Source organism: Pseudomonas zhanjiangensis (assembly GCF_041027545.1).
Lineage (GTDB): Bacteria > Pseudomonadota > Gammaproteobacteria > Pseudomonadales > Pseudomonadaceae > Aquipseudomonas > Aquipseudomonas zhanjiangensis.
The window spans coordinates 389,443-443,324 of the sequence record NZ_JBFTEG010000003.1; the positions used below are offsets into that span (position 1 = coordinate 389,443).

General features: G+C 67.6%; 53 protein-coding genes (1 of these 53 running past the window's edge). 17 read left to right on the forward strand and 36 right to left on the reverse strand.

What is annotated here, in order from left to right:
• Nucleotides 1-146 precede the first annotated feature (146 nt).
• Nucleotides 147-1,709 carry a thymidine phosphorylase family protein gene (locus AB5S05_RS06685; RefSeq protein WP_369286709.1) on the forward strand — a complete coding sequence of 521 codons (1,563 nt, stop codon included), beginning with the start codon at nucleotides 147-149 and terminating at the stop codon, nucleotides 1,707-1,709.
• Nucleotide 1,710: 1 nt separating this feature from the next.
• On the forward strand, nucleotides 1,711-2,631 hold the full coding sequence (locus AB5S05_RS06690; protein WP_369286710.1) for a ribose-phosphate diphosphokinase: 921 nt from the start codon (nucleotides 1,711-1,713) through the stop codon (nucleotides 2,629-2,631).
• Nucleotides 2,632-2,640: 9 nt separating this feature from the next.
• Here AB5S05_RS06690 and AB5S05_RS06695 read toward each other — a convergent pair whose 3' ends face one another.
• Nucleotides 2,641-2,907 (reverse strand): TIGR02450 family Trp-rich protein, encoded by a 267-nt coding sequence (locus tag AB5S05_RS06695; RefSeq protein WP_369286711.1) that lies wholly within the window; start codon nucleotides 2,905-2,907, stop codon nucleotides 2,641-2,643.
• The gene (locus AB5S05_RS06700) at nucleotides 2,904-3,890 is read right to left on the reverse strand and encodes an NAD(P)/FAD-dependent oxidoreductase (protein WP_369286712.1); all 987 of its coding nucleotides are present in this window, start codon (nucleotides 3,888-3,890) and stop codon (nucleotides 2,904-2,906) included. Before AB5S05_RS06700 ends, AB5S05_RS06695 begins: the two co-directional genes overlap by 4 nt.
• A gap of 202 nt (nucleotides 3,891-4,092) precedes the next feature.
• Here AB5S05_RS06700 and AB5S05_RS06705 point away from each other — a divergent pair, with 202 nt between their 5' ends.
• The 3 genes from AB5S05_RS06705 to AB5S05_RS06715 all read left to right on the forward strand — a co-directional run bounded on the left by AB5S05_RS06705 (nucleotide 4,093) and on the right by AB5S05_RS06715 (nucleotide 7,548).
• Nucleotides 4,093-4,995 (forward strand): TIGR01777 family oxidoreductase, encoded by a 903-nt coding sequence (locus AB5S05_RS06705; RefSeq protein WP_369286713.1) that lies wholly within the window; start codon nucleotides 4,093-4,095, stop codon nucleotides 4,993-4,995.
• Between the two features lie 19 nt (nucleotides 4,996-5,014).
• Nucleotides 5,015-6,037 carry a ferrochelatase gene (gene hemH, locus AB5S05_RS06710; protein ID WP_369286714.1) on the forward strand — a complete coding sequence of 341 codons (1,023 nt, stop codon included), beginning with the start codon at nucleotides 5,015-5,017 and terminating at the stop codon, nucleotides 6,035-6,037.
• A gap of 179 nt (nucleotides 6,038-6,216) precedes the next feature.
• Nucleotides 6,217-7,548 carry a spinster family MFS transporter gene (locus tag AB5S05_RS06715; protein ID WP_369286715.1) on the forward strand — a complete coding sequence of 444 codons (1,332 nt, stop codon included), beginning with the start codon at nucleotides 6,217-6,219 and terminating at the stop codon, nucleotides 7,546-7,548.
• Between the two features lie 59 nt (nucleotides 7,549-7,607).
• Here the strand turns inward: AB5S05_RS06715 and AB5S05_RS06720 are convergent, their stop codons facing one another.
• Nucleotides 7,608-8,873: a uracil-xanthine permease family protein gene (locus tag AB5S05_RS06720; protein ID WP_369286716.1), complete on the reverse strand. Its 1,266-nt coding sequence runs from the start codon at nucleotides 8,871-8,873 to the stop codon at nucleotides 7,608-7,610.
• 2 nt (nucleotides 8,874-8,875) lie between these two features.
• Nucleotides 8,876-9,514 carry a uracil phosphoribosyltransferase gene (gene upp, locus AB5S05_RS06725; RefSeq protein ID WP_369286717.1) on the reverse strand — a complete coding sequence of 213 codons (639 nt, stop codon included), beginning with the start codon at nucleotides 9,512-9,514 and terminating at the stop codon, nucleotides 8,876-8,878.
• A gap of 248 nt (nucleotides 9,515-9,762) precedes the next feature.
• Between upp and AB5S05_RS06730 the strand changes: the two genes are divergently transcribed.
• Together AB5S05_RS06730 and AB5S05_RS06735 are read left to right on the forward strand one after the other, a co-directional pair.
• Nucleotides 9,763-10,320, forward strand: coding sequence for a hypoxanthine-guanine phosphoribosyltransferase (locus AB5S05_RS06730; RefSeq protein ID WP_369286718.1), 558 nt, complete (start codon nucleotides 9,763-9,765; stop codon nucleotides 10,318-10,320).
• Nucleotides 10,321-10,461: 141 nt separating this feature from the next.
• The gene (locus tag AB5S05_RS06735; RefSeq protein WP_369286719.1) at nucleotides 10,462-11,469 is read left to right on the forward strand and encodes an Ldh family oxidoreductase; all 1,008 of its coding nucleotides are present in this window, start codon (nucleotides 10,462-10,464) and stop codon (nucleotides 11,467-11,469) included.
• A 113-nt stretch (nucleotides 11,470-11,582) separates the two neighbouring features.
• Here the strand turns inward: AB5S05_RS06735 and AB5S05_RS06740 are convergent, their stop codons facing one another.
• The 14 genes from AB5S05_RS06740 to AB5S05_RS06805 form a co-directional block, all read right to left on the reverse strand.
• A complete protein-coding gene (locus AB5S05_RS06740) occupies nucleotides 11,583-13,169 on the reverse strand; it encodes an aldehyde dehydrogenase (NADP(+)) (protein ID WP_369286720.1) in 1,587 nt (528 codons plus the stop codon).
• A gap of 141 nt (nucleotides 13,170-13,310) precedes the next feature.
• Nucleotides 13,311-14,258, reverse strand: a complete 948-nt coding sequence (locus AB5S05_RS06745; protein WP_369286721.1) for a dihydrodipicolinate synthase family protein — start codon at nucleotides 14,256-14,258, stop codon at nucleotides 13,311-13,313.
• A gap of 141 nt (nucleotides 14,259-14,399) precedes the next feature.
• The gene (locus AB5S05_RS06750; RefSeq protein ID WP_369286722.1) at nucleotides 14,400-15,437 is read right to left on the reverse strand and encodes a trans-3-hydroxy-L-proline dehydratase; all 1,038 of its coding nucleotides are present in this window, start codon (nucleotides 15,435-15,437) and stop codon (nucleotides 14,400-14,402) included.
• Nucleotides 15,438-15,446: 9 nt separating this feature from the next.
• Complete coding sequence (locus AB5S05_RS06755; protein WP_369286723.1) at nucleotides 15,447-16,169, reverse strand: amino acid ABC transporter ATP-binding protein; 723 nt, start codon at nucleotides 16,167-16,169, stop codon at nucleotides 15,447-15,449.
• Nucleotides 16,162-16,812, reverse strand: a complete 651-nt coding sequence (locus tag AB5S05_RS06760) for an amino acid ABC transporter permease (protein WP_369286724.1) — start codon at nucleotides 16,810-16,812, stop codon at nucleotides 16,162-16,164. The genes AB5S05_RS06755 and AB5S05_RS06760 overlap by 8 nt, the downstream gene beginning before the upstream one ends.
• 13 nt (nucleotides 16,813-16,825) lie before the next feature.
• Nucleotides 16,826-17,491, reverse strand: a complete 666-nt coding sequence (locus tag AB5S05_RS06765) for an amino acid ABC transporter permease (protein WP_369286725.1) — start codon at nucleotides 17,489-17,491, stop codon at nucleotides 16,826-16,828.
• Nucleotides 17,492-17,494: 3 nt separating this feature from the next.
• On the reverse strand, nucleotides 17,495-19,261 hold the full coding sequence (gene lhpI, locus AB5S05_RS06770; protein WP_369286726.1) for a cis-3-hydroxy-L-proline dehydratase: 1,767 nt from the start codon (nucleotides 19,259-19,261) through the stop codon (nucleotides 17,495-17,497).
• Nucleotides 19,262-19,333: 72 nt separating this feature from the next.
• Nucleotides 19,334-20,152 carry an ABC transporter substrate-binding protein gene (locus AB5S05_RS06775; RefSeq protein ID WP_369286727.1) on the reverse strand — a complete coding sequence of 273 codons (819 nt, stop codon included), beginning with the start codon at nucleotides 20,150-20,152 and terminating at the stop codon, nucleotides 19,334-19,336.
• A 387-nt stretch (nucleotides 20,153-20,539) separates the two neighbouring features.
• Nucleotides 20,540-21,130 carry an REP-associated tyrosine transposase gene (locus AB5S05_RS06780; protein WP_369286729.1) on the reverse strand — a complete coding sequence of 197 codons (591 nt, stop codon included), beginning with the start codon at nucleotides 21,128-21,130 and terminating at the stop codon, nucleotides 20,540-20,542.
• A gap of 89 nt (nucleotides 21,131-21,219) precedes the next feature.
• Entirely contained in the window at nucleotides 21,220-21,996 is a 777-nt protein-coding gene (locus AB5S05_RS06785; RefSeq protein WP_369286730.1) for an AraC family transcriptional regulator, read from the reverse strand.
• 298 nt (nucleotides 21,997-22,294) lie between these two features.
• On the reverse strand, nucleotides 22,295-23,554 hold the full coding sequence (locus AB5S05_RS06790; protein ID WP_369286731.1) for an FAD-dependent oxidoreductase: 1,260 nt from the start codon (nucleotides 23,552-23,554) through the stop codon (nucleotides 22,295-22,297).
• Nucleotides 23,551-23,787, reverse strand: coding sequence for a (2Fe-2S)-binding protein (locus AB5S05_RS06795; protein WP_369286732.1), 237 nt, complete (start codon nucleotides 23,785-23,787; stop codon nucleotides 23,551-23,553). The genes AB5S05_RS06790 and AB5S05_RS06795 overlap by 4 nt, the downstream gene beginning before the upstream one ends.
• Nucleotides 23,784-24,905 (reverse strand): NAD(P)/FAD-dependent oxidoreductase, encoded by a 1,122-nt coding sequence (locus AB5S05_RS06800; protein ID WP_369286733.1) that lies wholly within the window; start codon nucleotides 24,903-24,905, stop codon nucleotides 23,784-23,786. Before AB5S05_RS06800 ends, AB5S05_RS06795 begins: the two co-directional genes overlap by 4 nt.
• Nucleotides 24,902-25,837 carry a 4-hydroxyproline epimerase gene (locus AB5S05_RS06805; RefSeq protein WP_369286734.1) on the reverse strand — a complete coding sequence of 312 codons (936 nt, stop codon included), beginning with the start codon at nucleotides 25,835-25,837 and terminating at the stop codon, nucleotides 24,902-24,904. The genes AB5S05_RS06800 and AB5S05_RS06805 overlap by 4 nt, the downstream gene beginning before the upstream one ends.
• Before the next feature lie 299 nt (nucleotides 25,838-26,136).
• Between AB5S05_RS06805 and AB5S05_RS06810 the strand changes: the two genes are divergently transcribed.
• Nucleotides 26,137-28,032: an ABCB family ABC transporter ATP-binding protein/permease gene (locus tag AB5S05_RS06810; RefSeq protein ID WP_369286735.1), complete on the forward strand. Its 1,896-nt coding sequence runs from the start codon at nucleotides 26,137-26,139 to the stop codon at nucleotides 28,030-28,032.
• A 174-nt stretch (nucleotides 28,033-28,206) separates the two neighbouring features.
• On the opposite strand, the gene AB5S05_RS06815 is transcribed toward AB5S05_RS06810, so the two are convergent.
• Nucleotides 28,207-28,755, reverse strand: coding sequence for a cytochrome P460 family protein (locus tag AB5S05_RS06815; protein WP_369286736.1), 549 nt, complete (start codon nucleotides 28,753-28,755; stop codon nucleotides 28,207-28,209).
• 27 nt (nucleotides 28,756-28,782) lie between these two features.
• Entirely contained in the window at nucleotides 28,783-29,316 is a 534-nt protein-coding gene (locus AB5S05_RS06820; protein ID WP_369286737.1) for a carboxymuconolactone decarboxylase family protein, read from the reverse strand.
• A 119-nt stretch (nucleotides 29,317-29,435) separates the two neighbouring features.
• On the opposite strand from AB5S05_RS06820, the gene AB5S05_RS06825 reads away from it, so the two are divergent.
• A complete protein-coding gene (locus tag AB5S05_RS06825; RefSeq protein ID WP_438943548.1) occupies nucleotides 29,436-30,275 on the forward strand; it encodes a helix-turn-helix transcriptional regulator in 840 nt (279 codons plus the stop codon).
• A gap of 160 nt (nucleotides 30,276-30,435) precedes the next feature.
• On the opposite strand, the gene AB5S05_RS06830 is transcribed toward AB5S05_RS06825, so the two are convergent.
• Together AB5S05_RS06830 and AB5S05_RS06835 are read right to left on the reverse strand one after the other, a co-directional pair.
• Nucleotides 30,436-31,194, reverse strand: a complete 759-nt coding sequence (locus AB5S05_RS06830) for an SDR family NAD(P)-dependent oxidoreductase (RefSeq protein ID WP_369286738.1) — start codon at nucleotides 31,192-31,194, stop codon at nucleotides 30,436-30,438.
• A gap of 8 nt (nucleotides 31,195-31,202) precedes the next feature.
• Nucleotides 31,203-31,970 carry an SDR family NAD(P)-dependent oxidoreductase gene (locus AB5S05_RS06835; RefSeq protein ID WP_369286739.1) on the reverse strand — a complete coding sequence of 256 codons (768 nt, stop codon included), beginning with the start codon at nucleotides 31,968-31,970 and terminating at the stop codon, nucleotides 31,203-31,205.
• A gap of 198 nt (nucleotides 31,971-32,168) precedes the next feature.
• Between AB5S05_RS06835 and AB5S05_RS06840 the strand changes: the two genes are divergently transcribed.
• Entirely contained in the window at nucleotides 32,169-33,125 is a 957-nt protein-coding gene (locus AB5S05_RS06840; protein WP_369286740.1) for a LysR substrate-binding domain-containing protein, read from the forward strand.
• 89 nt (nucleotides 33,126-33,214) lie between these two features.
• Here AB5S05_RS06840 and dapA read toward each other — a convergent pair whose 3' ends face one another.
• On the reverse strand, nucleotides 33,215-34,081 hold the full coding sequence (gene dapA, locus AB5S05_RS06845; RefSeq protein WP_369286741.1) for a 4-hydroxy-tetrahydrodipicolinate synthase: 867 nt from the start codon (nucleotides 34,079-34,081) through the stop codon (nucleotides 33,215-33,217).
• A 360-nt stretch (nucleotides 34,082-34,441) separates the two neighbouring features.
• Nucleotides 34,442-35,656 (reverse strand): diaminopropionate ammonia-lyase, encoded by a 1,215-nt coding sequence (locus AB5S05_RS06850; RefSeq protein ID WP_369286742.1) that lies wholly within the window; start codon nucleotides 35,654-35,656, stop codon nucleotides 34,442-34,444.
• A 200-nt stretch (nucleotides 35,657-35,856) separates the two neighbouring features.
• Here AB5S05_RS06850 and AB5S05_RS06855 point away from each other — a divergent pair, with 200 nt between their 5' ends.
• Complete coding sequence (locus AB5S05_RS06855; RefSeq protein WP_369286743.1) at nucleotides 35,857-36,333, forward strand: Lrp/AsnC family transcriptional regulator; 477 nt, start codon at nucleotides 35,857-35,859, stop codon at nucleotides 36,331-36,333.
• A 92-nt stretch (nucleotides 36,334-36,425) separates the two neighbouring features.
• Here AB5S05_RS06855 and AB5S05_RS06860 read toward each other — a convergent pair whose 3' ends face one another.
• Nucleotides 36,426-37,322: a LysR family transcriptional regulator gene (locus AB5S05_RS06860; protein WP_369286745.1), complete on the reverse strand. Its 897-nt coding sequence runs from the start codon at nucleotides 37,320-37,322 to the stop codon at nucleotides 36,426-36,428.
• A gap of 103 nt (nucleotides 37,323-37,425) precedes the next feature.
• On the opposite strand from AB5S05_RS06860, the gene AB5S05_RS06865 reads away from it, so the two are divergent.
• The gene (locus AB5S05_RS06865) at nucleotides 37,426-38,409 is read left to right on the forward strand and encodes a DMT family transporter (RefSeq protein WP_369286746.1); all 984 of its coding nucleotides are present in this window, start codon (nucleotides 37,426-37,428) and stop codon (nucleotides 38,407-38,409) included.
• Nucleotides 38,410-38,420: 11 nt separating this feature from the next.
• Here the strand turns inward: AB5S05_RS06865 and AB5S05_RS06870 are convergent, their stop codons facing one another.
• Complete coding sequence (locus tag AB5S05_RS06870; protein ID WP_438943552.1) at nucleotides 38,421-39,095, reverse strand: GntR family transcriptional regulator; 675 nt, start codon at nucleotides 39,093-39,095, stop codon at nucleotides 38,421-38,423.
• A gap of 183 nt (nucleotides 39,096-39,278) precedes the next feature.
• Here AB5S05_RS06870 and AB5S05_RS06875 point away from each other — a divergent pair, with 183 nt between their 5' ends.
• Nucleotides 39,279-39,566 (forward strand): PA4642 family protein, encoded by a 288-nt coding sequence (locus AB5S05_RS06875; RefSeq protein WP_369286748.1) that lies wholly within the window; start codon nucleotides 39,279-39,281, stop codon nucleotides 39,564-39,566.
• Between the two features lie 51 nt (nucleotides 39,567-39,617).
• On the opposite strand, the gene AB5S05_RS06880 is transcribed toward AB5S05_RS06875, so the two are convergent.
• The 7 genes from AB5S05_RS06880 to AB5S05_RS06910 all read right to left on the reverse strand — a co-directional run bounded on the left by AB5S05_RS06880 (nucleotide 39,618) and on the right by AB5S05_RS06910 (nucleotide 47,387).
• Nucleotides 39,618-40,949, reverse strand: coding sequence for a DUF58 domain-containing protein (locus AB5S05_RS06880; protein ID WP_369286749.1), 1,332 nt, complete (start codon nucleotides 40,947-40,949; stop codon nucleotides 39,618-39,620).
• A gap of 70 nt (nucleotides 40,950-41,019) precedes the next feature.
• Nucleotides 41,020-42,075, reverse strand: a complete 1,056-nt coding sequence (locus AB5S05_RS06885) for an AAA family ATPase (RefSeq protein WP_369286750.1) — start codon at nucleotides 42,073-42,075, stop codon at nucleotides 41,020-41,022.
• Entirely contained in the window at nucleotides 42,072-43,286 is a 1,215-nt protein-coding gene (locus AB5S05_RS06890; protein WP_369286751.1) for a DUF4350 domain-containing protein, read from the reverse strand. Before AB5S05_RS06890 ends, AB5S05_RS06885 begins: the two co-directional genes overlap by 4 nt.
• A complete protein-coding gene (locus AB5S05_RS06895) occupies nucleotides 43,283-44,851 on the reverse strand; it encodes a DUF4129 domain-containing protein (RefSeq protein WP_369286752.1) in 1,569 nt (522 codons plus the stop codon). The genes AB5S05_RS06890 and AB5S05_RS06895 overlap by 4 nt, the downstream gene beginning before the upstream one ends.
• Complete coding sequence (locus AB5S05_RS06900) at nucleotides 44,838-45,818, reverse strand: stage II sporulation protein M (RefSeq protein ID WP_369286753.1); 981 nt, start codon at nucleotides 45,816-45,818, stop codon at nucleotides 44,838-44,840. Before AB5S05_RS06900 ends, AB5S05_RS06895 begins: the two co-directional genes overlap by 14 nt.
• Nucleotides 45,815-46,540 (reverse strand): RDD family protein, encoded by a 726-nt coding sequence (locus AB5S05_RS06905; RefSeq protein WP_369286754.1) that lies wholly within the window; start codon nucleotides 46,538-46,540, stop codon nucleotides 45,815-45,817. The genes AB5S05_RS06900 and AB5S05_RS06905 overlap by 4 nt, the downstream gene beginning before the upstream one ends.
• Before the next feature lie 85 nt (nucleotides 46,541-46,625).
• Nucleotides 46,626-47,387: a hypothetical protein gene (locus tag AB5S05_RS06910; RefSeq protein ID WP_369286755.1), complete on the reverse strand. Its 762-nt coding sequence runs from the start codon at nucleotides 47,385-47,387 to the stop codon at nucleotides 46,626-46,628.
• Nucleotides 47,388-47,518: 131 nt separating this feature from the next.
• Here AB5S05_RS06910 and sbcB point away from each other — a divergent pair, with 131 nt between their 5' ends.
• Nucleotides 47,519-48,988, forward strand: a complete 1,470-nt coding sequence (gene sbcB, locus AB5S05_RS06915; protein ID WP_369286756.1) for an exodeoxyribonuclease I — start codon at nucleotides 47,519-47,521, stop codon at nucleotides 48,986-48,988.
• Nucleotides 48,989-49,228: 240 nt separating this feature from the next.
• On the opposite strand, the gene mvaT is transcribed toward sbcB, so the two are convergent.
• Nucleotides 49,229-49,606 carry a histone-like nucleoid-structuring protein MvaT gene (mvaT, locus tag AB5S05_RS06920; RefSeq protein WP_369286757.1) on the reverse strand — a complete coding sequence of 126 codons (378 nt, stop codon included), beginning with the start codon at nucleotides 49,604-49,606 and terminating at the stop codon, nucleotides 49,229-49,231.
• Nucleotides 49,607-49,938: 332 nt separating this feature from the next.
• Between mvaT and purU the strand changes: the two genes are divergently transcribed.
• Together purU and AB5S05_RS06930 are read left to right on the forward strand one after the other, a co-directional pair.
• Nucleotides 49,939-50,790 (forward strand): formyltetrahydrofolate deformylase, encoded by an 852-nt coding sequence (gene purU, locus AB5S05_RS06925; RefSeq protein ID WP_369286758.1) that lies wholly within the window; start codon nucleotides 49,939-49,941, stop codon nucleotides 50,788-50,790.
• Nucleotides 50,791-50,835: 45 nt separating this feature from the next.
• Entirely contained in the window at nucleotides 50,836-51,258 is a 423-nt protein-coding gene (locus tag AB5S05_RS06930; protein ID WP_369286759.1) for a CBS domain-containing protein, read from the forward strand.
• Nucleotides 51,259-51,272: 14 nt separating this feature from the next.
• On the opposite strand, the gene AB5S05_RS06935 is transcribed toward AB5S05_RS06930, so the two are convergent.
• The gene (locus AB5S05_RS06935; RefSeq protein ID WP_369286760.1) at nucleotides 51,273-51,953 is read right to left on the reverse strand and encodes a pirin family protein; all 681 of its coding nucleotides are present in this window, start codon (nucleotides 51,951-51,953) and stop codon (nucleotides 51,273-51,275) included.
• Nucleotides 51,954-52,090: 137 nt separating this feature from the next.
• Between AB5S05_RS06935 and AB5S05_RS06940 the strand changes: the two genes are divergently transcribed.
• On the forward strand, nucleotides 52,091-52,276 hold the full coding sequence (locus AB5S05_RS06940) for a hypothetical protein (protein ID WP_369286761.1): 186 nt from the start codon (nucleotides 52,091-52,093) through the stop codon (nucleotides 52,274-52,276).
• A 48-nt stretch (nucleotides 52,277-52,324) separates the two neighbouring features.
• On the opposite strand, the gene AB5S05_RS06945 is transcribed toward AB5S05_RS06940, so the two are convergent.
• On the reverse strand, nucleotides 52,325-53,882 hold the 3' portion of the coding sequence (locus AB5S05_RS06945; protein WP_369286762.1) for a methyl-accepting chemotaxis protein. The gene runs 320 nt beyond the window's last position; only the last 1,558 of its 1,878 coding nucleotides appear in the window; its start codon lies beyond the right edge, outside the window; it ends in the stop codon at nucleotides 52,325-52,327.

Here is a 53,882-nt window from a genome sequence, read left to right on the forward strand (position 1 = left end):
TACAAGTTTGCTGTATAGGTTTTTTGCCGTGACCGCCTCCCGAGGCTGATCCAGGGCAAGACTTGCGCACAAAGACGCACGCGGGGCTTGGCAGCGCGAGGCCGGGGTCGTACATAGAGGGTTCACCTTCCCCGTCGGCGAGCACCATGAGCAAGCACCCCCCTGGACCCGCCGCGCCGCTGCAGCTGCGCCGCGTGGCCATCGACACCTATCGCGAGAACGTCGCCTACCTGCATCGCGACTGCGCGCTGTACCGCGCCGAGGGCTTTCAGGCCCTGGCCAAGGTCGAGGTCAGCGCCAATGGCCGGCGCATCCTCGCCAGCCTCAACGTGGTGGATGACGACTGCATCGTCGGGGTCGACGAGCTGGGTCTGTCCGAGGACGCCTTCGCCCAGCTGAACGTGGAGGACGGCCACCCGGCGAGCGTTTCCCAGGCCGAGCCGGCCGGCTCGATCCCCGCGCTGCACCGCAAGATCGCCGGCGAGCGCCTGGAGCGCGAAGACTTCCGGGCGATCGTGCGCGACATCGCCGATCACCGTTATTCGAAGATCGAGCTGACCGCCTTCGTGGTGGCCTGCAACCAGGGCGAGCTGGATCGCGAGGAGGTGTATTTCCTCACCGATGCCATGGCCTCGGTCGGTCGCCGGCTGGACTGGCACGAGCACCCGGTGGTGGACAAGCACTGCATCGGCGGCATCCCCGGTAACCGCACCTCGATGCTGGTGGTGCCGATAGTCGCGGCCCACGGCATGCTCTGCCCGAAGACCAGCTCGCGCGCGATCACCTCGCCGGCCGGTACCGCCGACACCATGGAGGTGCTGGCCAATGTCGAGCTGCCCTTCGCCCGCCTCGAGGAGATCGTCCGCGAGCACCGCGGCTGCCTGGCCTGGGGCGGCTCCAGCGAGCTGTCGCCGGCCGACGACGTGCTGATCGCCGTGGAGCGGCCACTGTCGATCGATTCGCCGGGGCAGATGGTCGCCTCGATCCTGTCGAAGAAGGTCGCCGCCGGCTCCACCCACCTGCTGCTGGATATCCCCATCGGACCCTCGGCCAAGGTGCGTTCTATGCCCGAGGCGAACAGGCTGCGCAAGCTGTTCGAATACGTCGCCGGGCGCATGGGCCTGGCCATCGACGTGGTGATCAGCGACGGGCGTCAGCCGATCGGTCGCGGCATCGGTCCGATGCTGGAGGCGCGCGACGTGATGGCCGTGCTGCGCAACGACCCGGAGGCGCCCAACGACTTGCGCCAGAAGGCGCTGCGCCTGGCCGGGCGGATGCTCGAGTTCGACCCGGACGTGCGCGGCGGCGACGGCTTCGCCATCGCCCGCGACATACTCGACTCGGGCCGCGCCCTGAGCAAGATGCGCGCGATCATCGAGGCCCAGGGCGCCACCGAATTCGATCCGCAGCAACCATCCTTGGCGCCGCTGAGTTTCGACATCGCGGCCGAGCGCACGGCGCTGGTGACCGCCATCGACAACCTGCAGCTGGCGCGCATCGCCCGTCTGGCCGGAGCGCCCAAGGTGCAGGGCGCCGGTGTCGAGCTGCTGCGCAAGCTGGGCGAGCCGGTGCAGGCCGGCGAGCCCCTGTACCGGGTCTATGCGGCCTATCCGGCCGACCTGGAGTTCGCCCATCAGGCCAGCGTGCGCCACTGCGGCTTCAGCCTGGGAACGGCTGAACAGCTCAAACCGTTGTTCGTGGAGTTCTGAAATGGACACCTTGCTGCTGTTTTTCGAGGACGAGCGCGCGCCGGCCCAGCGCCTGGCGCAGGCGCTGGGGCTGGCGGCGGCGTGCATCGAGCGCCACCGCTTTCCCGACCAGGAGCTGCGCCTGCGCCTGCCGCTGGCGGCAGGGCAGGCGCTGCCCGAGGAGCTGGTGCTCTATCGCAGCCTCGACCGGCCCAACGACAAGCTGGTCGAGCTGCTGCTGGTGGCCGAGGAGGCGCGCGCGCTGGGCGCGCGGCGTGTGCTGCTGGTGGCGCCCTATCTGGCCTATATGCGTCAGGACATCGCCTTTGCCCCGGGCGAGGTGGTCAGCCAGCGGGTGATCGGCCGCTTCCTGGCCGAGCATTTCGATGCGCTGGTCACCGTCGATCCGCATCTGCACCGCATCGAACGCCTCGAACAGGCGGTGCCGCTGGCGGCGGCGATAGCCCTGTCCGCCGCACCCTCGCTGGCGCAACTGGTGGCCGAGAAGCGCGAGCGCCCGGTGCTGATCGGCCCGGACGCCGAGTCGGCGCAGTGGATCGAATCCGCGGCGGCGCTGTTCGGTTTCGAGCATGGGGTGTGCAGCAAGCAGCGGCGCGGTGATCGCGAGGTCGAGATCGTCCTGCCGGCCTTGCCGGTGCAGGGGCGCCAGGTGGTGCTGCTCGATGACGTGGCCAGCTCCGGGCGCACCCTGGCGCGGGCAGCCGAGCAGCTGCTGGCGGCAGGCGCCGCCTCGGTCGACGTCGCAGTCACCCATGCGCTGTTCGCCGGCGATGCCCTGGCGGTGATCGAAGCCGCCGGCGTCGGCGAGGTCTGGAGCAGCGACTGCATCGCCCATCCGAGCAATGCGCTGGCCATGGCGGGGCTGCTGGCCGAGGCCGTGCGGCCGTTGCTCGGCAACGAGGTGGAAGAGGGGAAGGGGTGACCCTGGGGGTCAGTCGGCGACGCCTTGCGCCGCTTGCCAGCCCATGCGCCAGCACGCACCGTCCTGCAGCTCGCGCCAGTCGATCAGCCGGCTGCGGCGGCTGAGCACCGCCTGCAATTCGACCTGCAGCACCTGGCCGTCCTCGTCGCACAGCAGTTCGGTGACCAGGAAGTGCTTCTCGCGGTTGCGCGGTTGTACGGCTGTCCATTTCGACAGCAGCAGCTTGCGCGGATTGACCTGGTGGCGGTCCGCGCCTGGTGTTGTAGCGGCATTCACTGGCGGTGCTCGAGCAGTTTGCGCGCCACCTCCTGGCCGCTCAGCCAGGCGCCTTCGACCCGTCCGGACAGGCACCAGTCGCCGCAGACGTACAGGCCCAGGTCGGCGTCGGCCAGCGCGCCCCACTGGTGCGCGGCGGCGGGGCGGGCATAGAGCCAGCGATGCGCCAGGCCGAAGCTCGGCGGCGGCACCGCGCAACCGATGACCTCGGCGAAGGCGCCGTACAGGGTCTCGATCACCGCTTCCTTGTCCATGTCCAGGTGCTGTTTGCTCCAGCGGCTGCTGGCGTGCAGCACCCAGGTATCCAGGCTGCCGTCGCGGCCGGGGCGGCTGCGGGCACGGGTCAGCCAGTCGAGCGGGCTGTCCTGGATGAAGCAACCGTCGACCTTGGTATCCAGTGGGCTGTCGAACGACAGGGCCACCGCCCAGGTCGGCTCCATGGTCACGCTGGCCGCGGCGCTGGCGAGTTTGGGCGCGGCCGCCAGCAAGGCGGTAGCCTGCGGTGCGGGGGCGGCGATCACCACCTGGCTGAAGGGGCCGTAGGCCTCGCCGTCCGCGTCCTGCAGGCTCCAGTGCGTCTCGCCGCGAAACACCTCGGTGATGCGGCAGGCGAAGCGCACCGGCAGGGCGCCGAGCAGGGCGCGGGTGATGGCGCTCATGCGCGGGATGCCGACCCAGCGCACCTGCTCGTCCGGCGAGGCGCTGAGCTGGCCGTTGCTGGAGTGGTAGAGGTTTGGCGACCATTCGGCGACCCAGCCGCGCGCCAGCCACTGCTGGACCACATCGACGAAGCGGCGGTCGCGGGCGGTGAAGTATTGCGCGCCCAGATCCAGGGTGCCGACCTCGGTGCGCTTGCTGGCCATGCGGCCACCGCTGCCGCGGCTCTTGTCGAACAGTTGAATTTCCAGGCCGGCGGCGTGCAGGGCCTGGGCGGCGGAGAGTCCGGCGATGCCGGTGCCAATGATGGCGATGGGTGCGGTCATGGTGTACCTCGTACTCGCAGAGCGCTAGGCTACGCTTTAGACAAATCCTATACAATAGAGTTCTTTTGTATAGGCTTGCTGTCGACTTCAATCGTGCCTGTGTTTATTTAAGACAATTCGTGGCCGGTTTAAAGGCACGTTGCTCTACTAATCATCAATCTCGGCTCGAATACCTTGAGCGGGGTCATGCGAGGAAGATGCCATGCACATATTGCTGACCGGTGGTACCGGCCTGATCGGCCGCGCCCTGTGTCGCCAGTGGGGGCAGCAGGGTCATCAATTGACGGTCTGGAGCCGCACGCCAGAGAAGGTGGCGAGCCTGTGCGGCGAGCAGGTGCGCGGTGTCGGCGTGCTCGATGAGGTTGGCATGCAGAGCGTGGACGCGGTGATCAACCTGGCCGGCGCGCCCATCGCCGACCGGCCCTGGACGCGCAAGCGCAAGCAGCTGCTGTGGGCCAGCCGGATCACCCTCACCGAACAGTTGCTGGCCTGGTTGCAACAGCGCCAGCAAAGGCCGCGGGTGCTGATTTCCGGCTCGGCGATCGGCTGGTATGGCGATGGTGGCGAGCGCGAGCTGGATGAGGGCAGCGGGCAGATCACCGACGACTTCGGCGCCCAGTTGTGCGGTGCCTGGGAAGAAACCGCGCAACGCGCCGAAGCTCTGGGCATCCGCGTGGTGCTGATCCGCACCGGTTTGGTGCTGTCCACCGAAGGCGGCTTTCTCACGCGCCTGCTGCCGCCCTTCAGGTTCGGCCTCGGCGGGCGGGTGGGCGATGGTCGTCAGTGGATGTCGTGGATCCATATCGCCGACCAGATCGCCCTGATCGACTATCTCTTGCAGCAGGAGCAGGCCAGCGGTCCTTATAATGCCTGCGCGCCGCAACCGGTGCGCAATGCCGAGTTCGCCAGCGCCCTGGGCCGCGTCCTGCATCGGCCGACACTGCTGCCGGCGCCGGCGTTCATCCTGCGCCTGGCCTTCGGCGAGATGGCCGGGTTGCTGTTGGGCGGCCAGCGCGCGCAGCCGGCGCGCTTGCTCGAGGCCGGTTTTCGCTTTCGCTTCACCGATCTGGATGCGGCCCTGGCGGATCTGCTGGGTCGCCACTGACTGAACTTAAGGATTACTCATGACCGATCACGCCCTGCTGCTGGTCAACCTGGGCTCCCCGGCCTCGACCGACGTGGCTGATGTACGGCGTTACCTCAATCAGTTCCTGATGGATCCTTATGTGGTCGATCTGCCCTGGCCGCTGCGCCGCTTGCTGGTGTCGCTGATCCTGATCAAGCGCCCGGCGCAGTCGGCCCATGCCTACGCCTCGATCTGGTGGCAGGAGGGCTCACCGCTGGTGGTGCTGAGCCAGCGCCTGCAGCAGGCGATGCAGCGCCAATGGACCCAGGGCCCGGTCGAGCTGGCCATGCGCTACGGCGAGCCGTCGCTGGAGACGGTGCTGACCCGCCTGGCCGCCCAGGGCGTCAAGCGGGTGACCCTGGCGCCGCTCTACCCGCAGTTCGCCGACAGCACCACCACCACGGTGATCGAGGAAGCCAGGCGGGTGTTGCGCGAGCGTCGGCTGGACCTGCAGATGGCGATCCTGCCGCCGTTCTACGATCAGCCCGAATACCTCGACGCCCTGGTCGACAGTGCCAAACCCTATCTTGAGCAGGGCTTCGACCACCTGCTGCTGAGCTTCCACGGCCTGCCCGAGCGCCACCTGCACAAGCTCGACCCCAGCGGTCACTGCCTCAAGGGTGCCGATTGCTGCCGCACGGCGCCGCCGGCGGTGCTCGCCACCTGCTACCGCGCCCAGTGCCTGCGCAGCGCCGAGGCCTTCGCCGCGCGCCTGGGCCTGCGTCCCGACCAGTGGTCGGTGTCCTTCCAGTCGCGCCTGGGCCGGGCCAAGTGGATCGAGCCCTACACCGAGGCGCGCCTGGAGGCGCTGGCCGGGCAGGGGGTGAAGAAGCTGCTGGTGATGTGCCCGGCCTTCGTCGCCGACTGCATCGAGACCCTGGAGGAGATCGGCGACCGTGGCCGCGAGCAGTTCCAGGCCGCCGGCGGCGAGACCCTGCAACTGGTGCCCTGCCTTAACGATCATCCGAGCTGGGTGGCGGCACTCAAGACCCTCTGTGAGCGCGCGCCCGTGCCGCTCTGATCGCCGTGCCGGGCTGGCCGCGCCGGACTGGCCGCGCCGGATCATTCGCTCGAATGGTCCGGCTCCATTCGCCTCGCTGATAACGGTGCCTGGCGATACTCACTGCGCTAAATGTCGGTCTAAGCTGGCGGCTCTTTCAACCGTCGCGCGCCGCGCCAGCGGTGCCGAGGAGACCGTCCGTGCACAACAACAATAACGGCTACCCCTCCAGCGTCCGCGCCTGGGCCACCGTCGCCATCCTCATGGTGGCCTACGTGCTGTCCTTCATCGACCGGCAGATCCTCAACCTGCTGGTCGGCCCGATTCGCCGCGACCTGATGATCAGCGATACCCAGATGAGCCTGCTGATGGGCCTGTCCTTCGCCATCTTCTACACCATCTGCGGCATTCCCCTGGGGCGCCTGGCCGACAGCAAGAGCCGGCGCGGGCTGATCGCCATCGGCGTGCTGTTCTGGAGCGCCGCCACCGCGGCCTGCGGCATGGCCAGGCTGTACTGGCAGTTCCTGCTGTGCCGGATCGGCGTCGGCGTCGGCGAGGCGGCGTTGTCGCCGGCGGCCTACTCGCTGATCGCCGACAGCTTTCCCGCCTCGCGCCGGGCCACGGCGATCAGCGTCTACTCGATGGGGGTCTACCTGGGCTCGGGGCTGGCCTTCCTGCTCGGCGGCCTGGTGATCAAGGTCGCCTCGGCCCAGGGCGATGTATTGCTGCCGATCATTGGCGAGGTACGCCCCTGGCAGCTGATCTTCCTCGCCCTGGGCGCCGCCGGGGTGCTCTTCACCCTGCTCATGCTGGCGGTCCGCGAGCCGGCGCGGCGTGGTGTCGGCGCCGGGGTGGCGGTGCCGCTGGCCGATGTCGGCCGCTATATCCGCGCCAACCGACGCACCGTGCTGTGCCACAACTTCGGCTTCGCCGGCCTGTCCTTCGCCGGCTACGGCAGCGCCGCCTGGGTGCCGACCTTCTTCATTCGCACCCATGGCTGGGAAGCCGGCCAGGTCGGCATCGTCTACGGCAGCATAGTGGCGGTGTTCGGCTGCCTGGGCATTGTCTTCGGCGGGCGCCTGGCCGACTGGATGGCCAAGCACGGCCGCAGCGACGCCAATATGCGCGTCGGCCTCTACGCGGCCATCGGCGCGGTGCCCTGCGTGCTGAGCTTTCCGCTGATGGACAGCGGTTTCTTGGCGGCGCTGCTGATGGTGCCGACGGTGTTCTTCCTGAGCATGCCGTTCGGCGTGGCACCGGCGGCGATCCAGGAGATCATGCCCAACTCGATGCGTGGCCAGGCCTCGGCGATCTACCTGTTCGTGGTGACCCTGATCGGCCTGGGCATCGGCCCGACCGCGGTGGCGCTGGTCACCGACTACGCCTTCGGCGACGACCAGGCGCTGCGCTACTCGCTACTGATCGTCACCTCGCTGGCGGTGTTCAGCTCGATCCTGCTGCTCGCCCAGGGCCTCAAGCCCTACCGCGAGAGCGTGGTACGCCTGCAGCAATGGGCGGCCAGTCCGGCCTGAGGCAAGCAACGCACAAGAAAAAGCCCCGCATTTGGCGGGGCTCTTTTAGGCGGCTGGGATCAGCCCTGGTCTTCGCTCAGGGCCTTGCTGCGCCAGCCCAGGCCGCCGGGCAGCAGCAGGTTGAGCACGATGGCGACGATGCCGCACAGGGAGATGCCCTTGAGGCTGATGTCGCCGGCGCCGATGACCATGCCGCCGATGCCGAACACCAGGGTTACCGCCACTATCACCAGGTTGCGTGGCTCGGACAGGTCGACCTGATGGCGGATCAGGGTGTTGAGGCCGACCACGGCGATGGAGCCGAACAGCAGGCAGAGGATGCCGCCCATCACCGGCACCGGGATGCTCTGCAGCGCCGCGCCGAACTTGCCGATAAAGGCCAGGGCCATGGCGATCAGCGCCGCCCAGACCATCACCCTGGGGTTGAAGTTCTTGGTCAGCATCACCGCCCCGGTGACTTCCGAGTAGGTGGTGTTGGGCGGGCCGCCGAGCAGGCCGGCGGCCGAGGTGGCCAGGCCGTCGCCGAGCAGGGTGCGGTGCAGGCCGGGCTTGTGCAGGTAGTTCTTGCCGGTCACGGTGCCGATCGCCAGCACATCGCCGATGTGCTCGATGGCCGGGGCGATGGCCACCGGCAGGATGAACAGGATCGCCCCCCAGTGCAGCTCCGGGGCGACGAAGTTGGGCATGGCCAGCCAGGGCGCGGCGGCCACGGCGCCGAACTCGACCACGCCGAACAGCACTGCCAGGCCGTAGCCCACGGCGACGCCGCAGAGGATCGGGATCAGGCGGAAGATGCCGCGGCCGATCACCGCGACTATCAGGGTGGTGACCAGCGCCGGCAGCGAGATCATCAGCGCCACGTCATAGGGCACCAGCTGCACGCTGGCATCGCCGGCCTTGCCCATCGCCATGTTGGCGGCGACCGGCGCCAGGCCCAGGCCGATGGCCATGATCACCGGGCCGATCACCACCGGCGGCAGCAGCCGGTCGATGAAGCCGGTGCCCTTCAGGCGCACCGCGCCGGCCAGCAGCATGTAGACGACGCCGGCGGCGACCAGGCCGCCGAGGGTCGCCGGCAGGCCGAAGTCGCTTTTCGCCGCCAGAATCGGGGCGATAAAGGCGAAGCTCGAGGCGAGGAACACCGGCACCTGGTTCTTGGTCACCAGCTGGAAGATCAGGGTGCCCAGGCCCGCGGTGAACAGCGCCACGTTGGGGTCCATGCCGGTGATCAGCGGCATCAGCACCAGGGCGCCGAAGGCGACGAAGAGCATCTGCGAGCCGGCGAGGATCTGCCGCCAGCTAGCGTCCTGCATATGGTCCTGCATGCTCAGGCGTCCTTCTGCTTGGTGCCGAAGATCTTGTCGCCGGCATCGCCCAGGCCGGGGATGATGTAGCCGTGCTCGTTGAGGCGTTCATCGATCGAGGCGGTGAATATCTGCACGTCCGGGTGGGCATCGTTCACCACCTTGATGCCCTCGGGCGCGGCGACCAGGACCATGGCGCGGATTTCCTTGCAGCCGGCCTTTTTCAGCAGGTCGATGGTGGCGACCATGGAGCCGCCGGTGGCCAGCATCGGGTCGATGATCAGGGCCAGGCGTTCGTCGATCTCCGGCGCCAGCTTCTCCAAGTAGGTGTGCGCCTGCAGGGTCTGCTCGTTGCGCGCCACGCCCACGGCGCTGACCTTGGCCCCGGGAATCAGGCTGAGCACGCCGTCGAGCATGCCGATGCCGGCGCGCAGGATCGGCACCACGGTGATCTTCTTGCCGGCGATCTTCTCCACCTGCACCGTGCCGGCCCAGCCCTGGATCTCATAGCTTTCCAGCGGCAGGTCGTTGGTCGCCTCGTAGGTCAGCAGGGCGCCGACCTCCTGGGCCAGTTCGCGGAAGTTCTTCGTGCTGATGTCGGCGCGGCGCATCAGGCCGAGCTTGTGGCGGATCAGCGGATGGCGGATCTCTCGAATGGGCATGGCGGATTCTCCGGCGGGGCTGGCAAAAAAAACGGCTTAGATTAGCATTGGCGATGCGCCGTGGCGCGCAGGTTGGCGAGCTTTGCCGCAACTTACCGGTCAATCTCGGCGATTCTGCGCATTTCCTGCAGTTGGTCCGGCCCTACTTGCCCTGCGCTGGCCGGACCGGTACCTTTGCCAGCTTTTATTTTGACCAAACGATCAGCTTGTCGGCCTGGTGCCGGCCCGCTCACTGAAGAGGAAACGCCATGCCCGTCGATCTCGCGCACATCCGCCAAGTCATGGTGGAAGCCGACTGCCTGTACAGCGAAGCCCAGGTGGAAGCGGCCATCGAGCAGGTCGCCGCGGCCATCAACGAGCAGCTGGCCGAGCGCAACCCGGTGGTGTTCTGCGTGATGAACGGCGGCCTGATCTTCTCCGGTAAGCTGCTGCCCAAGCTCGCCTTCCCGCTGGAACTGTCCTACCTGCACGCCACCCGCTACCGCAACGAGACCAGCGGCGGCGAGCTGTTCTGGAAGGCCAAGCCGGAAATTTCCTTCATCGACCGCGACGTGCTGATCATCGACGACATCCTCGACGAGGGACACACCCTCGGCGCGATCATCGACTTCTGCCGCCACGCCGGCGCCAGCGCGGTGCACACCGCGGTGCTGATCGACAAGGACCACGACCGCAAGGCCCGCCCCGACCTCAAGGCCGATTACGTCGGCCTGCCCTGCATCGACCGCTATATCTTCGGTTACGGCATGGACTACAAGGGCTACTGGCGCAACGCGCCGGGCATCTACGCGGTCAAGGGTCTGTAAGCGAAGCAGCAACCGGCGCGGCCCGCTTCCCGGGCTGCGCGCCGCGGGCTGTGCCGAATTCGTCAATCTTATGGGCTAAACGGCTCAAGCCGCGACGGGTCACAGGCGCCAGGCTAACTGCTGGTTAGCAGAGGATTGCCCATGATTCGATTGACCCTGGAACAGGCGCGAGAGCTCGCGCACGACATCCTGCGCAGCAACGGCTTCAGCGAGCCCCATGTGCAGGCGGTGGCCGCCACGGTGCTGGCCTGCGAGCGCGATGGCTACAGCACCCACGGCCTCTATCGGCTGGTCGCCTGCGTGCATGCGCTGAAGGCCGGCAAGGTGGTTGCCGATGCGGTGCCAGAGATGATCGACCAGGCCCCGGCCATCGTCCGCGTCGATGCCCGGGGCGGCTTCTCCCAGCTGGCCTTTCGGGCCGGCGTGCCGGCGTTGCTGGCCAAGGCCCGCCAGGCGGGCATCGCCGCCCTGGCGATCAACCACTGCGTGCATTTTTCCGCCCTGTGGGTGGAGATCGAGGAACTGACCGAGGCGGGGCTGGTGGCCCTGGCCTGTACCCCCGCCCATGCCTGGGTGGCGCCGGCCGGTGGCAGCCAGCCGGTATTCGGCACCAATCCCATCGCCTTCGGCTGGCCGCGAGCCGGGCAGCCGCCGTTCGTCTTCGACTTCGCCACCAGCGCCGCCGCCCGCGTCGACCTCGAACGGCACCAGCGCAGCGGTCAGCCGATCCCCGAGGGCTGGGGCGTCGATGCCCAGGGCCGGCCCAGCACCGACCCGGCCGCCGTGCTGCAGGGCGCCATGCTGACCTTCGGCGGCTACAAGGGCTCGGCGCTGGCGGCCATGGTCGAGCTGATCGCCGGCCCCCTGATCGGCGACCTGACCAGCGCCGAATCGCTGGCCTTCGACGCCGGCAGCCAGGCCACGCCCTATCACGGCGAGCTGATCATCGCCCTGGACCCGCGGCGTTTCCTCGGCTCTGCCTGCGACCAGCACCTGGCGCGGGCCGAGACGCTGTTCGCGAGCATTCAGGACCAGGGTGCACGGCTGCCCTCGCAGCGTCGCTACCAGGCGCGGGCGGGCAGCGCCGAGCGCGGCGTGCAGCTTTCCCAGGCGCAGTACGACGAGCTCAGGGCGTTGATTGTCGCCTGAGGGGCGATAGGCGGCGCGATCCGTCGGGTGGAGAGCGTGCTCGACACATAGGCAAAAAAAGCCCCGGCTGTTCGAACCGGGGCAAGGTGCGATCCCTGAAACCGAGCCGACAACTAATCGGCCAGGGATTCGCGCGTGGTCTCGCCGTCCACCAGGCGGGCGATGCCCAGCGGGTTGGCGTTCTGCAAGGCGGCCGGCAGCAGCGCGTCCGGGCAGTTCTGGTAGCAGACCGGGCGCAGGAAGCGATCGATCGCCAGGCTGCCGACCGAGGTGCCGCGGGCGTCCGAGGTGGCCGGGTAGGGGCCGCCGTGGACCATGGCGTCACTGACCTCGACCCCGGTGGGGTAGCCGTTGAGCAGCAGGCGCCCGGCCTTCTGTTCGAGCAGCGGCAGCAGCTCGGCGCAGCTCGCCAAGTCCGCCGGCTCGGCGATCAGGGTGGCGCTCAGTTGCCCGTGCAGGCCGTGCAGGGCCTGGGTCAGCTCGGCCTGGTCGGCCACCTCGACCACCACCGTGGTCGGGCCGAAGACTTCCTCCTGCAGCAGCGCATCGCCCTCCAGCAGCAGCCGGGCGTCGGCCTGGAACAGCTGCGGCTGCGCCTGGTTGCCCTGCTGCGGGCTGCCGGCCAGGTGGCGGATGCCCGGGTGCTGGTGCAGGGCGTCCAGGCCCCGGCGGTAGCTGGCCAGGGTGCCGGCGTTGAGCATGGTCTGGGGCGGCTGCTCGGCCATGTGGGCGGCGAAGCGTTGCAGGAAGGTGTCGAACTCGGCCGAGCGCTGGCCGATCACCAGGCCGGGGTTGGTGCAGAACTGGCCGCAGCCGAGCACCACCGAGGCGGCCAGCTCGGCGGCGATCCGTTCGCCGCGCTGCTTCAGGGCTGCGGGTAGCAGCAGCACCGGGTTGATCGAACTCATCTCGGCGAACACCGGGATCGGCTGCGGGCGCGCCGCCGCCAGATCGCACAGCGCCCGGCCGCCCTTGAGCGAGCCGGTGAAGCCTACCGCCTGGATCGCCGGGTGGCGGACCAGGTCGGCGCCGACCCCGGCGCCATAGATCATGTTGAATACCCCGGCCGGCATACCGGTCTTCTCAGCCGCCTGGATGATCGCCTGGGCGACCCGCTCGGCCGTGGCCATATGCCCGCTGTGCGCCTTGAACACCACCGGGCAGCCGGCGGCCAAGGCCGAGGCTGTGTCGCCGCCGGCGGTGGAGAAGGCCAGGGGAAAGTTGCTGGCGCCGAACACCGCCACCGGCCCCAGGCCGATGCGCCACTGACGCAGGTCCGGGCGTGGCAGCGGCTGGCGCTGCGGCTGCGCGCGGTCGATGCGCGCGCCGTGGAAGTCGCCGCGGCGCAGCACCCGGGCGAACAGGCGCAGCTGGTTGCTGGTGCGGCTGCGCTCACCCTGGATGCGCGCGGCGGGCAGGGCGGTCTCGCGGCACACCAGTTCGACGAAGTCGTCGCCCAGGGCGTCGAGTTCGGCGGCGATGGCGTCGAGGAATTCGCCGCGGCGCTCGGCCGAGAGTTGCCGGTAGCGCGGGTAGGCGGCAGCCGCGGCGCGGGCGGCGGCATCCACCTCGGCCTCGGTGGCCTGGTGGAAGCGGTAGGGCAGCGCCTCGCCGTTCGCTGCGTCGAGGCTCTGCAGGATGACCTCACCGGCGGCGCTGCGGCCGCCTGCGATGAAGTTGTGGCCGATGGTAGCGGGCATTGTTAGCTCCTGTTGGGGGCCTATGAACAGGTACGCAAAGGTCCTGGCTGTTCAGTCGAGCTCGGCAAACTGCCGATCGACCTGGCTATGGCAGGCCAGCTCGGCCGGATGCGCTGGAAGCACCCGGCCGAGGTACCGCGATCAGGCGAGGTTCTGTTCGGCCGACCAGTTGGCGTACCACTGGCGGAACAGCTTGTACTGGGTCTCGGCGTAGTGACGTTGGGCGTCGCTGAGCGCATCGGTTGCGTTGAAGTGCAGGGCGTATTCCTGGTCGCCGCCCAGCACCATCAGGTGCTTGTAGTAGAGAACCAGGTCGGTGCCTTCGTCGAAAGACGACAGCACGTTGAGCGCCTCGGACAGCTCCAGAGCGCGGCGGCGGGCAATGGCGTCGCCCTTGGCGGCCTGCTTGCTCAGTTCGACCAGCTGCAGCACTTCGCGCGGCAAGGCGTTGCCGATACCGGTGATGGCGCCGGTCGCGCCGCAATTGACGAAGCCATGCATGACCTGGGTATCGACGCCGGCCATGAGAATCACTTCGTCATCCTGAGAGGTGATGTGCTCGGCGGCATAGCGCATGTCGGCGGCGCCCCCGAACTCCTTGAAGCCGATCAGATTGGGGTACTGGCGCCGCAGTTTGAAAAACAGTTCGGCGCGGGTGGCATAGCCGTAGTACGGGCTGTTGTAGATCACCGCCGGCAGCTGCGGCGCCGCTTCGAGAATGGCGGAGAAGTGCGCTTGCTGGGCGGCTGGCGAAGCGCCACGGGACAACACGCGCGGGATGACCATCAGGCCATGGGCGCCGACTTTGGCGGCGTGGGCGGCGTGCGACACGGCTTCGCGACTGTTCACCGCACCGGTGCCGACGATGGTCGGGATGCCGGCAGCCACCAGGCGCGCCACCCCTTCCTGGCGTTCGGCCTCGGTGAGCAACGGCCAGTCGCCCATGGAGCCGCAGTAGACCACCGCGCTCATGCCGGCTTCGATCAGTTCGCGGCCCTTGCGCACCAGGGCGTCGAAGTCCGGCTTGCGCTCGGCGGTGCAGGGGGTCATCAGGGCGGGGATGGTGCCGGTGAAGATGTTGCTGTTCATGCTGTTGCCTCCTGGGCAGATCAAGGTATTTCGTATACGAAAACAATTGGCCGTTATCAGCCCTTCTTGCCATTGGTTGGGCCTGGGCCCGGTTCATCGCGCCGGCGAGGCGGCGGTTTGCAAAGCTTCAAAGAACAGGTTTTACCGCTTCGGCTCGACCGGCCAGGTATCCGAGAGGCGGTAACCGGTCGGCCAGGGGTCGTCGGGGTCGAGCAGGTGCTGGTGGGTGCCGGTGATCCAGGCCCGCCCGGACAGGCAGGGGATGATCGCCGGGCGCCCGGCCAGCTCGGTGAGGCTGTCGATATGGCAGTGGAACTCTGAGCCGATGATCGAGCGGCCGACGAAGCGCTCGCCCACCGCCAGCTGGCCCTTGGCGTGCAGCACCGCCATGCGCGCCGAGCAGCCGGTGCCGGTGGGCGAGCGGTCGACCTTGCCCGGGCGGATCACCACCGCATTGGCGGCGCTCAGCACGCCGTCGATGCGCACGACCGGCGCGGCCAGCTGGCAGAAGGAGATATGCGCCCAGTCCGGGTTCGACGGGTGGACGAAACCCAGCTGCTCGTTGGCCGCGCGGGTAATCTGCACGCCGAGGCGCGCCAGGTCGGCGGCTTCGTCCGGGCGAATAGCGAAACCCAGGGCGCGGGCGTCGGCGATCACGAAGCTGTCGCCGCCGTAGGCGGTGTCCACCTGCAGCGAACCCAGGCCCTCGACCTCGATCCAGGCGTCGAGCTGGTCGGCGAAGGACGCCAGGTTCTTCACCTCGACCCGCTCGACCTTGCCGCCGCGGCACTGGGCGAGCACCTCGATCAGCCCGCCCGGGGCCTCCAGCACCAGCCGGGTTTCCGGCTCGGTCATCGGCAGGATGCCGCTCTCCAGCAGCACCGTGGCCACGCACAGCGAGTTGGAGCCGGACATCGGCGGGGTGTCGGCCGGCTCCATGATGATCCAGGCCATCTGCGCCCGCGGATCCTTGGCCGGCACCAGCAGGTTGACGTGGCGGAACACCCCGCCGCGTGGCTCGTTCAGCATGAAGTTGCGCAGCTGCTGGTCCTCGGCGATCCAGCGCGACTGCGCCCAGATCGTGTCGCCCGGTGGCGGAGCGACGCCGCCGACGATGACGTCGCCGACCTCGCCCTCGGCGTGGCAGCTGATCACATGAATGACTTTGGATGAGCGCATGGTCTGCTCCTAGAGCACGGACTTGAGGAAGTCGGCGGTTTCCCCGCGCTGCGGGTTGCCGAGCACCTGTTCGGGGGTGCCGATCTCGTGCACCAGGCCGTGGCGGAAGAAGGCCACGCGGTCGGACACCTCGCGGGCGAAGCTGATCTCGTGGGTGACCAGGACCATGGTCATGCCTTCCTCGGCGAGCAGGCGCATGGTGTCGAGCACCTCGCCGACCAGCTGCGGGTCCAGCGCCGAGGTGGCCTCGTCGAACAGCATGTAGTCCGGCGACATGGCCAGCGCCCGGGCGATCGCCATGCGCTGCTGCTGGCCGCCGGAGAGCTTGCCGGGAAACACCTTGAGCTTGTCGCCCAGGCCGACGTGGGTGAGCTGCTTGACCGCCATGGCCTCGGCCTGCTCGCGGCTCTGGCCGAGCACCTTGCGCGGCGCCAGCATGACGTTCTCCAGCACGGTCAGGTGGGGGAAGGCGTTCCACTGCTGGAACACGATGCCGATCTTCTGCCGCAGCTTGTTGAGGTCGGTGGCCTTGGCATGCACCTCGGTGCCGTCGACGCGGATGCAGCCCCGCTGGATCGGCTCGAGGCCGTTGATGCACATCAGCAGGGTCGACTTGCCCGAGCCCGAGCCGCCGATCACCGAGACCACTTCGCCCTTGTCGACGTTGAGGCTGACACCCTTGATCACCTCCAGCTCGCCGAAGGACTTGTGTACGTTGTCGATCTCAATCATTTTCCTGCCACCTCTTTTCCAGTTGGTTGCCCAGGCGTGCCACGACCAGGCTGATCAGGTAGTAGATGAGCCCGGCGATGCACAGCACCAGCAGTGGCTCCTGAATGCGCGTGACGATGGTCTGCGAGGCGCGCAGCAGCTCGACGATGCCGATCCACATGACCAGTGCGGTGTCCTTCATCACCCCCAGGCACAGGTTGAGCCAGCCCGGGAAGGCGACCCGGGTGGCCATCGGCAGGGCGATGTGGCGCAGCTCCTGCCAGTAGCTCATGCCCAGCGAGCGGCCGGCCCGGCGCACGCTGGCCGGCACGGCGAGCAGGCCGCCGCGGACGATCTCGGTGCAGTAGGCACCGGCGTAGACGCCGAGCACGCCGCAGGCGACGGCGAAGGCGCTCCAGTCGAGGCCGGCGATGCTCTTGAGCGAGTTGAACAGGACGAACTGGATCAGCAGCGGCACGCTGCGAAACACATCCAGCAGCCAGGCCAGCGGCAGCGTCGCATTGGCAAAGCTGGCGCGCAGCAGGCCGCAGAGCAGGCCGCCGAGGCTGCCCAGGAGCATGGCGCCGAGGGTCAGCAGGATGGTGGTCCAGGCGCCCTGCAGGAGAAACAGCAGGTCGGTGGAAGTCAGGCTGGTAGCGAACATGGCCATGGCTCTCTCAGTAGCGGAACAGGCGCCAGCCGAGCAGGCGGGCGGCCAGGACGATGGCTTTGGCGATCAGGTAGTAGAGGACCGCCGCCAGGGCGAAGTACTCGAAGGTGCGGAAGGTCTTCACGTTGTAGTCCTGGGTGACGCCGGTGAGGTCGTTGTTGAGGCCGACGATCACCCCCAGCGAGGTCATCAGCACCGCCCAGACCATCTGGTTGGTCAGCGGGTGGAAGACGATGCGCAGCAGCTGCGGTATCACGATCAGGCGGTAAGCCTTGAACGCGCTCATGCCCAGCGAACGGGCCGCACGCATCTGCGTCTCCGGCACGGCCTTGAGCCCTCCGCGGAAGTTCTCCGCCAGGTAGCCGGCGTTGTTGAAGGTGATCCCGGCCAGCAGCGCGGCCCAGGAGCTGACATGCAGGCCGAAGGAGCCGAGGCCGAAGTACAGCAGGTAGATCTGGAACAGCGACGGGGTGTTGCGCGCGATCGACACCCAGGCGTCGCCGAAGCCACGGACCAGCGGGTTGCTCATGCGCCGCATCAGGGTCAGTAGCAGGGCGATCAGCACGCCGAAGATCATCGACAGGGCGGCGGTCTCGAAGGTGATCCAGGCGCCGCCGAGCATGTCGGGCAGGGCCTTGAAGGCCGAGCGCCAGTGAAAGCTGTAGTCGAACATGGTTCAGCGTGCTCCTTGGCGAATGGGCGGGGTCAGCCAGGCGGGCAGCACGGCGTCGACCCGGCCGTTGCAGGCGGCGTCGACGCAGGCGGCCAGGCCGGCGAAATGCACCCGGCGGCCGACCAGGCCCGGTGCGTAGTGGGCGTACTTGCCCGAGTTGGTCATCAGGGGCTTGGCGCTTGGCGGCACCAGCGGCTCGCCGACCATGCACCAGCAGGTGTCGGTGACGAATTGCGCGCCGAAGGCCTCCAGCACCGCCACATGCCCGGCCGCGGTGGCCTGCTGGTGCGCGTGACGGCCGCAGGTGATCACCAGCGCCACCTGCGGGTGCTTGCGCCGGCCCGCGCAGAGGCGCGCCAGTGCGGCGCATTCGCTCAGCGAGAAGTGCGGGTTGCCCAGCGCCACCAGGTCCAGCTCCGGGCTTGCGGCGCTGTTCAGCTCGCGCCAGCTGGCGAGCAGATCCTCCGCGCCCAGGCGCACGACCCGTTGCGGCGGCTCGTCGCCCAGGGCCTGTTCGACGCTCGCCGCCTCCGGGGTCACCCCGAGGATATGGAACATGGGCGCCGCCGAGGTGGTGGCGAAGGCGGCGCCGAAGGCCTTGAGGTCGTCGCGGCTCGGCGCGGCCCGTTCCAGGCCGCAGACCAGCGGGATCTGCCGCCCGGCCAGGGCGCCGATGTGGTAGCCGAGCAGCGGGTAGAAGGCGTCGTCGATGGCTTCCGGCAGCCGTACCTCGACCCGCAGGCCGGCCTGCCGGCCGGCGTCCAGGTGGCAGCCGCTGAGGGGCGCACGGCCGGTCAGGGCGATGCAGATGTCGAGGAAGTCGGGGTACTTCTGGGTGCGCGCGCCCAGCACGCTGTTGGCGAACACCACCGCGTTGGACTCGGCCCAGACCACCTGCTCGCCGGCCGCCGGGGCGCTGTCCAGCAGGTAGGGGGCGCAGGTGAAGCTGAGCTGCGCGCCCATGGCCATGTAGGCATCGCCCAGGGCGCTGGCCGGCTCGCCGAACGCCGGGTCGACGCCCAGGGCGCGCCAGCGGCGCTGGTCCACGGAGATGGCGTTGAGGGTGGTCGGCACCCGCACCGCCGCGCCCCAGTCGACCAGTTGGCGGGCGAAGCGCAGGCTGGCCGGACCGGTGTAGATGCAGCCGTCGATGTGCGCCTGGCCGATGTCGATCAGCTCGCCGGCGCCTTGCAGTTCGGCCATGCGCACGACGATCTGCATGGCCACCTGGGCGGCCTTGCCATGGGTGCCGGCGAGCAGGGCGCGATCGTGTTCGCTCAGCTTCACCGGGCCGTGCCCTGCCTGCGCATCGGCCTCGGCTGGAGCCGGCTGCCAGCCGTCGTCCGGGGCCACGGCATAGGCCGCCACCTGCCCGCCCTCGACCCGCACAAAGCGCTGGTCGTGCAGGTTGGCGAAGGCCTGCTCGCCGATGCACAGCACCGGCAGGCCGCGTTTGAACAGGGCCTGGGCGACCAGCGCGCCCAGGCTGAGGATTTCGTCGGGCTGCGCCAGCACCAGGGCGGCGGGCGCATGGCCGTTGAGGATCAGTTCCAGCAGCACGCTGCTGCCGGTGCAGGAGCCGCGGCCGCTGGGCAGCGCCAGCACGCGCCCGGCGATGACCTGGCCGCTCAGCGGGTGATGGCGATCGATCACCTCGCCGCTGAAGGGGTCGACCCCGCCCCAGAAACTCAGGCCGACATCGGCATAGAGCAATTCGCCTTGCGCATCGCCCGCCACCAGAGGGCGTGCTGGCGTGGAAAAATCAGGCATCGGTAGCTCCCGTGCGACCCGGCGGGCCGCACGTCGATAGTTGGATGGGGTTTATCTGAGCTAGCGCGCCGCCTAGTAGTAGACGCCGGGCACGGCCAGGTTGGCCGGGGCGACCTGTTCGCCGACCCACTTGTTCCACAGTTCCTGGTAGCGGCCGGTGCGCACCTGCTGGTTGACGAACAGGTTCATGTAGTTGAGCAGGCCGTACTCGCTGCGCTTGGCCGCCAGCGACACGTAGTCGATGGTGTAGGGCGCATCGCCGGCGATCTTCAGGCCCTTGTACTTGCCGGACTTGAGGGTCGAGGCGGCCACCGTGTTGGTCACCACGGTGGCGTCGATATGGCCCTGGGCCACGGCCAGGAGGGTGTCGTTGAGGCTCTGGTAGGCGCGGAAGCTGCCGCCGCCCCAGCCCTTGACGTCCTTCTCCAGGGCGATGGCCTCGTAGGTGCCGCTGGTGTTGCCGACCGGGCGGCCCTTGAGGTCCTGGTAGCTGTCGATGCCGGCGTCCTCGCGGGTCAGCACCACCATCTGGAAGGCGAAGTAGGGCACGGTCATGCCCACGGTCTTGGCCCGCTCCAGGGTGTCGGAGGTGGAGGCGACTATGACGTCGGCGCGGCCGGAGATCAGCGCGGGGATGCGATCGGGGAAGGGCGTTTCCACCACCTCCGGGGTGACGCCGAGGATCTTCGCCAGGTCGCTGCAATAGTCGACGTCGAAGCCGGCCGGGTTGTTGGCCTCGTCGCGAAAGCCCATGGGCGGGAAGTCCAGGGTCACGGCGCAGCGCAGCTTGCCCGACTCGATGATGTCGTCGAGCTTGTCGGCCTGGGCCAGGTTGATCAAGGAGGTGCTCAGGACAGCGCTGAGGGCTACGGCGAGTGTTGACGTTTTCATAGGGGCCTCTGGGTCTGGTGGGTCGAGCGTTAGTGGGTGGTGCGTCTTTCGTATCGTGGATTTCGTATACGATATTAAATATGCACTGGCTGTGCCAAAACCCGCGGGTGGCCCAGATTCAACCTGCTGGATGTCGCTCATGCGGCTGCAGGCCCCGCGTTCAAGGCGCTGCGTGGACTCAGCAGACGGCAGCCGGATGCTGGCGCTGCGCGGGACGGGGGCGCCAACCGGGAGCGGGGTGTCACCCAAGGAAGCAGTGCGGGGTGGGGCGCCGCGTAACGCTGCTCAATGGGTAACAGCCGTTTGCCGTGATTGGTTTATGCAGGGCGCGCGGGGCACGCTTGGGTGTGCGCACTAGGCCATTAGGTACTTGGTGCGTGACGCACCCTATCGGCCGGTGGCCGCGACGAACGTGAACAGGCTCTTAGCAGGCGCCCCACCCGGTAGGAGCGGGCCATGCCCGCGAAGCGATCTCAAAGACACCAACCACCTCAGCGCCTTATCAAATCCAGACGGCATTCCAAAACGGTAATCACCCACCCGTCTGAGCAAGCCTGCCCGCAGCGGATTGGCATCGATGTAACGGGCGACGGCTTGCAGCTCTTCCTCTGCGCGCAGGGCATGATCGTGAAAGGCTTTCGACCAGAGAGGGCCTGTTCGATTCAGGTCCCGGTTGGCGTGGCGGGAACTGGCGGACTTGAGTCGGCCAATCACCTTGCCGAGGCTGTCCTGGTCGCCGAGCTGCAACAGCCAGTGGACGTGTTCAGGCATCAGCACCCAGGCCAGCATGCGACTCGGCCCGAGCAAGCTGGCGTCATCGAAACAGCGCGCGGCGCAACAGGCAGCTGGGAAGTGGGCGAACAATGGCTCGCGGTTTTTGCTGGTGGTGGTGACCAGATAAGCCGTATTACCCAGGGACACCCGGCCTTTGCGTAAGGCGCGGTGCCCCGGTTGGCTTTGGCTGTAGTGCTCATCCATAAGCCTTCTCCTTGCGAGTTTCGCGGGCATGGAACTAGGCGTCGCCCCGCTCCTACAAAGTGGATTGCCGGGCAGCGGTGGGCAATCGCCTAGACGCAATTCGGGGGATCGCGACGCTGGCTGTCGCGGTACTGGCTGGGGGACAGGCCGGTGAGTGCCTTGAACTGGCGGCTGAAGGCGCTGTGGTCGGTGTAGCCGCAGTCCAGGGCGATCTCGGTGATCGGCCGCTCGCCGGCCAGCAAGCCGGTGGCGGCGCCGAGGCGCGCCTGGTGGATCATCTGCCGCGGGGTGAGCTGGAAGATGCGCTTGCACAGGCGCTCGAGCTGGGCCACCGAGAGCCCGGCGATGGCGGCCAGGTCCTTGACCGCGATGGGCTGGGCGTAGTGCTGGCGAATGTGCGCGTCCACCGCCGCCAGTTTCTGGTAGGCCGGGTGGCTGGCCAGCGGCGCCTGCAGGTCGTAGGAGATGCCGGCCATGCCGATGACTGCGCCCTGGCGATCGCGCAGTGCCAGTTTGTGGGTCAGGCACCAGCCGGGCTCGCGGCCGGGGTAGAGGTGCAGTTCCAGCTGGTCGCTGAGCGGCTGGCCGCCTTCCAGCACGCGGCGGTCCTGCTCGGTGTAGCGCGGGCCGAAGCGCGAGGGGAACACCTGTTCGGCGGTCTTGCCCAGCAGCGCCTGGCGCTCCTTGAGCGCGCAGCGCTGGACCAGGGTCTGGTTGACCAGCACGTAGCGCGCCTGGCGGTCCTTGATGAAGAACACCACGCCGGGCATGGCGTCGAGCAGCGGTGTGATCAGTTGCAGGCTGCCGAGCAGCTCGTTCAGGTCGCCGGGGGCTGGCAGCAGTTGCTCGGGGCGGGGGAGCAGCATCGGGGTTGCGATCCTAGGAGCCTGAGTGGGGCGGCCGCCTGGGCGACTGCGGCACTACTCTATGACGCGCTGGCGGTTTCAGGGAAGCGTGGCGTCCATCGCGGCAGGTTCGGCCAAGACGTAGGGTGGGTTAGGCGCCTGTTCAAGGTGCTGGCGTTACACCGATCTTCGCGGCGCCGTAACCCACCATCGGTGCAACACAGGGCTACCGTCTGGTGGGTTACGCGGCGCAGCCCGACCCGACCTAGGCGACCCCATCCACCCTACAGGGATCCGAGCTATCACCATTGTCGCGACACTAGTCCGCTTCGTTTGCCTCGGCCAGTTGCACCAGGCTGTCGATGCGCGCCGGCGACAGCGGCGTGCGCGGTGCCGGCGCCGGCCAGCCGAACAGGAACTCGGCGGCGCCGCCGCACACCCGGCCCTGGCAGGCGCCCATGCCGCAGCGGCTGTGCAGCTTGGCGTCGACCCAGTCGCTGCGCCCGGCGATCTCGCCGTAGCTCACGTCCTCGCAGCGGCACACCAGGGTGTCGGCGGCGGCCAGCTGCCTGAGCCGCGGGGCGAGGGCGAAGCGCCGTGCGAGCTGATCGGCGAAGGCCTGCCAGCGGCGCCGCTGCGGCCACAGGGCGCGGACCTGGTCCTGCTCGCCGACCGCCGCGTGGCCGGCGATGGCGCCTTCGACCAGGGCCAGTTCGCTGCCGCCGAAGCCGGTGCACTCGCCGGCGGCGTAGTGGCCGTCGCGGCTGCAGGCCTGCCAGTCATCGACGGCGATGGCTTGGTCGGCGATCCGGCAGCCCAGGGCCTGGCCCAGCTGGGTATTGGGGATCAGGCCGAAGCCGCAGGCCAGGCGTTCGCAGGGGATCTCGCGGATCTTGCCACCTTGGCTCAGGCGCACGCCCTCCAGGCGCTCGCTGCCGAGGGCGGCGAGCACATGGCTGTCGGCGCGGTATTGGTGATCGAACAGTTGCGCGGCCTGCAGCAGCTTGCCGGGCCAGCGCGGCAGCTGCAGGGCGAAGCTGGTCAGGGCGGCCAGGGGCGCCTGCTCGGCGATGCATTGCAGGCGCGCACCGGCCTTTTTCGCGCTGGCCGCGCTGGCCAGCAGCAGTGGGCCACTGCCGGCGACAACCAGGCGCTCGCCGGCCACCGGTACGCCGCCCTTGATCAGCGCCTGCAGGCCGCCGGCGCCGGTCACCCCAGTCAGGGTCCAGCCGGGGAAGGGCAGCAGCAGCTCGCGGGCGCCGGTGCAGAGGATCAGCTTGGCGTAGCGCGCACGCCAAGCGCCGGCCTCGTCCTCGAGCAGCAACTGGCGCGGGCCGGCGACGGCCACCACTCGGGTGGAGTGAAACAGCTGCACGTTGGTCGCCGCCGCCAGCGCCTGCCGGTAGCGCCGCGCGCCTGCCGGCAGCTGCGCCTGCACGCCGTCGCGCCAGATCTGCCCGCCGGGCGCCGGGTTGTCGTCGATCAGGGCGATGCGCGCACCGCTGGGCGCCGCGGCCAGGGCGGCGGCCATGCCGGCCGGGCCGGCGCCGATGATCAGCAGGTCGAAGTCGCGGGTCATGCTCGGGTCTCCACGCGCATGCCGGGGCGGCACAGGGTCTGGCAGGCCAGGCGGCGCTGGCCGTCGATGCTGACCCGGCACTCCTGGCACACGCCCATGCCACACAGTGGCGCGCGGCGCTGGCCGCCGACCGAGGTGCGGCTGTTGCCGTCGCCGCCGAGACAGAGGGCGGCCGCCACCGTGTAGCCGTCGGCTACTTGCAGTGCTTGGCCATTCAGGCTGAGTTCGATCATCGCTGATGCTCCGCGAATGCTGGCACGTGGAGGAAACGTTCGGGCCGGTAGGGCGCCGGGTCGATGGCCGCGCGCTCGCCGAACAGCTGGGCGGCCAGCAGCTGGGCGCTGCCCGGCGCGGTGGTGACGCCCAGGCCCTCGTGGCCGAGCGCCAGCCACAGGCCGGCTTGCTGCGGGTGCTGACCGAGCAGCGGCAGGCCGTCCGGGGTGGCGGCGCGAAAACCGGTCCAGCTGCGGATGGCGTTCATCCCGGCCAGTCCCGGTAGATAGTCGAGGGCGCGGCGCAGCATGCGCGCCAACACCGGGCCTTCCACTGCCGCATCGAGGCTGTCGAACTGTCGTGACGAGCCGAGCAAAATCTGCCCGGTGGGCCGCGGCTGGGCATTGAAGGCCACCGAGGTGCCGCTGCTGGCATGGGCGCTACTGGCATATCCGAGCTCGACTAGCTGGTGGTGGATGCGTCCGGGGTAGCGGTCGGTGATCAGCAGGTGGCCCTTCTTCGCCCGGATCGGCAGCTGCGGGCACAGCTCGCTGGCGTGGATGCCGGCCGCCAGTACCACGGCCTCGGCCGTCAGCCACTGGCCGCCGGCCAGGCGCACGCGCTTGCCGTCGATCTCGCTGATCTGGGCGCATTGCTGGCGGATACGCCCGCCGCCCTGTTGCAGCAGCCAGCGCGCGGCGTTGGGCGCATAGAGGATGGCGTCGCCGGCGACCTTCAGCGCGCCGGCCAGGTCCTGGCGCAGCATCGGCTCGGCCTCGCGCAGGGCCTCGGCGGTCAGCAGCTGGCAGGCGATGCCGGCTTCGCGCAGGGCCTGGCCCTTGTGTTCGGCGGCGTCCAGCTCCTCGCGGTTCGCCGCCAGCCACAGAGTGCCGCAGCCATGGTAGGCGCAGTCCGCCGGTAGCCTCGGCGCCCACTGGCGCCACAGCTCGATGGAGTAGCGGCTCAGGGCCAGCTCCGCCGGGTTGTCGTCCATCGCCACCAGGTGGCCCATGCCCGCGGCCGTGGCGCCGCCGCGCTGGCTGTCCAGCACCAGCACGTCCAGGCCGCGGCGGGCGAGTTCCTCGGCGCAGGCGCTGCCGACGATGCCGGCGCCGATGACGATGACTTCGGCGTTCATCCGCGGATGCCCCAGGCGAAGGGGTCGTCGTCCTCCAGCAGCAGGGTCGCCTCGGCGCTCATGTGGGCGCGGCCGCGGATGGTCGGGACGATGCGGCCGTCCTCCTGCCACTGGTAGCTGGCCTCGAACCGGCTGCCGATCACGCTGGCCTGGCGCCACAGCGCGCCGGGGGCCAACTTGTCGTCGGCGGCCAGGCAGGCCAGCTTGGCGCTGGTGCCGGTGCCGCAGGGCGAGCGGTCGTAGGCCTTGCCCGGGCAGAGCACGAAGTTGCGGCTGTCGGCTTCGGGGTCGTCGGCGAACAACTCGATATGGTCGATCAGCCCGCCATCCTCGCCGCGCAGACCCTGATCCTCCAGCGCCTGCTGCACGGCCACCGCGTAGGTGGTCAGCGCCTCGAGGTTGTCGCCGGCGACGCGCTGGCCGTGCTCGGCGATCAGGAAGAACCAGTTGCCGCCCCAGGCGATATCGCCGGTGACGCCGCCGTAGCCCGGCACCTGCAGGGTCACCGCCTGGCGGTAGCGGTAGGCCGGGACGTTGCGCACGCTGACCGAGCGGTCCGGGTGCAGGGTTGCCTCGACGGTGCCAACCGGGGTCTCGATGCGGTGCACGCCGGGCTGGATGCGCCCCAGGTGGGCCAGGGAGGCGACCAGGCCGATGGTGCCGTGGCCGCACATGCCCAAGTATCCTGTGTTGTTGAAGAAAATCACCCCGGCGCTGGCTTCGGGATCGGCCGGCTGGCACAGCAGCGCGCCGACCAGCACGTCGCTGCCGCGCGGCTCCAGCACCGCGGCGGCGCGCCAGTCGTCGAAGCGTTCGGCCAGCAGCTGGCGGCGTTCGAGCATGCTGCCGCTGCCCAGCTCGGGAAAGCCGTCGAGCACCAGGCGGGTCGGCTCGCCGCCGGTGTGGGAATCGATGACGCGGATGCGTTTCATGGCTGTCACCTGCACTGAAAGAGTCAGAGCAAGGGTGGCGCTTCAGGGCGCTGGCGGCTTGAGGAAATTGGCGGGCTGTGATGACGAAATCAGCACAGCGTCAGGCGTGTACGCCGCGCGCTGGTCGGAGCCGGCAGGTGAACCCGCGCTTCACCGTCCCCAAGTGGGCTAAGGTCGTTGTGAGGGCTTCTTTCAGCGCGGGAGAGCAGTGATGCAGCGATCGAACAGGGCCGAACAGCGAAGCCCCGTTGCTGCCCGGCCGCGGCAAACCGCCGGCCGGTTGCTGGTCAGGTGAGTCCATGAGTCGCCCCGACGAGTCGCCGGTCGGGCCGTCCAGTCCCTCCCCCGAGCCTGGCGCCAGCCACCCGGGCAAGGACACGGCCAGCGGCGCCGCGGCGGTCGAGCGCGCGGCCAGTGCCCGCAGCGACTTCGCCGTGGTCGCCGAGCTGTTGCCCTACCTGCGGCCCTATGTCGGGCGCATCGCCCTGGCGCTGCTGCTGATCGTCGCCGCCAAGCTGGTCAACCTTTATGTTCCAGTCGCGCTCAAGCAGATAGTCGACGGTTTGAATGTCGAGCCCGGCCTGTTGCTGCTGCCGGTCGGCCTGCTGCTGGCCTATGGCGCGGCGCGCATCGGCGTGACCCTATTCAACGAACTGCGCCAGGTGGTGTTCGCCCGGGTGATGGCGCGCACTTCGCGCCAGGTCACCCTGAAGGTGTTCGATCACCTGCTCGGCCTCAGCCTGAAGTTTCACCTGGACCGTCGCACCGGCGGCGTGGCCCGCGATGTGGAGCGCGGCGGCAGCGCGATCGCCGAGCTGCTCGACTGGACGCTCTACAGCATAGTGCCGACCCTGCTCGAGGTGATGCTGGTGACGGTGGTGCTGGTCTGGGCCTATGACTGGGGCTTCGCCCTGATCACCCTGGGCACGCTGCTGGCCTACAGCCTGTGGACCCTGGCGGTGACCGAGTGGCGCACGCGGTTCTACCGCGCCGCGGTGGAGGCCGATACCCGCGCCAACGAGCGGGCGGTGGACTCGCTGCTCAACTACGAGACGGTCAAGTACTTCAACAACGAGGCCCATGAGCGCGGGCGCTACGACCAGAGCCTGCGTCACCTGGAGAACGCCAAGGTCAGGGCGACCCAGTCGCTGGCGCTGCTCAATCTCGGCCAGTCCGTGGTCATCGCCAGTGGCGTCACGGCCATGATGTGGCGGGCCGCTGCGGGGGTGGTGGCCGGCGAACTGAGCATCGGCGACCTGGTGCTGGTCAACGCCTACCTGCTGCAGCTGTCGGCCCCGCTGTTCGTGCTGGGCATGATGTACCGCCAGGTGAAGCAGGCGCTGACCAATATGGAGCGGCTGTTCGGCCTGCTCGACCAGCGCCAGGATGTGCAGGACGCGCCGACCGCCCGGCCGCTGCTGGCCAGCCGCCCGCGCCTGAGCTTCGAGGGGGTGCACTTCGGCTACGACCCGCGCCGCGAGATCCTGCATGGCGTGAGTTTCGAGGTACCGCCCGGCGGTACGGTGGCGGTCGTCGGCCATTCGGGCTCGGGCAAGTCGACCCTGGCGCGCCTGCTGTACCGCTTCTACGAAGTCGATGGCGGGCATATCCGCATCGACGGCCAGGACCTGCGCGAACTGACCCAGAGCTCGCTGCGCGCGGCCATCGCCATCGTTCCGCAGGACACCGTGCTGTTCAATGACAGCATCTACTACAACATCGCCTATGGCCGTCCCGAGGCCAGTCGCGCCGAGGTCGAGGCCGCCGCCCGCGCCGCGCAACTCCACGGGTTTATCGAGCGCCTGCCGGACGGCTACCAGACCCAGGTCGGAGAACGCGGCCTCAAGCTGTCCGGCGGCGAGAAACAGCGCGTGGCGATCGCCCGTGCGCTGCTGAAGAACCCGGCCATCCTGATCTTCGACGAGGCTACCTCGGCGCTGGATTCCAAGTCGGAAAAGGCCATTCAGGCCGCGCTCGAGCGCATTCAGGTCGGCCGCACCACGCTGGTGGTCGCTCATCGCCTGTCCACGGTGATGAATGCCGACCGGATCCTGGTGCTGGATGCCGGGCGCATCATCGAAAGCGGCAGCCACCGCGAGTTGCTGGCTGCCGGCGGCAGCTATGCGCAGATGTGGGCACTACAGCAGCAAGCACCGCCTGCCGAGCAAGCGCCGCGCCCCGAGCTGCCCGGCTAGCTCGGCAGCACGCGCCGAACGCGGTGGCGGGCGCGGCGCAACACGGCGGCAACCGCCTTGCCGGCGCGTGCGTCGAGGAAGCTGAAGATCTGGTGCTCTGCCAGCTCGTGCGGGGAGGGGCGGGTGGCTCGCGCAGGAGGTGCCGTCCTGCGCGAAGCCTAAGCCGACAGCAAGTCAGTGCCGGGTCAGTGTCGGATACCCCTGGACGAACACGCGGTCGGTCTCGGCCGCCGGCACATGGCAGCCCATGCAGTTGGCTTCGTAACTGACGGCGACATTCTTGGCGGGGGCCTCGGCCTCGAACAGCGCCCAGCCCCAGCCGTCGCCCCACAGTGGGTTGTCGGCGAATCGGCCCTTGGTGTCCTTGACCATCACGAACCACACGGCCGCATCGGCACCCCAGACCACAGGGTCGCCGGTGGTCATGGCGCTGGTTTCGAGCTTGCGGATCTCTTTCACCAGCGTGGCGCCGTCCGGGAACTGGCCGGTCTTGCGGTAGTGCTCGGCCGAGGCCTTTTCCGTGTACACATCGTGCAGGCCGCGCGCGGCGGATTTTTCGTCCAGGACCGCGTACGAGCCCAGGTGGACGAAGTTCGAGCGGAAGCCAGTGGGGCGGCTGATGCCGCCCTGGCTGTCGACGTAGGGCGAAAAGTCGCCGGCCGTGACGGCCAGCGGCAGGACGAGGGCGCTGGCGAGCAGCGCGCCGGTCAGTGCAGTTTTCATCGTTGTTCTCCTTGTTGTCTATGGAGATCAGACCTCGACCACGGGGAAGTCCACCGTGGTGTCGGCGATGTGGTTGGTGTAGTTGGTGAGCGTGTTCAGGGCGACGTTGGCGATCACTTCCAGGATCAGGCCGTCGTCGAGCCCCGCGCGGCGGTAGTTGGCCAGGGCGTCGGCCGACACCAGGCCGCGTTGCTCGACCAGCGCGCGGGCAAAGCCGGCGATTGCATCGTCGAGTGCGTTGCCCGCCTGGCCGGTACGGGCCGCGGCGATGGCTTCTGCCGACAGTCCGGCACCTTTACCGATCAGGGTGTGTGCGCTCAGGCAGTACTGGCAGCGATTGGCTTGGCCGGCAGCGAGCGCAATGATCTCGCGCTGGGCGGCACTCAGGCGGCCGCTGGCCAGCGTTTCGGACAGGCCGAGGTAGCCATTGAGCGCTGCCGGTGCGTGGGCCAGCGTGGCGAACAGGTTCGGCACCATGCCGAGCTTGGCTTTGACGGCCCTGAGGGTGGCGGCAGTGGCGGCGTCAGCGGAGTCGAGGGTCAGGGGGGCGATCTGGGTCATGGCTATCTCCTTGGTGATTGAGGTGCAAGAGCACGTGGCTATGATCGCCCCTCGACTGGTACGATATGGCATATTAAGTATCAAATACCTAACCCGTAGTCTTTTTAGGGGGTGAAATAGTGGATCGACTGGCCGGTTTGCTTCGGCACTACTCGCTCTCGGCGCGGGTTTTTCACAGCGGTGCCTTCTGTGGGCAACATCATTACGCGGCGCCGCATGGCTATATCCATCTGCTGCGGCGCGGCCCGATCAGCGTGCGTTCGTCGGTGCATGAGGACCTGCTGGTTACCGAGCCGAGCCTGCTGTTTTATCCGCGGGTGGCGTCGCATCGTTTCGTCACTACCCCCGGCGATACCGCCGAGCTGTTGTGTGCGGAGGTCGATCTGGGCGCGTCGACGGGCAATCCGTTGGCCATGGCCTTGCCGTCGATGCTGCTGATTCCACTGGCGGACCTGCCCGGCCTCGGGCCGACGCTGGAGCTGCTGTTTGCCGAAGCCGAGCGCGACCAGTGCGGTCGGCAGGCAGCCATCGACCGCCTGTGCGAGTTGCTGCTGATCCAGTTGCTGCGTTATCTGATGGACCGGCGCTTTGGCGCCAGCGGACTGCTGGCGGGCCTGGCCGACCCGAAACTCGCGCGCGCCATAACCGCCATGCACGATGCGCCCCAGGACGCGTGGTCGCTCGAGGCGCTGGCGGCGCAGGCTGGCATGTCACGGGCGCGCTTTGCCGCCGTGTTCAAGGAGGTGGTGGGTGTCACCCCGGGCGACTATCTGGCCGACTGGCGGATAAACGTCAGTTGCACCCTGCTCAAACAGGGGCGGCCGGTGGCGGTGGTGGCCGACCTCGTCGGCTACGGCAGCCCGAACGCGTTGGCGCGCGCCTTCCGCGTGCGCATGGGCTGTGCCCCGCGCGACTGGCTGGCGCAGCAGCGTGGTGAGGCGGCGCTCGGCGGGTCCTGAGTCTGAGTTCGATTCGCCGGTGCTTGGACTAGGCGGCTGCAGCATGCCTCGCCCGAGTGACGCCGCGATGGCGTCCGCTGCCAAGCGAGTGGAGCCGGGGCACTGCGGAAAAGGCGGCTTGCGCCGCGAGTGCGCAAGCAGCCTTGTCACAGGCGCCGGATCAGAAGGGCAGCGGCAGCTTGGCCGTGCGGCCGCCATCGATGACGATCACCTGGCCGGTGATGAAGGCCGCGTCTTCGCTGGCGAGAAAAGCCACGGCATTGCCGATGTCCTGGGGCTCGCCGGTGCGGCCGACGGGGTGCAGCCTGAGCAGGTCGCGGCGCGCCTGTGCCGGGTCGGCCTGGACGTCGATATAGGCATCGCTCAGGTCGGAATTGATCCAGCCCGGCGCTATTGCGTTGCAGCGAATGCCGTCGCGCCCCAGGTCCACGGCCATCGCCCGGGTGAAACCATGCACGCCGGCCTTGGAGCCGCAGTAGGCGGCGTGCCAGGGGTTGGCGCCGATGCCTTCGATGGACCCGATATTGACGATGCTGCCACCGCCACGCTGGCGCATCTGCGCCAGCAGGGCCTTGGCGAGGAACACCGGAGCGCGCATGTTGACCGCCATCATGCGCTCCCAGTCGTCCTCGTTCATCTCGTCCAGCGACTGCTCGAACATGAAGCCGGCGTTGTTTACCAGGATGTCGGCGCCGCCGAAGCGCTCCTCCACCGCATGGGCGATGGCGTAGGGCGCTTCGCGGTCGGCCAGGTCGACGGCGAACCAGGCCACCTGGGCATGGCTGCCGAGTTCGTCGTCCAGGGGCTGGCGCTGGGCAATCAGCACCTGGGCGCCGCTCTCCAGCAGCTTTTCGCTGATGCCGCGGCCGATGCCGCGGCCGCCGCCGGTTACCACCGCGACTTTATTCTTCAGTTTCATCGCGCACCTCAACCCGATACCGGCTTGGCGCCGGTGACTTCGATGGTTTCCGCCGCTATGTAGCGCGCCTCGTGGGAGGCCAGGAAGGCGATGACATCGGCGATGTCCTCGGGCTCGGCGATGCGCCCCAGGGGCACCGTCTTGTTCAGCTCCTCGATGGCCTTTTCCGGGTCCAGCCCGCGGCGTTCGAAGCCGCTGCGGATCATCGGCGTGTTGATCTCGTGCGGGCAGACGGCGTTGACCCGGATGCCGAACGGGGCGGCGTCGCGGCCCATGTTCTTGGTCAATGCGGCCACCGCGCCCTTGCTGGTGCAGTAGGCCACGTGGCCGGGGCCGGGGTAGACGCCCCAGACCGACGAGGTGTTGACGATGGCGCCACCGCCGCGCTGCTTCATGTGCGGGATGGCCGCGCGGGAGAGGAAGAACACCGCGTTGAGGTTGACGTCCATGGCGGTGAACCACATGTCGTCGGTGGTCTCCTCGATGGTCCCGCGGGGGATGATCCCGGCGTTGTTGAGCAGGATGTCGATGCCGTCGAAGCGCTCGACGGCGCGGGCGATCAGCGCCTCGCAGTACTCCTTCTCGCGCAGGTTGCCGGCCAGGCAGTCGGCCTCGGCCCCAAGGCGCTGCGCCTCGGCGACCATGGCCTGGCAGCCCTCGGCGTTGAGGTCGGAAATCATCAATTTGGCCCCTTCAGTGGCGAACAGCCGAACCAGGGCCTGACCGACGCCGCCGGCGCCTCCGGTGATGACCACCACCTTGTTTTGGAATCTCATCGAGCGATACCTCGGGTTGGGATGTGCGGGAGTGATCATCGATAACCACCGGCATCGCTGACAAACGAGTTTTTCGGCGCATTAAGATAACTATTAGTTAAGCGAGAATTGCATATATCCTTTGAATCAGCGGGTCGATGCTGTTTTGGCTTGCCTGCTGATTAATCATTCGCTCGACTTGGAGGCGGGAGAATCTGCATGAAAAGCCCCCGGCACCTGCCACCGCTGAACGCGCTGAAGACCTTCGAGGCCGCTGCCCGCCAGGGCAGTTTCAAGCGGGCGGCGGAAGAACTCTGCGTGACCCAGGCGGCGGTCAGTCGGCAGATCCAGGTGCTGGAGGCGTTCTACGAGCTGAGGCTGTTCCTGCGCGGCAATCGACGGGTCGAGCTGACCAGCGAGGGGCATACCCTGTACCTGGCGGCGTCATCCGCGCTGCAGCACATCGCCAGCACCTCCCGCGACCTGCTGCGCAGCAGCGAACAGGACTACCTGCCGCTGACCACCACCAGTGCCTTCGCCCAGCTGTGGCTGATGCCGCGGCTACGGCGCTTGCGCCTGGCCCACCCGGAAATCCAGTTGCACCTGGTCAGCGGCGAAGGCAACCCCGACTACCGCGAAGGCTTCCGCGCCGCCGTGACCCTGGGCCTGGAGGAGCACCCGCAGTATGTGGCGCAGTACCTGTTTTCCGAGGAGGTGTTCCCGGTCTGCACGCCGCGCTTTCTCGAGCAGCATCCGCAGGTCGCCGATCTGCAGGGATTGCTGAGCATGCCCCTGCTGAACCTCAGCGCCAGCCACTGGAAGGCCCGGCTGTGGGCACCGGTGGACTGGGCATTCTGGCTCAAGCAGTTCGACGTCGATCCGTCGGCGGCGCGCGAGGCGATGAGTTTCAGCCACTTCTCGATGTTGATCGATGCGGTGCATCAGGAGGAGGGCGTCGGCTTGGCCTGGCGCCATCTGGTGCAGCATCAGCTGGACTCGGGCGTGCTGGTGCGGCCGGTCCCGGAAAGCTGGCGGGCCGACGATCGCAAGCATTACTTCGTCTGCCGTCGCGATCTGGCCAGGACGGGGCAACTGCAACTGTTGCGCGACTGGTTGCTGGAGGAAACCAAGCCTTTGCGCGCGGCAATCGACGCTGCCGATGGGCGAGCCGGCTAACTGGCACGCCTGCGAGCGAAAGGGGGGCGGATCTTCTTCTTCCTGGCTGAAGATAGACCTGCCCCCTTTTCCCTTCTGCATTGCTGGCCCTAATCGGCGATGGCAGCCAAGGCTCCGCGCACGCGCTCCACTGTCGCCGGCGTACAGGCCTGCATCGGCTCGCGCAGTTCATTGGCCATCATCCCCTGCAACGCCAGGGCGCCCTTGATGGCGGCCGGGTTCGGCTCGGCGAACGCTGCCTGTATCCACGGCAGCAGGCGATAGAAGGTACGTCTCGCCGCGGCCAACTCGCCCTGCTCCAGCTGGCGCTGCATGAGCACATAGAGATCGGCGCGGATGTGGGCAGAGGCGGATATGGCCCCGGCGCCGCCCAGGCACAGGTGGCCGAAGATCTGCTGGTCCTCGCCGGCGAGCACGGCGACTTCGCCATCGGCGATCAGTACCATGGTGGTCTCCGGGTCGCCGCCGCAGTCCTTGATCGCCGCGATGCGCGGGTGCTGGACGATGCGCCGCAGGGTCTCGCGCTCCATGCGCACGCCGGTGCGGTAGGGAATGTCGTAGAGCACGAGGGGCACGCTGGCCGCATCGGCAACCGTCTGGAAGAAGGCCTCCAGCCCCTGCTGTGACGGGCGTATGTAGTAGGGCGCCGGTACCAGGAGGCCGGCAGGCGAGCGCAGCTGGATCTTGAGCTGGAAGGCCAGCAGTTCGCGCAGGTTATTGCCGGCCAGACCCATGATGACCTGTTCTGGCGGCACCCACTGCAACACGGCATCCAGCACGGCAAGCTGCTCATCATGACTCAGCGCGGCCGCCTCGCCGGTAGAGCCGCAGACCACCACGCCGGCGACGCCGTCGTCCATCAGCCTGCTGACAAGACTGCGCAGCGCAGCGAAGTCGATTTCTCCCGAACGGAAAGGCGTGACCAAGGCCACCCAGATCCCACGAAAATTGGACATGCGAAAACTCCCTGTGGCTGACCGTAAAGTCGCCGTCAGGGAGGGGGCGGGAAGCAAACGTGAGGGGGTATGACCTAGCGCATCCTGTCCTGTCAGCCCATCTGACGGGACAGCGCGCCCCGGTCAAATGAGCGACTGTTTCTTGGATTTCTTGGCAACGGCGACGCACGCGCAGGCCTGGGCGAGAGCGCCCGGAAATGGCAGCGAATGGTCGAGCGTCGAGAACATTGGATGTCCGTTGGCCGAGCGTTGCGCCCGATAGTGCGCAGCGACGGGCGGGGCTGTCAACTCGGGGCTCGATGAGCCTGTGCCTGACTGGGCCGCTGCCCTCGGCAGAAGCGGCCGACGACCGAGGCGAAATCAAGCCTCGTGTTGCAACCAGCTTGCCTGGCGAGCGAGTACCGATTGCCCGCTCTCGCCGACCAGTTGCCGGTACACTCCGGGGGCGGTGTCGCCCTCGGTGCTGATCAGCAGGACCCGGGATTCGCCGTTCAGCCCGACCTGCTCGGCCAGCGCGGTGTCGCTGACCAGCGCCAGCAGCCCGGCGAGTCCTGCTACGCCGGATTCGCCCGAGACCAGCGGCAGGTCCCGCTCGCTGCCGGCGGCCAGCAGGCGCATGGCGGCGACGGCTTGCGCGTCCTCGATGGTCAGAAAGTGGTCCACGCAGGGGCGCAGGAACTGCCACGCCAGGGGCGAGGTTTCTCCGCAGGCCAGCCCGGCCATCAACGAGTCCACCGAGCCCGTTGCCCGGGCCGTTTCGCCCGTCAGCGCGCTCTGGTAGAGGCAGTCGGCCTGTTGCGGCTCGACCACGACCAAGGTCGGCCGCTCGGCGCCGTGCAGCTCCCAGAGGTAGCTGGCGATGCCGGCGGCCAGGCCGCCGACGCCGCCCTGCAGGAACACGTGGCTGAAGCGCCGGCCCGCCGTTTGCTCGGCGATCTCGGCGGCAATGATGGCGTAACCCTGCATCACGTCGCGGGGGACCGCCTGGTAACCGTCGTAGGAGGTGTCGGAGACCACCTGCCAGGCGTTCTCCCGGGCCAGGCGTGCCGCCGCGGCCACCGACTCGTCGTAGTTGCCGGCGATCCGCACGATCTCGGCGCCATAGGCGGCAATGGCCTGCTCGCGCTCCTCGCTGACCTGGGCATGCAGGACGATCACGCAGCGGCAGCCGACACTCTGGGCCGCCGCCGCCAGGGCGCGGCCGTGGTTGCCGTCGGTGGCGCTGATGACCGTGAAGTCCTGCAGCTGCCCCTGGTAGTCGCCCACCAGCAGGCGCTCGGCCTGAAAGCCGCAGGCCGGGAACAGGCGCAGGATCAGGCGCACCAGGGCAATGGGCGCGCCCAGGGCCTTGAAGCTGCCCAGTGGCGAGCGCAGCGACTCGTCCTTGAGCCGCAGCTCGGCCAATCCCAGGCGGGCGGCCAGGCCGGGCAAGTCCCGGAGCGGTGTGGCGGTGCTGCTCAGCTGGTTCCAGCTCGACAGCCAGGCGCGGCTCTCGGTGGCCTGGTGGATGCTCATGATCCGCCGCAGCTCGGCAGGGTAGGGGGCCAGGCTGGCGTTGCGGTTGTGGATCAGCATGCGGGTCTCCGGAATGTGCGCAAAGGGGGAAGCCTGGCCCGAACGAGATCGAGCGCGGAGGCCGGCAGGGGGCGTCTTTGTTTGGCGCGGAGTAAATTTTATTTCCCTTTGGCCGCAGCATTTTCTTGATTTTGCGCCAAGAAATGAATTTTCATTTCGTCCCAGCGCTATTTATCGAATTTTCATTCAGGATCTTGCCCATGAGCCTCGATCACTTCGATCGCGCAATTCTCGCCGCCATCCAGCAGGACGCCAGCCTCTCCCAGCAGGCGCTGGGCGAACGAGTGAACCTGTCGCCCGCGGCGGTCAACCGGCGGCTGAAGAAGCTCAGTGCCGATGGGGTGGTGAGCAAGACAGTGGCCCTGCTGGAGCCGGCTCGGCTGGGGTATGAGCTGACGGTCGTCGTCGAAGTCGAGGTCGAAAGCGAGCGCCTGGACCTGCTCGATGCGATGAAGCGCAGCTTCCTCAACTGTCCCCAGGTCCAGCAGTGCTACTACGTGGCCGGCGAGTGCGATTTCGTGCTGATCATGCTGGTCAAGAACATGGGGCAATACACCGAGCTGACCCGCGAGCTGTTCTTCCACAACAACAACGTCAAGCGCTTCAAGACCCTGGTATCGATGAGCACCGTGAAGCTCGGGCTCGCGGTGCCGGTGGCGGCGGAGGACGCCAGCTGAGTCGGGTTGGATCGATGCCGCTCATGCTCGAGCGCAAGCCATCGCCGCGCCGGCCGATCGCGTTAGCCAGCGGCTGATGGCGGGCGCCTGCCTCAGCTTGGCTCCGCGGCGCCGGTCAGGCAGTCGACCAGGTCGGCGGCAAAGCGCGATAGCAGCGCGCGTTTGCGCACGCACACCTGCAGGTCGCGTTGTGCCCAGGGCTCTTCCAGTTCGATGACGGCCAGTGGTGCGCGGAGGCTGTCTGCGGCGATGGCGCTGCGCGGTACCAGGCCCAGGCCGACGCCGGCGCTGACCATGCGGCACACGGCCTCGAAGCTGCGCACCTGGATGCGCACTTCCAGGTGGCGACCGAGCGCGGCCGCCGCATTCATGGTGAAGGTGTGGATGGCCGAGCCGGAGTGCAGCATCACGAAGGGGCAGTCGAGCACCTCGGCGAAGGCGATATGGGCGCGCCTGGCCAGCGGGTGGTCGGGCGGGGCGATCAGCACCAGGCGGTCGGCGCGGTAGGGAATCAGTTCCACCTCGGCGCCGGCCACCGCGTCCGCCACCACACCGACCTCCACCTCGCCGCGGGCCACGGCCAGGACCACTTCGGGGCTGGTGTGTTCTTCCAGGGAGATAGCGACCTGGGGATAGCGCTGCAGGAAGGTCGCCAGGCTATCCGGCAGAAAGGCGTGGGTGGCGTGGGTATTGGCCCACAGGCTGACATGACCGCGCACCCCCCGGGCATAGGGGCTGAGGTCCGCATGCATCTGTTCGAGTTGGGCGAACACCTGGCGGGCGTGGCGCAGCAGCACGTCACCGGCTCGGGTCAGGCTGACGCCGCGGGCCTGGCGAACCAGCAGCGGGGTGCCGGTCGATTTTTCCAGCAGGCGTATGCGATGGCTGGCCGAGGAGGCGGCCAGGTGCACGCGCTCGGCGCCGCGGGTGAGGTTCTGCGCCTCGGCAATGGCGACGAAGAGGCGCAGGTCGGTCAGGTCATAGTGCATAGGCTTGGTCAAATCCGAACGCTGTATTGCGTAATAACCAATTTAACCGGGTTCTGGCCGGTGTGATCATTCGTTTTAGTAAAACTCTTGGGGCGAATCTGCCATGGCGTGGAACAACTGGTCGGCCGAGCGCTGGGGGATCGCCTTTGCGATTCTCGCGGCCTTCGGTTTCTCCTTTAAGGCGATCTTCGTCAAGCTGGCCTATGCCGCCGCGCCGGTGGAGGCGATCACCTTGCTGACCCTGCGCATGAGCTTCGCCCTGCCCATCGTGCTCTGGGTCGGCCTGTCGCTGCTGCGCGCCGGGCCCGCGCTGAGGCGCCAGGACTGGGGCCTGCTGCTGGTGCTGGGGCTGCTCGGCTACTACGGGGCGAGCATCCTCGACTTCGTCGGCCTGCAGTACATCTCCGCGGCCCTGGAGCGCCTGATCCTGTTCGTCTATCCGACCCTGACCGTGCTGATCGGCGTACTGTTCATGGGCAAGCGCCTGGAGCGGCGCCAGATCGGCGCGCTGCTGCTGTCCTACGCCGGCATTGGCCTGGCGTTCGCCCACGACCTGCAGCTGGCCGATGACATGGGCGTGGTGCTGATGGGCGCGGCCTTCGTGTTCGGCTCGGCGCTGTCCTACGCGCTGTACAGCGCCGGCGCGGAGGTCGCCATCCGCCGGGTCGGCTCCATCCGTTTCGCCGCGCTGGGGATCATCGTCTCCACCCTGGCCACCCAGCTGCATTTCCTGCTCTGTCAGCCGCTTGCCAGCCTGGTCCAGCCGGTGCCGGTGTACCTGTATGGCGCGGCCATGGCGCTGTTCTCCACGGTCCTGCCGGTGTTCTGGCAATCGGCCGCCTTGCAGCGTATCGGCGCGGCGCGCACCGTGCTGATCGGCACCCTGGGGCCGATGCTGACGATCTTCTTCGCCTGGCTGTTGCTCGCCGAGCCGGTTTCCCTGGCGCAACTGGCCGGCGCCGGCCTGGTGCTGGCGGGGGTGTTGCTGGTGGCGCGGCGTGCGGCCCCGGCCCAGGCACAGCGTCCGGCCGCCGGCGTTGCGGACGCCCAAGCGGCGTCGGTCGCCGTCGCCCCGGCCGGGCGCTAGGCGACCCAGGCTCAACTCGGCGTCGGTGGGTTGGGCAGGTGTTCGTAGAGGGTGCGGCAGACGCCGATGATGTGCTGCTCGATCAGCTCGGCGGCCTTGTCGACGTCGCCGGCGCGGCAGGCGGCGACGATCTCGCGGTGTTCCTGGTCGGCGCGGTCCTTGCCTTCGGACAGGCTCATCTGCATGCGCAGGTAGCGCTCGACCTTGTCGTGGATGGAACGGATCAGGTTGAGCAGGAAGGGCCGCTGGGCCGGCTCATAGAGGCAGGCGTGCAGGGCCCAGTTGAGTTCGGCCCAGCGGCCGATGTCGGTCTCGCCGACGAATTCCTCGCAGATACGCTCGGCGCGGGCGAAGGTCTCCTCGGTCATATTGGGCACGGCCAGGCGGATGGCCTGCACCTCCAGCAACACCCGCACCTCGAAGATCTGCGCCAGCTCCGGCTCGGAAATGCGCGTGACCACCGCGCCCTTGTTGCGCTGGAACACCACCAGTCCTTCGGCCTCCAGGCGCTTGAGCGCCTCGCGCACGGGGATCTTGCTGACGTTGAACAGGCGGGCGACGTCGTCCTGGCGGATCGGTTCGTCCTCGGCGAAATGGCCGCCGATGATCGCCTCGCGCAGGTGCTTGGTGATGACTTCCGAGGCGGTCGGGGTGACGCCGAGGTTGGGGGCGTTGAAACTGGGCAGTGGCAAGGGCAGGCCCCCTGGTCAGAGAGTGTTGGCGAATATGGTATACGAGTTGCCCCCTGGCGCGCCTGGGCTTCGTTTGCCCCGCTGCCCCGCTGGCCGACTGGCGGCGATGCGTTGAGCCGCGGGCCGCCGCGGAGGTACACTGCCGGCCCCGTGTGGCCTGGTTAGCTGGAGTGATCGATGCGCAAAGACAAGAAACAGGTGATTGGCGAAGAAATTGGCGATGAGCCGATCAAGCTGTTCCTCGCCGTGGAGCCGGCCGATGCCACGCCGCCGTCGCTGCACAAGTTGATCAAGGCCTATCGCGGCCTGCGGGTCGATGACTTCGAACGCTTCGTCGGTTTCTTCGTCGAGGCCGGCTACGACCTCGATGCCAAGGATGCCCAGGGCAACGACTTCATCGCCCTGATCCAGGACCAGCGTCAGGCCGAACCCTATATCGAGGTGATCAAGGCCGCCCGCGGCTGATCATCCGCTAGCTGAAAAGCCCGCTCGAAAGCGGGCTTTTTTGTGCCCGGCTCACAGCACCCCGGCCTTCTTCCAGGCCAGATAGCGGCTGACCAGTTGCGGGCCCAGTTCGCTGGGGCGCGCATCCAGCACCGGCACGTTGTGGGCCAGCAGGCGCTCGTGCAGGCTGGCGCGGGCGTTGAGGTAGTCCACCGTGCCGCAGTAGGCCAGCGCGCTGTCGAAGTCCTGCACCGGCTCCTGGCGCAGGCTGTCGAGCACCTCCTCGCGCAGGCTGGCGATCAGTACCCGGTGCTGGCGGCCCAGGCGCTGCACCGCACCGAGCAGCTCCTGGTCGTCCTCGTCGCGCAGATTGGTCACCAGCACCACCAGCGCGCGACGGCGCTGGCGGCTGAGCAGGACGTCGGCGGCCGCGGCGAAGTCGGCCGGTTGTTGGGTGCTGCGCAGGTCATACACGGCATTGAGCAGGACCTTGAGCTGCGCCGGGCCCTTGACCGGCGGCAGGAAGCGGCTGTGCTCGCCGGCGAAGGTCGCCAGGCCCACCGCATCGCCCTGGCGCAGGGCCACATAGCTGAGCAGCAGGCTGGCGTTGAGGGCATGGTCGAAATGCGACAGCTCGCCATCCTGGCTGCGCATGCGGCGGCCGCAGTCGAGCAGGAAGACGATCTGCTGGTCGCGCTCGTCCTGGTACTCGCGGGCGATCGGCGTGCGCTTGCGCGCGGTGGCCTTCCAGTCGATCTGGCGCAGGCTGTCGCCGTCGCGGAACTCGCGCAGCTGATGGAACTCCAGGCCCAGGCCGCGGCGCGGGCGCTGGCGCACGCCGAGTTGGCTGAGCCAGTCGTCCACCGCCATCAGTTGCGCGCCATACAGGCGGGCGAAGTCGGGGTAGACCCGGGTCTCTCCCGGCAAGGGCAGGTAGCGACGTGCCTGCCACAGCCCCAGCGGGCTGGGCAGGCCGATCTCGCATTGTTCGAAACTGAAGTGGCCGCGCTGCAGGGGGCGCAGGCGATAGGCGCAGCGGGTCTGTTCGCCGGGACGCAGTTCCAGCGCCAGCGGCAGCTGCTCGATGGCCATGCCGTTGGGCACATGGTCGAATACCTGCAGTGCCACGGGCTCGGCGAAGTCGTGGTGGGCGGTCAGCTGCACCTCGTGCCAGCGGCCCAGCGCCAGGTTGCCGGGTAGCAGCCGTTCCAGGCGCGGCGAGGGCAGCCGGCGCAGGCGCAGGGCATCGATCAGCGCGGCGCCCAGCAGGCCCAGCAGCAGCCCCCACCAGAGCGCATCCAGGCTGGCGGGCAGCGGGATCGCCAGGGCATGCAGGGTCCCCCGCACCAGGGCCAGCCCGAACAGGGCGGCGAGCAGGGCGAGCAGCAGGCGCGTGGGCTTCATGCGCCACCTGCGATCGCTGTGGTGCCCACTGGCGTGGCGCCCACCGGCATGGCCTTCATGGGGGTTGGGTTCATAGGCGTGGTGCCGGCACCTGGTCGAGCAGTTGCTGCAGCACCTGGTCGACCGACAGTCCCTCGATATCCAGCTCCGGGGCCAGGCGCACGCGGTGACGCAGCACGGCCAGGGCACAGCCCTTGATGTCGTCCGGCAGGACGAAGTCGCCGCCGCGGATCAGGGCACGGGCGCGTCCGCCACGGACCAGGGCGATCGAGGCCCGCGGCCCGGCGCCGAGGGCCAGGCCCGGCCAGCTGCGGGTGGCCCGCGCGATGCGCACGGCGTAGTCGAGCACCTGGTCGTCCAGGGCCAGGTCGCTGGCAATTTTCTGCAGGGCCTGCACGTCCTTGGCCTGCAGCAGAGTGCGCAGCGGGGTGACCTCGAGCATGTCGGCGCGGGTCGAGCGGGTGACCTGGCGGACCATGCGCAGCTCTTCGTCCTGCTCGGGGTAATCGATGCGCAGCTTGAGCATGAAGCGGTCCAGTTCGGCCTCGGGCAGCGGGTAGGTGCCTTCCTGCTCGATCGGGTTCTGCGTGGCCAGCACCATGAACGGCTGCGGTACCGCCAGGGCGCGGCCTTCCAGGGTCACCTGGCGCTCCTGCATCACCTCCAGCAGCGCAGCCTGGGTCTTGGCCGGCGCGCGGTTGATCTCGTCGGCCAGCAGCAGGTGGGTGAACACCGGGCCCTTGCGCAGCTTGAACTGTTCGCTGGCCAGGTCGTAGACCGCATGGCCGGTGACGTCGCTGGGCATCAGGTCGGGGGTGAACTGGATGCGCGCGAACTCGCCGCCGAAGCAGCGCGCCAGGGCACGCACCAGCAGGGTCTTGCCGAGGCCCGGCACGCCCTCGACCAGCACGTGGCCGCCGGCGATCAGGGCGGTGAGCACATCGTCGATCACCGCATTCTGGCCGATCAGCGCCTTCTGCAACTCCTGGCGCAGGGCCTGGGCGAGCTGACTGGCGCGCTGGCGTTGCTGGTTCGGATTGGTCGTGGTCGCGGCCGCCGGCGTGGCGGCCGCGGTAGGCGCGGCGGCCGTTGGGCTGCTCGGTTGTTCGGGCGTGTATTCGCTCATAGGGCATTCCTGAGGGCTTGCAGGTGGGCGACCTGGCGGGTGAAGTCGGCGGCGGCCAGACGCTGCTTGGGTTGTGGGCGCATGGCATGGCTGATGGTGCGGGTCGGCAGGCGGCTTAGGCGGCCGAGGACCTGCCACTGCTCGGCCACGCCCAGGCGTTCGTAGCCGGGATGACGCTGGCGGGCGCGGCGCTGGATGTCCTGCTGCAGGCCGAGCAGCAGGCGCTGCTGGCCGCTGCGCCGCAGCAGGAAGTCGGCGCTGCCGCGCAGGTGTTCGGCCAGTTGCCGGCGGCCCAGGCCGGCCGGCAACTGCAGCGGGCCCTGGCGCAGGCCCAGGTGCCAGAGGCCGAGGGCCAGCAGCAGGCCAAGGGCTGCCAGGGCCTGGGGGAAGTGGCGCAGCAGCAGGCTGAGCAGGTCGTCGCGTTCGGTACGGTAGAGCAGGGTCACGGCGCTGTCCTGGCCGAGGTACCAGAGCAGCCAGGCGTTGTCGTGGTCGGCGATCTTGTCGTTCTGCCAGATCCAGGCGTCGCTCAGCACGCTGATCAGGCCATCGCCATGGTAGAGCTGCAGCAGGTGGGTGGCGGCGTCGCTGTTGGCCCAGACATGGGCACGGTTCTCGCTGTCGTACAGGTGGAAGCCGGTGTCGAAACCGATATAGGCGGGCGCCTGCTCGTTCTCCAGATAGAGCTGGGTCAGCTCCGGGTAAGGGCTATCTTCGGCCGCATCGTCGGGCCGCGCCTCGGCTGGCGGATCCTGCTCGGCGTCTTGCTCTGGGGCGTCCTCGGCCTCGAGGTCATCGCTCTGGTATTGCTGGATGCCCAGGCGGTCGAGCAGCAGATCGCCGCTCTTGCCCTCATCTTCATCCCACAGGCGCTCGGCGACGAACAGCAGGTGACCGCCCTTGGCCGCCCAGGCCAGCAGGCGGTCGGCCTGCTTGGGCGTCATGTTCTGCCGGTCGCCGAGCAGCAGCAGGGTCTGGCCGGCGCTGGGCAGCGTCGGCAGCACCTGCAGGCCATCGGCGCGCTGCACCTGCAGGCCCTGGCGGCGCAGGAACAGCTCGGCGGCCAGGTAGGGGTTGGCTCGCGCTTGCGGCGCCGGGCCGTGCTCGAGGGTCTCCTGGTAGGGCTGCAGGCGGCCGAGCAAATAAATCAGTAGCAGGCCGAGGGCGAGCGTCAGGGCGGCGCCGATGAGAAACTGGCTGCGCCGGCTCATGGGCGGGCCCCCTGTTCGAACAGGCCGCGCCAGTCCGTGCAGAGCTCGGCCTTGAGCGGTTCGGGCGGCAGGCGATGGCCATAGGCGAGGTTCTGCCAGTGCTGGGTCAGGCGCTGGCTGAAGTCGCTCAGCTGCGCGTGCTCCAGGCCCTGCACCAGGCCCAGGACCTCGGCCTCGGTGTAGGCGCTTTTCAGGGGCAGTCGGTAATCATGCAGCAGGCGGCTGAGCAGGGCGCGGTAGAGCAGGCCGAGGGCCGCGCGCGGTTGCTCGTTCCAGAGCCGTTCGACTTCGCCGGCGACATCGTCGGGCAGGCTGTCCGGGGCGACCTCCAGGCCGAACAGCTGGCTGGGTGGCGGCTCCTTGGGCCGCCGCGCGGGCAGGCCCAGGCGCCCGCTGAAGGCACGCAACCAGTCGCCATAGCGCCAGATCAGCAGGGCGATCAGGGCGCACAGCGCGGCCCAGAGCAGCGCCTCGAAGAACAGGGCGATGCCGTCGAGCTGCTGCCACCACTCGGCCAGCTTGAGGAACTTGTCGATCAGCGCCTTGAGATCATCCGGGTTCGGCTCCTCCTCGGCCTGCTCCTCGCCCAGGCGCCAGCGGGTCACGGTTTCGCGGTGCTGGAACGGCGGCTGGTCGAGCAGCTGTTCGATGCTATGGCGCGACGCCTGGCTGCTCAGTGGTTGCTTGAGCAGGCGCGGGGCGTCCGGGCCCAGCGGGTCTGCCGGCTGGAGCTGGGCGGCGCTGGCGGCCATGGCCGGTGTCGGCGCCTGCACCAGCAGCAGGCCGGCACCCAGCAGCAGGGCGTAGGCCACGCCGCTCAGGCGCTGGCGCAACTGGCGGAATGCCAGTTCGATGTCCCAGGCTTCCAAGGCGGTGCGCCGGTTCAGGTAGAGAGTAAACCCGCAGGCGACATAGATCGGCTCCCAGAGGATCAGCAGCAGGACATAGAGCAGGTTGGACAGGTGTTCCAGCCACAGCCAGTCGCCGGCGCTGGCCTCGAACAGGCTCTGCCAGCTCCAGTTCATCTCGATCTGCTGCGGCAGCATCAGGTAGAACAGGCTGATCAGGCCCAACCACAGGGCCATCTCCAGGTGCATGCCGACCACCGTGAGCCAGGTGGCCGCGCCGGCATCGCGCTGGCCCAGCACCACCAGACGCTGGCTGCGCGCCTGCCCGGACAGACCTTCGAGCTGCAGCACCGGCAGGTCGAAGCTGCGGGTCGGGCTCAGCCGGCGCCAGGTCAGGCTGGCCAGCAGCTGAGGCTTGAGCAGGCCCGGCACGGCCCGCAGCGCCTGCTTGAGCGTCGGCGTATCGCCGAACAGGGCGTGGGAAAGGATATGCAGCGGCAGGCGCTCGAAGGCCGGCTTGAGCCACCAGAACAGCAGGATCGCCCAGCCGGGATGGTCCCACAGCAGCAGGCAGAGCAGGCCGAACAGCGGCAGGGTCAGCAGTGCCCAGCTGGCCATCAGCAGCGCGGCATGCCGGCGCGCCAGCAGCACTCCGAGGTCCAGGGCCTCCCAGGGGCTGCGTGGGCGAATCGCCACGCTGGCGTCAGTCAGGCGCATGGGCACTCCGTCCGGCCAGCAGCAGGTAGGCCAGCACCAGCAGCCAGAGACCGGCGCCGACGATGTACTTGAGGGTCGGGCTGGCCAGGGTCATCGAAGACCAGTAGGCCTCGATAAAGGCCGCCAGCAGCAGGAACAGGATGACCCCGCCGACCAGGCGCACGCCGCGCGCGGCGGCCAGGCGCAGGGCTTCGCTGCGCGGCAGGCGGCCCGGCGCGAGCAGGGCCCAGCCGAGTTTGAGACCGGCGGCGCCGGCCAGGGCGATGGCGGTCAGCTCGAAGGCACCATGGCCAATGACGAACGACCAGAAGGTCTGGCCGTAGCCAATCTGGCTGAGATGGCCGGCCACCGCGCCTATCATCAGGCCGTTGAACAGCAGGAAGAACAGGCTGCCCAGGCCCAGCAGCAGGCCGCTGGCGAAGGTCTGAAAGGCGATGCCGATGTTGTTCATGATGTAGTAGCCGAACATCAACCAGTCATCGCCCGAGTCGCGCTCGCCGAAGCGGCCGAGGCGCCGGGCGTCGGGGTCGTACATCTGCTCCATGCTCGCCACCTGCTCGGGATCGACCAGGCTGTAAACCAGCTCGGGAAACCGATAGACCAGCACGCCCATGAGCAACAGGCTGCCGAAGAACAGCAGGCTGGCGGCCAGCACGCAGCGCCATTCGGCCCGCACCAGGCGGGGGAAGCCGGCCAACACGAAGCCGAGCAACTGCGCACCGAGTGGACTGCGATGGCGGTAGAACTGCTGGTGGCCGCGCATGGCCAGCTGCTGCAACTGCTCGACCAGGTGGTTGCTGTAGCCACGCGCCTCGGCCAGCGCCAGCTGCTGGCAGATGCGCCGGTAGGCGGCGGCGAAGCCGGCGGACTGCGCAGCGTCGGCCTTGCCGCGCTCGAGCGCCTCGAGCTGAGCGGCGAAGGCCTGCCAGTCGGCCTGGTGACGACTCTCGAACAGGCTCTGTTTCATGTAGGCCCCAGCAAGCCGCGGGCGATGCCGTGGATCTGTTGCTGCGCCTGTTCGGCCGGCACCTGCAGCGGCTCGGCGAGAATCGCCGCCAACTCGTCACGGCGGGCGCTGGACAGGCCCTGGGCGCGCTCGGCAAAACCGAGCAGAGCGCGCTGTTCCTCGAGGCTGAGGGCGAAGGGCGCATGCAGCGCCTCGGCGTCGGGCAGGCTGGGGCGCGTGGGCGGCGTGTCGCGATAGACCACCAGGGTGCCGGCGGCGATATCGCCCAGGCGCTTGAAGGCCGGGTGATTGAGGCAGCTGAGAATGCCGAAGGTGTAGCCGAGCGGCAGCAGGTCGACGAAGCGCAGCAGGTTGCGGGTCAGCGAGGACGCCCAGCCGACCGGCGTGCCGTCATCATGGACCACGCGCAGGCCGAGCATCTGCTTGCCCGGTGAGCGCCCCTGGTTGAATACCTCGAACAGCACCATGTACCACCAGGTCACCAGGAACAGCAGGATGGTCGCCAGGCCCATGCCGAACTGGCCGAGCAGGGCGAGGATGATGAACATCAGCAGCAGCGCCAGGCCGCGAATCGCCAGGTCGATGGCGAAGGCCAGCGCGCGTGGCACCAGGCCGGCGGGGCGCAGGATCAGGTCGATGCCTTCCGGGGTTTCCACCCGGTAACGGGTGTCCAGTGCGGGGCGGCGTACGTGCGCCGGGCTGGCGACTGAGGAAAGCGGCATGGGCGGACTGCGTCGAAGAAAGCCCGATGCTAGCCAGCAGCGGGCGGGGAAGCAACCGGCCCCGTCCGGGGCCGGTGCGAGGGGGTTACTGGGCGGCCGGCAACACGCCGAAGATGGTGCGGTAGAGCACGCCCATGGCGATGACGAACAGCGGGATGCTCCACACCAGGCCGATGCCCAGGGGAATGACGCTGAGTATGGTGATCAGGCCGAGCAGCAGAAACAGGCCGAACACCTTGAACCAATGCTGGCTGATCGCCTTGCGCGACGCCTCCAGGGCTTGCCAGGGTGACAGGCCGCGTTCGACCACCAGTGGAATCGCCAGCATGTAGGCGATCGCCAGGTACAGACCGGGCAGGACCAACAGGAGCATGCCCAGGTAGATCAGCACCATCATCAGCACCGCGGTGATCACCAGCGGCAGCGTGCGGCCGAAGTGGCTGAATATTTCGTTGAAGCTCAGGGGCTGGTCGGCGGCGCGACGGATGCCGACCATGTTGATGCCGGCCATGAAGGGGTAGGCCACGGCCGACGACAGGATACTGATGAGCAACTGGCCAACGATCAGCGTCACGGGGTTCTCGTTCAAGGCGCCGAGGACGCCGAACACGCCACCGAGGACGAAGGAGGCCACCAGCATCACCACATAGAACACCAGGAAACCGCCCATGATGATGCCCTTGGTGCCTTTGATCCGTTGCCAGGATTCGCCGAGCAATTCGCCGATATTGAAGTCATAGCCGCGCGCCAGGGCCTGCTCGATGCTGGGTACCTGGTCGGCGCCGGGCACCTCGCGCAGCTCGCTGGCGGGGGCGGCGTAGGGATTGGGGCTGATGGTGTCACTCATGGCGGCTTCCTTTTCGGTGAGTGGTAGTCAGGCTAGCAACTCTATCGCCGCGGGGGCGGGGTCACAAGCGCTTGGCCGTTGTGGGCGTGCGCTGGATCAAGCTTATGCCTTGCCAGTTGCGGGCGGGTCGAATGCTAGACTGCCTCGGCCTTCGACTCAGGACATACCCCGTGACTTCCAGCCTTTTCTGGTACGACTACGAAACCACCGGCATCAATCCGCGCAGCGACCGCCCCTTGCAGGTCGCCGGGATTCGCACCGATGAGGCGCTCAACGAAATCGACGAGCCGCTGAATATCTACTGCCAGCCCAGCGACGATATCCTGCCCCATCCGGCTGCCTGCCTGGTCACCGGCATCACTCCTGGCCGCCTGGCCGAGCAGGGGCTGAGCGAGGCCGAGTTCATGGCGCGGGTGCATGCGGAGATGGCCCGGCCTGGCACCTGCACGGTCGGTTACAACAGCCTGCGCTTCGACGACGAGGTGACCCGTTACAGCCTCTACCGCAACTTCTTCGACCCCTATGCGCGCGAGTGGCAGGGCGGCAACAGTCGCTGGGATCTGATCGACCTGGTGCGTACCGCCTACGCCCTGCGCCCGGAAGGGATCGTCTGGCCGCAGGAGGAGGGCCGGGTCAGCCTGCGCCTGGAGCGTCTGACCGCGGCCAATGGCATCGATCATGGCCAGGCTCATGACGCCCTGTCCGATGTGCGCGCGACCATCGCCCTGGCGCGCCTGGTGCGCAGCGGCCAGCCCAAGTTATATGACTATCTGTATCGGCTGCGCAGCAAGCAGAAGGTGCTCGATCAGATTCGCCTGCTGGAGCCGATGGTGCATGTTTCCGGGCGTTTCGCCGGTGCGCGGCATTACCTGGCGCTGGTCTTGCCGCTGGCCTGGCACCCGCGCAACCGCAATGCCCTGATTGTTTGTGACCTGCAGGCCGACTTCGCGCCACTGCTCGATGAAGACGGCGCGACATTGCGCCAGCGCCTGTATACCCGACGCGAGCAATTGGCCGAGGGCCAGTTACCGGTGCCCCTGAAGTTGCTGCATATCAACCGTTGTCCGGTGGTGGCGCCATTGAGCGTGTTGCGCGCCGAAGATATACAGCGGTTGCAACTGGATATGGAGGAATACCAGCGTCGGGCAAAAACGCTGGTGGAGGCGAAGCCGCAGTGGCAGGACAAACTTGCCACCGTCTATGCCGAAGAGAGTTTTACCGCGGGAGAGGATCCGGAACAGCAACTGTATGATGGTTTTATTGGTGATCGCGACCGGCGCTTATGTGAGCAGGTGCGGCATGCCGATCCGCAACAATTGGCGACGGCCACCTGGCCGTTCGATGATGCGCGTTTGCCGGAGTTGTTGTTTCGTTATCGCGCGCGCAATTTCAGCGAAAGCCTGGATGTGGCGGAGCGGCAACGCTGGCAAGTGTTTTGTCAGCAGCGGCTAACTCGTCCCGAATATGGCGCACCCAATACCCTGGACGGTTTCGAGGCTGCGACCGAGGAGTTGTTTGCCACGGCATCGGCCGAACAGCAGGCCGTGCTGGCCGAATGGCGCGATTATGCCCGACAACTGCGCCTGCGCTATGCCCTGTAAACGTCCGGCTGGGCAACTGGCCTATTCAATCGCCAAACTCGATGGGCGGTATTGCCAGGCCTTGGTGGCGCTGGCGCGGTCTAATTAACGTATTCGCCGGTATTGCCAAGGCGGCTCAAGTGCTGCCCGCTGCCGGCGCTGTTGCCGGTCGCTGCTTAGTTGGCGAGCATTGGCGGCGGGCAGACATAAAAAACGCCAGCAGCGCTGGCGTTCTTCAAGTGCCGATATAAATCCGCAGGCTTAGCCCAGCAGAGTGGCCCAGCCTTCTACGACATCGCTGCCCCACTTGGCTTTCCACTCTTTCAGGGTCTTGTGGTTGCCGCCCTTGGTTTCGATCACTTCGCCGGTATGCGGATTCTTGTACTGCTTGACCTTGCGCGCACGCTTGGTCCCAGCAGGCTTGGCGGCCGCGCGTGGGGCCTTGGCGAGTTTGGCATCAGGGTCGAGCATGGCAATGATGTCGCGCAGGGATTTCTGGTATTCGCCCATCAGGGTGCGCAGTTTGCCCTCGAATTCCAGCTCTTTCTTCAGCTTGTCGTCTTGCGACATGTTCTTCAGGCGCTCTTGCAGCTCTTTGATGGCTTCTTCGGTGGCGCGGTATTCATTGATCAGCGACATGGGCTTACCTTAATAGGGCAATATGATGATGGGTGAAGTACCAGTAATAATAGTCAGGCACATATGACAAGTAAACAGATTTACTGGGAAATTCCAGTGCTGTTCAAACAATATGCTGAGCATTGTCCAGTCGCGCGCCCCGTTGTTTTCGGTTTTCTTGTGCAGAGGTTGTCCTGGGCGGCATTGCACAGGGCGATAACAGTCAAACTGCCCCCGTGTCCGGTATGGCCATTATTCGGGCTCACCGCTGCCCAGTTGCCTGGACGGACTACTGCAGTTTTCCTGCAGTGTGGCTAGAATGGCCGCCTTTGTGAGATTTCCGGAGTTTTCCCATGCGCACTTTTCGGCTGGTCATCGCCTGCCCGGACCGCGTCGGCATCGTGGCCAAGGTCGGTAACTTTCTGGCCACCTATAACGGTTGGATTACCGAGGCCAGTCATCATTCGGACGACCAGAACGGTTGGTTCTTTATGCGCCACGAGATTCGCGCCGACTCATTGCCGTTCGATCTCGATGGATTTCATCAGGCCTTTTCACCGATTGCCCGCGAGTTTTCCATGGAGTGGCGAATTACCGATTCGGCACAGAAAAAACGCGTGGTATTGATGGCCAGCCGCGAGTCGCATTGCCTGGCGGACTTATTGCACCGTTGGCACAGCGATGAGTTGGATTGCGATATTGCCTGTGTGATTTCCAATCACGATGACCTGCGCAGCATGGTCGAGTGGCACGGCATTCCCTACTATCATGTGCCGGTCGATGCACAGAACAAACAATCGGCTTTCGACGAAGTCGAGCGCCTGGTCAAGCAGCATGCCGCCGACGTCATAGTGCTGGCGCGTTACATGCAAATACTGCCGCCGGCGCTGTGTGCCGAGTATTCTCAGCGGGTAATCAATATCCACCACAGTTTCCTGCCTTCGTTTGTCGGCGCCAAGCCCTATCACCAGGCGTCACTACGCGGCGTCAAACTGATCGGGGCGACCTCGCACTATGTCACCGAAGAGCTGGATGCCGGCCCCATCATCGAGCAGGACGTGGTGCGTGTCAGTCACCGCGACAGCATCGAAGAGATGGTGCGCCTGGGTAAGGATGTGGAAAAAATGGTGTTGTCCCGTGGGCTACGCTATCACTTAGAAGACCGCGTATTGGTTCACAACAACAAGACGGTGGTGTTCGACTGATCGCCTTGTCGCGCATTAACCAGGGCTGGCTAAAGGAGTTTGCTGATGCTTAAGTCAATCAAGGTTCGGGACTACATGACCCGCCATCTGGTGACCTTCCGGTCCGACACCGACCTGTTCACGGCGATCAACCGTTTGCTGGAGCACCGGATTGCCGGTGCGCCCGTGGTGGATTCCCAGGGGCACCTGATCGGTCTGCTGTCCGAGGGCGACTGCCTGCGCGGCATCCTGTCGGGGGCTTACTACGAGGCAATCGGCGGCGTGGTCAGTTCCTACATGAGCACCGATCTCGAAACCATCTCGCCGGAAGTCGACGTCATCGAGGTCTCCGAGCGGTTTCTACGCGGTCGTCTTGGACGTCTTCCGGTGGTCGAGAATGGCCGCCTGATCGGCCAGATCAGCCGCAGCGACGTGCTGCGGGCGGTCAAGGAGTTCGCTCAGCACGACAAGGGCAAGCAGGCGAGCTGAAGGCCAGCCAGCACTCAGGCGGCCGGCAGATCGAACAGCAGGGCTTCGCCCCGTCCCTGGAGGGCGAGCGTGACGGGCTGGCGCCACTGCAGTCCGTCGCCGGCGCTCAGCCTGAGTGCCGGGCCGCTCAAGTCGCCTTCCAGCAGCTGCAGATAGAGCCAGCGTCCCGCGTCCAGTCGATAGTCCAGTGCGCCGCCCTGCCAGCGGTAAAGGGTCACGTCCTGGGCGATTTGCAGGGTACCGGCGGCGCCGTCCGGCGTGGCGATGGCCTGCAGCCCCTCGTACGCGCCGAATCCGCGTTGCTGATAGCTGGGGGGCAATCCGCGCTGCGCCGGCTCGATCCAGATTTGCATGAAATGCACCGGCTCGTGCGCGCTGGCATTGAACTCGCTATGGCGAATGCCGGTGCCAGCACGCATCAACTGGAATTCTCCGGCCGCGATCTCCTCGCGGGTCCCCAGCGAGTCCTGATGCGCCAGGGTGCCGCGGCGCACGTAGCTGATGATCTCCATGTCGCGATGGCCGTGGGTGGCGAAACCCGCGCCGGGGGCGACCCTGTCCTCGTTGATCACCCGCAAATGGGAAAAGCCCTGGAAACGTGGGTCCAGATAGCTGCCGAAGGAAAAACTGTGGTAACTGTGCAGCCAGCTAAGTTGGGTGTGGCCACGCTCGGCGGCCGGGCGGATCTGGTGCATGAGCGCCTCCTGAAGCGTCTAGAGGCGGTCATTGTGAGAAAGTGGGTGATCGATAAAAAGCGTAAATTTGCGCGGATACTTATCGATTCTGGTGATGTTTTCACGGCGGCCACTGGCCGCCTGACGGGGAGCGATGCATGAGCGAAGCAGGTGATCGGGCCGCCAGCCGGCCACCGCCGACCCTCGGCGAAGGCTGTGTGCGGCGTTACGATCTGCAGGCATTGGCCCCGGGCAGCGGCTGCGACTTTGCCGGCGCCGCGCAGTTATGGCAGGCGCTGCAGCAGGGCGTTGGTGACAAGGCCGAGCAAAGGCCGCAGGAATGAAACGGGGGCGCTCCATGAGCGCCCCCGCGGGTGTCGTCATGGCGGCGGCTAGATGCGGAAGCTGTCGACCAGGTGCTTCAGGCGAGTTGCCTGCTGTTCCAGGTCATCACAGGCCTGCAGGGTCGCCTGCAGGTTGATCACGCCGTCCTGGTTGAGGGTGTTGATCTCGATGATGTCCATGTTCAGCGACTCGATCACCGAGGTTTGTTCCTCGGTGGCGGTGGCCACCGATTGGTTCATGCCATCGATCTCGCCGATGCGCTGGGTCACGCTGCCCAGGCGCTCGCCGGCCTGGTTGGCGATTTCCACGCTTTCCTCGCTGTAGCGCTGGCTCTCGGTCATGGTGGTGACCGACTCGCGCGAGCCGACCTGCAGTTCCTCGATCATCTGCTCGATTTCCTGGGCCGACTCCTGGGTGCGATGGGCCAGGTTGCGCACCTCGTCGGCGACCACCGCGAAGCCCCGGCCCGCCTCGCCGGCGCGGGCGGCTTCGATGGCGGCGTTGAGCGCCAGCAGGTTGGTCTGCTGGGAGATGCTCTTGATCACTTCGAGGATCTGGCCGATGTTCACTGTCTTGCCGTTCAGGGTCTCGATATGGCCGCAGGAGGTGCTGATCTTGCCGGACAGGTCGTTCATCGCCCGGATGGTCTTCTCGACTACCTGGCGTCCGTCTTCGGCCTGCTGGCGGGCATCGGAGGCCTGGGTCGAGGCGTCCGCGGCATTGCGCGCGATTTCCTGGGCGGCGGCGCCGAGCTGATTGATCGCAGCCGCGACGCTGTTGGTGCGACTGGCCTGCTCGTCGGAATTGAGCATCGACGAGTTGGAGGCGCTGACCACCCGCTGGGCCACTTCGTTGACCTGGCTGGTGGCCGAGGACACCTCGCGGATCGAGGCATGGATGCGCTCGACGAAGCGGTTGAAGGCTCCGGCCAGTTCGCCGAATTCGTCCTTGGACTGGATGTCCAGACGCTTGGTCAGGTCACCCTCGCCCTGGGCGATGTCCTGCATGGTGCGGCTCAGGCTGTGCAGCGGCTGCATCAGGACGCGAATCAGCATGCCCAGCAGCCCCATGATCACGGCCACCGCGATCAGGGTGGCGATCAGCGCCGATGCCCGGAATTCGGTGAGCGCCGCGTAGGCCTTGCTCTTGTCGATGGACAGACCGACGTACCACTGCACGCTCGGCAAGCCCTTGACCGGGCTGAAGGTGAGGATGCGCGTGCTGCCGTTTTCCTCGGCCTCGCTGATCTCGCTGCTGATACGCGGGGTGTTCTTGGGGAACAGGTCGCCGAGCTTCTTCATCACCAGGTCCTGGTTCGGGTGAACCAGGATGGTGCCGTCGGCGCTGGCCAGGAAGGCGTAGCCGGTGCCGCCGAAGTCCAGGGCGTTGATGGTTTGTACCAAGGTCTTCAGGCTCAGGTCGCCGCCCACTACGCCGCTACCACGTACCGGGGTGGCAATGGTGATGATCAGCTCCTTGCTCGAGGCGTCGACATAGGGTTCGGTCAGGGTGGTGCCACCGGCATTGACCGCATCCTTGAACCAGGGGCGGGAGCGCGGGTCGTAGTCGTCCGGCAGTTCATCCTCCGGCCGCATGGTCATCTTG

What these genes read in the sequence shown, in the direction of transcription:
- AB5S05_RS06685 (WP_369286709.1), top strand. Translation starts at nt 147, where the DNA reads ATGAGCAAGCACCCCCCTGGACCCGCCGCGCCGCTGCAGCTGCGCCGC.
- AB5S05_RS06690 (WP_369286710.1), top strand. Translation starts at nt 1,711, where the DNA reads ATGGACACCTTGCTGCTGTTTTTCGAGGACGAGCGCGCGCCGGCCCAG.
- AB5S05_RS06700 (WP_369286712.1), bottom strand. Translation starts at nt 3,890, where the DNA reads ATGACCGCACCCATCGCCATCATTGGCACCGGCATCGCCGGACTCTCC.
- AB5S05_RS06705 (WP_369286713.1), top strand. Translation starts at nt 4,093, where the DNA reads ATGCACATATTGCTGACCGGTGGTACCGGCCTGATCGGCCGCGCCCTG.
- hemH (WP_369286714.1), top strand. Translation starts at nt 5,015, where the DNA reads ATGACCGATCACGCCCTGCTGCTGGTCAACCTGGGCTCCCCGGCCTCG.
- AB5S05_RS06720 (WP_369286716.1), bottom strand. Translation starts at nt 8,873, where the DNA reads ATGCAGGACCATATGCAGGACGCTAGCTGGCGGCAGATCCTCGCCGGC.
- upp (WP_369286717.1), bottom strand. Translation starts at nt 9,514, where the DNA reads ATGCCCATTCGAGAGATCCGCCATCCGCTGATCCGCCACAAGCTCGGC.
- AB5S05_RS06730 (WP_369286718.1), top strand. Translation starts at nt 9,763, where the DNA reads ATGCCCGTCGATCTCGCGCACATCCGCCAAGTCATGGTGGAAGCCGAC.
- AB5S05_RS06735 (WP_369286719.1), top strand. Translation starts at nt 10,462, where the DNA reads ATGATTCGATTGACCCTGGAACAGGCGCGAGAGCTCGCGCACGACATC.
- AB5S05_RS06740 (WP_369286720.1), bottom strand. Translation starts at nt 13,169, where the DNA reads ATGCCCGCTACCATCGGCCACAACTTCATCGCAGGCGGCCGCAGCGCC.
- AB5S05_RS06745 (WP_369286721.1), bottom strand. Translation starts at nt 14,258, where the DNA reads ATGAACAGCAACATCTTCACCGGCACCATCCCCGCCCTGATGACCCCC.
- AB5S05_RS06750 (WP_369286722.1), bottom strand. Translation starts at nt 15,437, where the DNA reads ATGCGCTCATCCAAAGTCATTCATGTGATCAGCTGCCACGCCGAGGGC.
- AB5S05_RS06755 (WP_369286723.1), bottom strand. Translation starts at nt 16,169, where the DNA reads ATGATTGAGATCGACAACGTACACAAGTCCTTCGGCGAGCTGGAGGTG.
- AB5S05_RS06760 (WP_369286724.1), bottom strand. Translation starts at nt 16,812, where the DNA reads ATGTTCGCTACCAGCCTGACTTCCACCGACCTGCTGTTTCTCCTGCAG.
- AB5S05_RS06765 (WP_369286725.1), bottom strand. Translation starts at nt 17,491, where the DNA reads ATGTTCGACTACAGCTTTCACTGGCGCTCGGCCTTCAAGGCCCTGCCC.
- lhpI (WP_369286726.1), bottom strand. Translation starts at nt 19,261, where the DNA reads ATGCCTGATTTTTCCACGCCAGCACGCCCTCTGGTGGCGGGCGATGCG.
- AB5S05_RS06775 (WP_369286727.1), bottom strand. Translation starts at nt 20,152, where the DNA reads ATGAAAACGTCAACACTCGCCGTAGCCCTCAGCGCTGTCCTGAGCACC.
- AB5S05_RS06780 (WP_369286729.1), bottom strand. Translation starts at nt 21,130, where the DNA reads ATGGATGAGCACTACAGCCAAAGCCAACCGGGGCACCGCGCCTTACGC.
- AB5S05_RS06785 (WP_369286730.1), bottom strand. Translation starts at nt 21,996, where the DNA reads ATGCTGCTCCCCCGCCCCGAGCAACTGCTGCCAGCCCCCGGCGACCTG.
- AB5S05_RS06790 (WP_369286731.1), bottom strand. Translation starts at nt 23,554, where the DNA reads ATGACCCGCGACTTCGACCTGCTGATCATCGGCGCCGGCCCGGCCGGC.
- AB5S05_RS06795 (WP_369286732.1), bottom strand. Translation starts at nt 23,787, where the DNA reads ATGATCGAACTCAGCCTGAATGGCCAAGCACTGCAAGTAGCCGACGGC.
- AB5S05_RS06800 (WP_369286733.1), bottom strand. Translation starts at nt 24,905, where the DNA reads ATGAACGCCGAAGTCATCGTCATCGGCGCCGGCATCGTCGGCAGCGCC.
- AB5S05_RS06805 (WP_369286734.1), bottom strand. Translation starts at nt 25,837, where the DNA reads ATGAAACGCATCCGCGTCATCGATTCCCACACCGGCGGCGAGCCGACC.
- AB5S05_RS06810 (WP_369286735.1), top strand. Translation starts at nt 26,137, where the DNA reads ATGAGTCGCCCCGACGAGTCGCCGGTCGGGCCGTCCAGTCCCTCCCCC.
- AB5S05_RS06815 (WP_369286736.1), bottom strand. Translation starts at nt 28,755, where the DNA reads ATGAAAACTGCACTGACCGGCGCGCTGCTCGCCAGCGCCCTCGTCCTG.
- AB5S05_RS06820 (WP_369286737.1), bottom strand. Translation starts at nt 29,316, where the DNA reads ATGACCCAGATCGCCCCCCTGACCCTCGACTCCGCTGACGCCGCCACT.
- AB5S05_RS06830 (WP_369286738.1), bottom strand. Translation starts at nt 31,194, where the DNA reads ATGAAACTGAAGAATAAAGTCGCGGTGGTAACCGGCGGCGGCCGCGGC.
- AB5S05_RS06835 (WP_369286739.1), bottom strand. Translation starts at nt 31,970, where the DNA reads ATGAGATTCCAAAACAAGGTGGTGGTCATCACCGGAGGCGCCGGCGGC.
- AB5S05_RS06840 (WP_369286740.1), top strand. Translation starts at nt 32,169, where the DNA reads ATGAAAAGCCCCCGGCACCTGCCACCGCTGAACGCGCTGAAGACCTTC.
- dapA (WP_369286741.1), bottom strand. Translation starts at nt 34,081, where the DNA reads ATGTCCAATTTTCGTGGGATCTGGGTGGCCTTGGTCACGCCTTTCCGT.
- AB5S05_RS06850 (WP_369286742.1), bottom strand. Translation starts at nt 35,656, where the DNA reads ATGCTGATCCACAACCGCAACGCCAGCCTGGCCCCCTACCCTGCCGAG.
- AB5S05_RS06855 (WP_369286743.1), top strand. Translation starts at nt 35,857, where the DNA reads ATGAGCCTCGATCACTTCGATCGCGCAATTCTCGCCGCCATCCAGCAG.
- AB5S05_RS06860 (WP_369286745.1), bottom strand. Translation starts at nt 37,322, where the DNA reads ATGCACTATGACCTGACCGACCTGCGCCTCTTCGTCGCCATTGCCGAG.
- AB5S05_RS06865 (WP_369286746.1), top strand. Translation starts at nt 37,426, where the DNA reads ATGGCGTGGAACAACTGGTCGGCCGAGCGCTGGGGGATCGCCTTTGCG.
- AB5S05_RS06875 (WP_369286748.1), top strand. Translation starts at nt 39,279, where the DNA reads ATGCGCAAAGACAAGAAACAGGTGATTGGCGAAGAAATTGGCGATGAG.
- AB5S05_RS06880 (WP_369286749.1), bottom strand. Translation starts at nt 40,949, where the DNA reads ATGAAGCCCACGCGCCTGCTGCTCGCCCTGCTCGCCGCCCTGTTCGGG.
- AB5S05_RS06885 (WP_369286750.1), bottom strand. Translation starts at nt 42,075, where the DNA reads ATGAGCGAATACACGCCCGAACAACCGAGCAGCCCAACGGCCGCCGCG.
- AB5S05_RS06890 (WP_369286751.1), bottom strand. Translation starts at nt 43,286, where the DNA reads ATGAGCCGGCGCAGCCAGTTTCTCATCGGCGCCGCCCTGACGCTCGCC.
- AB5S05_RS06895 (WP_369286752.1), bottom strand. Translation starts at nt 44,851, where the DNA reads ATGCGCCTGACTGACGCCAGCGTGGCGATTCGCCCACGCAGCCCCTGG.
- AB5S05_RS06900 (WP_369286753.1), bottom strand. Translation starts at nt 45,818, where the DNA reads ATGAAACAGAGCCTGTTCGAGAGTCGTCACCAGGCCGACTGGCAGGCC.
- AB5S05_RS06905 (WP_369286754.1), bottom strand. Translation starts at nt 46,540, where the DNA reads ATGCCGCTTTCCTCAGTCGCCAGCCCGGCGCACGTACGCCGCCCCGCA.
- AB5S05_RS06910 (WP_369286755.1), bottom strand. Translation starts at nt 47,387, where the DNA reads ATGAGTGACACCATCAGCCCCAATCCCTACGCCGCCCCCGCCAGCGAG.
- sbcB (WP_369286756.1), top strand. Translation starts at nt 47,519, where the DNA reads ATGCTAGACTGCCTCGGCCTTCGACTCAGGACATACCCCGTGACTTCC.
- mvaT (WP_369286757.1), bottom strand. Translation starts at nt 49,606, where the DNA reads ATGTCGCTGATCAATGAATACCGCGCCACCGAAGAAGCCATCAAAGAG.
- purU (WP_369286758.1), top strand. Translation starts at nt 49,939, where the DNA reads ATGCGCACTTTTCGGCTGGTCATCGCCTGCCCGGACCGCGTCGGCATC.
- AB5S05_RS06930 (WP_369286759.1), top strand. Translation starts at nt 50,836, where the DNA reads ATGCTTAAGTCAATCAAGGTTCGGGACTACATGACCCGCCATCTGGTG.
- AB5S05_RS06935 (WP_369286760.1), bottom strand. Translation starts at nt 51,953, where the DNA reads ATGCACCAGATCCGCCCGGCCGCCGAGCGTGGCCACACCCAACTTAGC.
- AB5S05_RS06940 (WP_369286761.1), top strand. Translation starts at nt 52,091, where the DNA reads ATGAGCGAAGCAGGTGATCGGGCCGCCAGCCGGCCACCGCCGACCCTC.